The organism is Brevundimonas sp. P7753, from assembly GCF_013386595.1.
In the GTDB taxonomy this organism is placed as follows: Bacteria; Pseudomonadota; Alphaproteobacteria; order Caulobacterales; family Caulobacteraceae; genus Brevundimonas; species Brevundimonas bullata.
The window spans coordinates 1-54,581 of record NZ_JACARP010000005.1; the positions used below are offsets into that span (position 1 = coordinate 1).

46 protein-coding genes, 1 tRNA gene and 1 pseudogene are annotated in these 54,581 nt (G+C 67.4%); 12 read left to right on the top strand and 36 right to left on the bottom strand.

The features are described 5' to 3' along the window. From HX774_RS19680 to HX774_RS01130, 3 genes are all read right to left on the bottom strand, one after another. Positions 1-268, bottom strand: a 268-nt coding sequence (locus tag HX774_RS19680) for a hypothetical protein (protein ID WP_218650200.1), incomplete at its 3' end; no start/stop codon positions are given. A 293-nt stretch (positions 269-561) separates the two neighbouring features. Beyond that, positions 562-957 carry a hypothetical protein gene (locus tag HX774_RS01125; RefSeq protein ID WP_178823504.1) on the bottom strand — a complete coding sequence of 132 codons (396 nt, stop codon included), beginning with the start codon at positions 955-957 and terminating at the stop codon, positions 562-564. A gap of 18 nt (positions 958-975) precedes the next feature. After that, positions 976-1,785, bottom strand: coding sequence for an RNA methyltransferase (locus HX774_RS01130; protein WP_178823506.1), 810 nt, complete (start codon positions 1,783-1,785; stop codon positions 976-978). A 110-nt stretch (positions 1,786-1,895) separates the two neighbouring features. Here HX774_RS01130 and HX774_RS01135 point away from each other — a divergent pair. Continuing rightward, positions 1,896-1,970: transfer RNA gene (locus HX774_RS01135), tRNA-Asn, on the top strand. Positions 1,971-2,371: 401 nt separating this feature from the next. Here HX774_RS01135 and HX774_RS01140 read toward each other — a convergent pair. The 14 genes from HX774_RS01140 to HX774_RS01205 all read right to left on the bottom strand — a co-directional run bounded on the left by HX774_RS01140 (position 2,372) and on the right by HX774_RS01205 (position 14,442). Continuing rightward, positions 2,372-3,556 carry a winged helix-turn-helix domain-containing protein gene (locus HX774_RS01140; RefSeq protein ID WP_178823508.1) on the bottom strand — a complete coding sequence of 395 codons (1,185 nt, stop codon included), beginning with the start codon at positions 3,554-3,556 and terminating at the stop codon, positions 2,372-2,374. A 290-nt stretch (positions 3,557-3,846) separates the two neighbouring features. Then, on the bottom strand, positions 3,847-4,500 hold the full coding sequence (locus tag HX774_RS01145) for a hemolysin III family protein (protein ID WP_114816569.1): 654 nt from the start codon (positions 4,498-4,500) through the stop codon (positions 3,847-3,849). A 143-nt stretch (positions 4,501-4,643) separates the two neighbouring features. After that, positions 4,644-5,072 carry an AlpA family phage regulatory protein gene (locus HX774_RS01150; protein ID WP_114816570.1) on the bottom strand — a complete coding sequence of 143 codons (429 nt, stop codon included), beginning with the start codon at positions 5,070-5,072 and terminating at the stop codon, positions 4,644-4,646. Then, positions 5,069-5,350, bottom strand: coding sequence for a hypothetical protein (locus tag HX774_RS01155; protein WP_114816571.1), 282 nt, complete (start codon positions 5,348-5,350; stop codon positions 5,069-5,071). The genes HX774_RS01150 and HX774_RS01155 overlap by 4 nt, the downstream gene beginning before the upstream one ends. Further along, positions 5,347-5,946 carry a lytic transglycosylase domain-containing protein gene (locus HX774_RS01160; RefSeq protein ID WP_178823510.1) on the bottom strand — a complete coding sequence of 200 codons (600 nt, stop codon included), beginning with the start codon at positions 5,944-5,946 and terminating at the stop codon, positions 5,347-5,349. The genes HX774_RS01155 and HX774_RS01160 overlap by 4 nt, the downstream gene beginning before the upstream one ends. Further along, the gene (locus HX774_RS01165; RefSeq protein WP_178823512.1) at positions 5,940-6,446 is read right to left on the bottom strand and encodes a S26 family signal peptidase; all 507 of its coding nucleotides are present in this window, start codon (positions 6,444-6,446) and stop codon (positions 5,940-5,942) included. Before HX774_RS01165 ends, HX774_RS01160 begins: the two co-directional genes overlap by 7 nt. Continuing rightward, positions 6,443-7,588 carry a TrbI/VirB10 family protein gene (locus tag HX774_RS01170; protein WP_178823514.1) on the bottom strand — a complete coding sequence of 382 codons (1,146 nt, stop codon included), beginning with the start codon at positions 7,586-7,588 and terminating at the stop codon, positions 6,443-6,445. The genes HX774_RS01165 and HX774_RS01170 overlap by 4 nt, the downstream gene beginning before the upstream one ends. Beyond that, positions 7,585-8,574 carry a P-type conjugative transfer protein TrbG gene (gene trbG / locus HX774_RS01175; protein ID WP_178823516.1) on the bottom strand — a complete coding sequence of 330 codons (990 nt, stop codon included), beginning with the start codon at positions 8,572-8,574 and terminating at the stop codon, positions 7,585-7,587. The genes HX774_RS01170 and trbG overlap by 4 nt, the downstream gene beginning before the upstream one ends. After that, positions 8,553-9,236 carry a conjugal transfer protein TrbF gene (gene trbF / locus HX774_RS01180; protein ID WP_114816576.1) on the bottom strand — a complete coding sequence of 228 codons (684 nt, stop codon included), beginning with the start codon at positions 9,234-9,236 and terminating at the stop codon, positions 8,553-8,555. Before trbF ends, trbG begins: the two co-directional genes overlap by 22 nt. A 4-nt stretch (positions 9,237-9,240) precedes the next feature. Continuing rightward, positions 9,241-10,713: a P-type conjugative transfer protein TrbL gene (gene trbL, locus HX774_RS01185; RefSeq protein ID WP_178823518.1), complete on the bottom strand. Its 1,473-nt coding sequence runs from the start codon at positions 10,711-10,713 to the stop codon at positions 9,241-9,243. A gap of 11 nt (positions 10,714-10,724) precedes the next feature. Beyond that, complete coding sequence (locus tag HX774_RS01190; RefSeq protein WP_178823520.1) at positions 10,725-11,462, bottom strand: conjugal transfer protein TrbJ; 738 nt, start codon at positions 11,460-11,462, stop codon at positions 10,725-10,727. Further along, positions 11,413-13,836, bottom strand: a complete 2,424-nt coding sequence (gene trbE / locus HX774_RS01195) for a conjugal transfer protein TrbE (protein ID WP_178823522.1) — start codon at positions 13,834-13,836, stop codon at positions 11,413-11,415. The genes HX774_RS01190 and trbE overlap by 50 nt, the downstream gene beginning before the upstream one ends. A gap of 7 nt (positions 13,837-13,843) precedes the next feature. Next, positions 13,844-14,122: a VirB3 family type IV secretion system protein gene (locus tag HX774_RS01200; protein WP_178823524.1), complete on the bottom strand. Its 279-nt coding sequence runs from the start codon at positions 14,120-14,122 to the stop codon at positions 13,844-13,846. Continuing rightward, complete coding sequence (locus HX774_RS01205) at positions 14,122-14,442, bottom strand: TrbC/VirB2 family protein (RefSeq protein WP_178823526.1); 321 nt, start codon at positions 14,440-14,442, stop codon at positions 14,122-14,124. Before HX774_RS01205 ends, HX774_RS01200 begins: the two co-directional genes overlap by 1 nt. 382 nt (positions 14,443-14,824) lie before the next feature. On the opposite strand from HX774_RS01205, the gene HX774_RS01210 reads away from it, so the two are divergent. Both HX774_RS01210 and HX774_RS01215 read left to right on the top strand, forming a co-directional pair. Next, positions 14,825-15,508, top strand: a complete 684-nt coding sequence (locus tag HX774_RS01210) for a pentapeptide repeat-containing protein (protein WP_178823528.1) — start codon at positions 14,825-14,827, stop codon at positions 15,506-15,508. A gap of 77 nt (positions 15,509-15,585) precedes the next feature. Then, positions 15,586-15,807: a hypothetical protein gene (locus HX774_RS01215; RefSeq protein WP_178823530.1), complete on the top strand. Its 222-nt coding sequence runs from the start codon at positions 15,586-15,588 to the stop codon at positions 15,805-15,807. 40 nt (positions 15,808-15,847) lie between these two features. Here HX774_RS01215 and HX774_RS01220 read toward each other — a convergent pair whose 3' ends face one another. The 4 genes from HX774_RS01220 to HX774_RS01235 are packed head-to-tail and all read right to left on the bottom strand — an operon-like array spanning position 15,848 to position 23,193. After that, on the bottom strand, positions 15,848-16,816 hold the full coding sequence (locus tag HX774_RS01220; RefSeq protein WP_255499843.1) for a LysR substrate-binding domain-containing protein: 969 nt from the start codon (positions 16,814-16,816) through the stop codon (positions 15,848-15,850). A 3-nt stretch (positions 16,817-16,819) separates the two neighbouring features. After that, a complete protein-coding gene (locus tag HX774_RS01225) occupies positions 16,820-18,673 on the bottom strand; it encodes a CocE/NonD family hydrolase (RefSeq protein ID WP_178823532.1) in 1,854 nt (617 codons plus the stop codon). Beyond that, on the bottom strand, positions 18,670-20,286 hold the full coding sequence (locus HX774_RS01230) for an AbgT family transporter (protein WP_178823534.1): 1,617 nt from the start codon (positions 20,284-20,286) through the stop codon (positions 18,670-18,672). The genes HX774_RS01225 and HX774_RS01230 overlap by 4 nt, the downstream gene beginning before the upstream one ends. Positions 20,287-20,301: 15 nt before the next feature. Next, positions 20,302-23,193, bottom strand: coding sequence for a TonB-dependent receptor (locus HX774_RS01235; protein WP_178823536.1), 2,892 nt, complete (start codon positions 23,191-23,193; stop codon positions 20,302-20,304). 193 nt (positions 23,194-23,386) lie between these two features. Here HX774_RS01235 and HX774_RS01240 point away from each other — a divergent pair, with 193 nt between their 5' ends. Then, positions 23,387-24,478 carry a CapA family protein gene (locus HX774_RS01240; protein ID WP_178823538.1) on the top strand — a complete coding sequence of 364 codons (1,092 nt, stop codon included), beginning with the start codon at positions 23,387-23,389 and terminating at the stop codon, positions 24,476-24,478. 171 nt (positions 24,479-24,649) lie between these two features. On the opposite strand, the gene trbB is transcribed toward HX774_RS01240, so the two are convergent. The 4 genes from trbB to HX774_RS01260 are packed head-to-tail and all read right to left on the bottom strand — an operon-like array spanning position 24,650 to position 28,543. Next, positions 24,650-25,606 (bottom strand): P-type conjugative transfer ATPase TrbB, encoded by a 957-nt coding sequence (gene trbB / locus HX774_RS01245; protein ID WP_178823540.1) that lies wholly within the window; start codon positions 25,604-25,606, stop codon positions 24,650-24,652. Beyond that, the gene (locus HX774_RS01250) at positions 25,607-26,053 is read right to left on the bottom strand and encodes a hypothetical protein (protein WP_218650201.1); all 447 of its coding nucleotides are present in this window, start codon (positions 26,051-26,053) and stop codon (positions 25,607-25,609) included. After that, positions 26,046-27,920 carry a type IV secretory system conjugative DNA transfer family protein gene (locus tag HX774_RS01255; protein ID WP_370523215.1) on the bottom strand — a complete coding sequence of 625 codons (1,875 nt, stop codon included), beginning with the start codon at positions 27,918-27,920 and terminating at the stop codon, positions 26,046-26,048. Before HX774_RS01255 ends, HX774_RS01250 begins: the two co-directional genes overlap by 8 nt. After that, positions 27,917-28,543, bottom strand: a complete 627-nt coding sequence (locus HX774_RS01260) for a GntR family transcriptional regulator (protein WP_178823542.1) — start codon at positions 28,541-28,543, stop codon at positions 27,917-27,919. Before HX774_RS01260 ends, HX774_RS01255 begins: the two co-directional genes overlap by 4 nt. 201 nt (positions 28,544-28,744) lie before the next feature. On the opposite strand from HX774_RS01260, the gene HX774_RS01265 reads away from it, so the two are divergent. The 3 genes from HX774_RS01265 (at position 28,745) to HX774_RS19900 (ending at position 31,907) form a co-directional block, all read left to right on the top strand. Beyond that, positions 28,745-29,242, top strand: coding sequence for a helix-turn-helix transcriptional regulator (locus HX774_RS01265; protein WP_255499845.1), 498 nt, complete (start codon positions 28,745-28,747; stop codon positions 29,240-29,242). Between the two features lie 278 nt (positions 29,243-29,520). Beyond that, complete coding sequence (locus tag HX774_RS01270) at positions 29,521-30,168, top strand: lasso peptide biosynthesis B2 protein (protein WP_178823546.1); 648 nt, start codon at positions 29,521-29,523, stop codon at positions 30,166-30,168. Next, complete coding sequence (locus tag HX774_RS19900; protein ID WP_370523217.1) at positions 30,168-31,907, top strand: asparagine synthase-related protein; 1,740 nt, start codon at positions 30,168-30,170, stop codon at positions 31,905-31,907. The genes HX774_RS01270 and HX774_RS19900 overlap by 1 nt, the downstream gene beginning before the upstream one ends. Positions 31,908-31,931: 24 nt before the next feature. Here HX774_RS19900 and HX774_RS20310 read toward each other — a convergent pair. From HX774_RS20310 to HX774_RS01295, 5 genes and pseudogenes are all read right to left on the bottom strand, one after another. Further along, positions 31,932-34,346: pseudogene (locus tag HX774_RS20310) on the bottom strand (prolyl oligopeptidase family serine peptidase); the annotation flags it as partial. Positions 34,347-34,352: 6 nt separating this feature from the next. Beyond that, entirely contained in the window at positions 34,353-37,271 is a 2,919-nt protein-coding gene (locus tag HX774_RS01280; protein ID WP_178823550.1) for a TonB-dependent receptor, read from the bottom strand. Between the two features lie 79 nt (positions 37,272-37,350). Then, a complete protein-coding gene (locus HX774_RS01285) occupies positions 37,351-38,292 on the bottom strand; it encodes a FecR domain-containing protein (protein WP_255499846.1) in 942 nt (313 codons plus the stop codon). Positions 38,293-38,327: 35 nt separating this feature from the next. Then, on the bottom strand, positions 38,328-38,822 hold the full coding sequence (locus HX774_RS01290) for a sigma-70 family RNA polymerase sigma factor (protein ID WP_178823554.1): 495 nt from the start codon (positions 38,820-38,822) through the stop codon (positions 38,328-38,330). Between the two features lie 495 nt (positions 38,823-39,317). Continuing rightward, positions 39,318-39,503: a hypothetical protein gene (locus HX774_RS01295; RefSeq protein ID WP_162790580.1), complete on the bottom strand. Its 186-nt coding sequence runs from the start codon at positions 39,501-39,503 to the stop codon at positions 39,318-39,320. Positions 39,504-39,973: 470 nt separating this feature from the next. On the opposite strand from HX774_RS01295, the gene HX774_RS01300 reads away from it, so the two are divergent. After that, entirely contained in the window at positions 39,974-40,525 is a 552-nt protein-coding gene (locus HX774_RS01300; RefSeq protein WP_178823556.1) for a hypothetical protein, read from the top strand. A 99-nt stretch (positions 40,526-40,624) separates the two neighbouring features. Here HX774_RS01300 and HX774_RS01305 read toward each other — a convergent pair whose 3' ends face one another. Beyond that, entirely contained in the window at positions 40,625-41,575 is a 951-nt protein-coding gene (locus tag HX774_RS01305) for a nucleotidyltransferase and HEPN domain-containing protein (RefSeq protein WP_178823558.1), read from the bottom strand. A 278-nt stretch (positions 41,576-41,853) separates the two neighbouring features. Continuing rightward, a complete protein-coding gene (locus HX774_RS01310; RefSeq protein ID WP_178823559.1) occupies positions 41,854-42,435 on the bottom strand; it encodes an SOS response-associated peptidase family protein in 582 nt (193 codons plus the stop codon). 115 nt (positions 42,436-42,550) lie between these two features. On the opposite strand from HX774_RS01310, the gene HX774_RS01315 reads away from it, so the two are divergent. Further along, a complete protein-coding gene (locus HX774_RS01315; RefSeq protein WP_178823561.1) occupies positions 42,551-42,862 on the top strand; it encodes an energy transducer TonB in 312 nt (103 codons plus the stop codon). A 343-nt stretch (positions 42,863-43,205) separates the two neighbouring features. Here HX774_RS01315 and HX774_RS01320 read toward each other — a convergent pair whose 3' ends face one another. Continuing rightward, positions 43,206-43,478, bottom strand: coding sequence for a hypothetical protein (locus HX774_RS01320; protein ID WP_146763787.1), 273 nt, complete (start codon positions 43,476-43,478; stop codon positions 43,206-43,208). Positions 43,479-43,543: 65 nt separating this feature from the next. Then, positions 43,544-46,105: a DNA ligase D gene (ligD, locus tag HX774_RS01325; protein WP_178823563.1), complete on the bottom strand. Its 2,562-nt coding sequence runs from the start codon at positions 46,103-46,105 to the stop codon at positions 43,544-43,546. A 415-nt stretch (positions 46,106-46,520) separates the two neighbouring features. On the opposite strand from ligD, the gene HX774_RS01330 reads away from it, so the two are divergent. Genes HX774_RS01330 through HX774_RS01340 form a run of 3 tightly spaced genes read left to right on the top strand, consistent with a single transcriptional unit; the run spans position 46,521 to position 49,758 of the window. Next, positions 46,521-48,485, top strand: coding sequence for a TonB-dependent siderophore receptor (locus HX774_RS01330; protein ID WP_255499853.1), 1,965 nt, complete (start codon positions 46,521-46,523; stop codon positions 48,483-48,485). After that, the gene (locus HX774_RS01335) at positions 48,395-49,579 is read left to right on the top strand and encodes a PepSY domain-containing protein (RefSeq protein WP_178823567.1); all 1,185 of its coding nucleotides are present in this window, start codon (positions 48,395-48,397) and stop codon (positions 49,577-49,579) included. The genes HX774_RS01330 and HX774_RS01335 overlap by 91 nt, the downstream gene beginning before the upstream one ends. Continuing rightward, on the top strand, positions 49,576-49,758 hold the full coding sequence (locus tag HX774_RS01340) for a hypothetical protein (RefSeq protein ID WP_112999832.1): 183 nt from the start codon (positions 49,576-49,578) through the stop codon (positions 49,756-49,758). Before HX774_RS01335 ends, HX774_RS01340 begins: the two co-directional genes overlap by 4 nt. 258 nt (positions 49,759-50,016) lie before the next feature. Here HX774_RS01340 and HX774_RS01345 read toward each other — a convergent pair whose 3' ends face one another. After that, entirely contained in the window at positions 50,017-52,452 is a 2,436-nt protein-coding gene (locus tag HX774_RS01345) for a membrane-bound PQQ-dependent dehydrogenase, glucose/quinate/shikimate family (RefSeq protein WP_370523225.1), read from the bottom strand. A 358-nt stretch (positions 52,453-52,810) separates the two neighbouring features. After that, positions 52,811-54,106, bottom strand: coding sequence for a hypothetical protein (locus tag HX774_RS01350; RefSeq protein ID WP_218650202.1), 1,296 nt, complete (start codon positions 54,104-54,106; stop codon positions 52,811-52,813). Positions 54,107-54,581: the final 475 nt, after the last annotated feature.

Below are 54,581 nucleotides of genomic sequence, written 5' to 3' on the forward strand. Positions count from 1 at the left end.
GCCCCGCATATGGCTGCTCTACGCCGTCCTCGCCGCCTTCCTGATCTTCGGCGGATACTGCGCTCACAGGGGCGCTGAGGGCATTCGCGACCGTCAGGCCGCCGACCAAGCCAAGGTCGAGGCGAAGGCCTCCAGCGCGCGGGAAACGGCCGCCACGACCCGCGCAACCGACACCACCATCATCAACGCCCGCGAGAAGGAACTCTCCGATGCGGTCTCTTCGCTTCCTGATGCTGCCCCTACGCATGCACACTTTTCTGAGGATCATCGACGCTCGTACCATTTATATCGACGTGCCCGATCACGATCCGGCACAGCCGTTTCTTGGATGGGACCACTATTGTCGCCTCGCCTGCGTCGACCAGGGCTTGCTCACAGAGCAAGAGGCGAAGACAGCTCATTTCCACTCGGCCGCGAGACCACCAAAACCCAAGGCTGTCTGGCGCAGCTAAGGAACCGTAGCCGCACCCCGCCGTTCCTTAATCGCAGTGCCGGCTGCTTGAGCGGTGGCCCGGCAATAAGCGCCGCTCTTCGTGGACCCCTTCACCTGCCCCCGGCCTCTCAGGCGGGGGCTTCTTTCTTAGGGGCAACCCACTTCCCCATCTCCATTCGCCAGCCTAGCGCCTTCAGCTCGTCACGGCGTCGATCGTTGAAAGTCCACCACTCCTCGTCGCGGTCGCTGAGCGTCTCCAGCTTCCGCCAATAGACCCGCGAATAATCGGCGAAGGTCACAAGCCCAGGGCAGCCGGGGAAGCGGCAAGGCGGCTTCTTGTTGATCAGGACATAGTCACCGCCCTTCGCCTCAATGATCCTCTTCAGGTCGACGTCGCCGTGGTGGCCAGGCGACACCTCGCAGGACCATCGGATCTTCGCGCTGTTCTCGAACAGGCGACCTACCGTCTCCCAGCCGCCCTTCGGGGCGGCTTTCTTGTTTCTGGCGTGCCGTTTCCGCTGCAACCGCCCTCGATCCCCGACTTAGCGACCGCCCGCCGTCGTCAGATGATGCAAGGCCACCGCGCTGGTCGTTGCGACATTCAGGGAATCAAATCCTCCCGACATACGGATCGCCACCGGCCGACAACGCGCAATGACCTCGGACGACAGGCCCGGCCCTTCCGATCCCAGCAGAATCGCCGTGCGCGGCGCGGGCTTCAGCTCGGACAGGGTATCGGTCGCCGACGGCGTCAGCGCCAGGACCTCGAATCCGCGCGCCTCCAGCGCATCGACCATCGCCGTCGCCGTCACGCCCTCAACAAAGGGCGTTCTCAGCGCCGCGCCGACCGAGACCCGGATCGCCTTGCGATAGAAGGGATCGCAGCAGGTCTCATCCAGCAGCAGCCCCGCCGCCCCGAACGCCGCCGCATTGCGGAACAGGCCGCCCATGTTGTCGTGATTACCGATGCCGCAGGTCCCGACCACCACGGCCCGCTCCGGCAGCCCGTCCAGGAACGCCCCGAGCGCGAGCGGGTCCGGCTTGCGGCCCAAAGCCAGAATCCCCCGGTGCAGGTGAAAGCCCGCGATCCCGTCCAGCACGTCCTGCGGCGCCGTATGGACCGGCACATGGTGCGGCAAACGCTCCAGCACATCGCGCAGCGCCTCCAGCCGCTTCTCCGCGATCAGCACCGCCACCGGGGCGCAGCGCGAAGCCGGCGAAGCCAGCACCCGCAGCACCACCTCCCCTTCCGCCACGAACAGGCCCTGACGCCCCGTCAGGTCGCGCTCCTTCACGTCGCGAAAGGCGGAAATACGGGGGTCGGCAGGATCGGAAACAGGGATCAAATTCATGCGGAGCCTTCTAGCGCACCCTGCCAGAAAGATTTCGGCGTTTTCTGCACTTTATCCGTTGCATGAATCAAAAAGGCGTTGCTATACAGCGGCCTCCCCCGAGGGGATGTTCCGCGGTAGCTCAGTGGTAGAGCAGCCGACTGTTAATCGGCTGGTCGTAGGTTCGAATCCTACCCGCGGAGCCACTCGGGGGCATTAAGCCCATGAAATTATTGCGCTTAATATTTGCCCCTGGTGGCTTCCCATCCAGCTTCCCATCCACCGACCACGCGATACGATTTTTCGCGTCTTCGTTCTGCATGGCTTTGCACCCCTTTTCAGCGATAGAGCTCAGCGGGCGACCTAGCGCCTGAACAAGCCCTCCAGCGAGGGCCGTCCATGGTGCCCAGGCAAGGCTCCTGCGGGTGATTCCAGCGGCTCGAACCGGGTGGGTTACCGAAGCAGTCGGCGTCGCCCGACATCGACATTTCAAACACGGAATCGATTAGTCGCAGCTGCGGTCGCGACGCCGATATCCATCCACACCTTTCGATCCTCCAGGCGCGTGAACAGAGCAGTTGGCGACGTGCTGACGGCGGCGGTCGGCTCAGCGTTCCGCCACATCCCCTGAGCCCGGATCGGACACGACGCCCTCCTCCAGCCCCAGCCAGTCCGCCATGCGGCCCAGCTCCGCCTCGAGGGCGTCCCGCGTATCGGGAGGCGCGTTCTCCTCCAGATGGACGGACCGGACCATCAAACGCCCGCGCTGGCGGTCTGCCTTAAGGTCCACGCGGGCGACGAGCCCTTCGTCCAGAAGAAAGGGCAGCACGTAATAGCCGTGCAGCCGTTTCTCCGCCGGCACGTAGATTTCGATCCGATACCGGAAACCGAACAGGCGCTCAGCGCGGTCCCGATGCCAGATCAGCGGATCGAAGGGAGCAAGAAGCGCTGAGGCCTCAATCTTGCGCGGCATACGTGCATCGCGATGAACCCAGGCGCGACGGCAACCCGGCGTCGAAACTGGAATCAGAACCCCTTCCTCGGCCAGCTCCATAGTCGCCCGCCGCGCCGCCTCCAGAGGCTGACGGAAATAGTCGCGCAGCTCGGCTTCGGTCGCGACGCCGTGCGCCCGCGCCGCCCGTTCGATCAAGCCGCGATGCGCCTCGGCGTCCGTAGGCGTCGATGCCGCCAGGACCGCCTCCGGCAGGACGCGTTCCACCAGGTCGTAAACGCGCTCGAAACTCCCTCGTCGCTCGGCGGTCGTGATGTGACCGGCCCAGAACAGCCACTCCAGCGTCCGTTTCGTATCGCTCCATTCCCACCAGCCGGGTCGCCCCTTGTGGGTTTCGAAATCCGAGGCCGCCATGGGGCCGTCGCTCTGGATGCGTTCCAGAAGCGCCATGGCCTCGGGCCGCCGTTCGCCGGCGTAGAGCTTCATCTGCCCCCAGCCGGTCTCGCCGCGGTCGGCCTGGGCCATGCGCCACCGCAGGAGCGGGTGCAGGTCGAACGGGATCAGGGACGCCTCATGCGCCCAGTATTCGAACAGTCGGCGCTGGCCAGGCGGCCCCCACGCAAGCCGGTCCAGGTCGGCGCGCTCATAGCCGCCCAGCCTCGAGAAGGCCGGCAGGTAGTGCGCGCGAGACAGCACGTTGACGCTGTCGATCTGATGCAGGTGCAGATGATCGATTGTGCGCCTGAGATGAAGAGACGATGGAGCCTCGGGCCGGCGGCCGCCGAATCCCTGGGCGGCCAGCGCCATCCGGCGCGCCTGCGGCAAGCTGATCGTCTCCATGCCCGCCTTCACCCAGCACATGTCCCTATCGAATAATGACCCGTGCCGCAAAGCAGGCAATGGCGAACAGCGCCAGAATCACCATGAAGCCGTGCGTCTCCCAGATGGTCCAGGGGAGAAGGTCGGAGAGGACTTCGTCGTCGGCCTCTGGATCACCGCCTACTCCCGCTGAGCCGCCCCTGCGTCTCGTGCCAATAGTCTCGCCCTTCTGGTCGAACTCTGACTTCACGTCACGGCTGATCGACCCGCCCAAGCGCAAGGGCCGACGAACGGCCTGGCCATAGACCCTGTCAGGACGACGCCAGCACCACGCCGACCAGAACCGCCGCCCAATGCACGCTGGCGGCCGCCACCACATGGCCATGCCAGACGGCCCGGAACCACCTGAGCTTCTTGCGGACGTAAAAGACCGCTCCGGACATGTAGAGGGCCCCGCCGACGGCCAGAAGCAGAAGGGCGATCCAGGAGCCGTGAGCGATCATCGGCTTGAAGGCGATCACGACCAACCAACTCAAGGCAATGTACAGGACGATCCAGAACCGGCGGCCGACGCCCGGCAGGAACAGCTTTCCCACGGCCCCGAGGATCGCAAGGCTCCACACCGCAGCCGTCATGCCCCACGCCCAGGCGCCGGTGAGATTGTGGGTGGTGAACGGCGTGTAAGAGCCGGCGATCATCAGGAAGATGCCCGCGTGATCGAGACGACGCAGAAGCGGGCGCCACCGGGGCGCTGCGAAATTATAGGCGGTTGAGAAGCCCAGCATCGCCAGCATGCCGACCGCATAGACGCAGACGGCCAGGACTAGCCCGAGGCTTCCCTTGGCCACAGACAGTCCCAGGAGGACGCCGCCGCCGAACAGGGCGAAGGCCAGACCGACGATATGCACCACCAAGTCCGCGCACCTGGCGCGCGACGTCGGATAGTGCCTCGGCGGAAGAGTCATCTGGGTCACGGCGTTCAGCCTATCATAAAATCCCACACGAGGGCGCTGGCGGCGTCCCGCCTGCCTACACGTCCAGCTCGAGAATCCGGACATGCTGCTGTCCGCAATGCATGTCGCAAAGTACCGGATGGAAGCGCGAGTGGCTAGAAACCGAAATCGATCTGATCGGCCGAAACATGTCGTTTACGGGGCCGGGGCCGACGCTCGCTCATGGCGGCGGACGACGGCGGAACCTCCTGAGATTGTCTCGACACTTCGGATAGGGGCCGATCAATTCCAGGACGGGCGGAGCGGGCGCTCTCGATCAACTTGGGCGCGCGCGGCGCCGTGAGGGACATCGGCCGCCTCGACTTTCGGGATTTGCGCGTCTCCTTCCAGGCCGTCAGTTCGCTCTCCCACCACCCGACCCGGTTCACCGATATCCGCACCGGTTCCGGGAAGTCGCCCAGCCGCTGAAGCCGCCAGGCCGTGGAGCGGCTCAGGCCCGTGACGTCCCGGACCTTGTTCCACGTCAGCAGCCGGTCCTCCGGTCCGCCGCTCTCCACCGGTTCCCGATCCTGCTCCCAAGTCACCGGCGTCGTCCTCTTGCGGCAGACGGCGCGCCTGTCCGGATGTCGGAAATCTGCGACCGGGCCCAGTCGCGCAGCAGGCCCCGCGGATAGTGAGGTTTGGACCGGACATGTCGGCAAGGCGGGCCGTCGTTGCCGGTGGACCACAGCCGCGCCAGGGTCGCCGGCTTCATCCGGATGCCGAACAGGCCGATGAAGGCTGAAGCCTCCGCTCGCGTCAGCAGGTCCTCGTCCCCATCCGTCGAAGGCGCTTCCCCTTCAATATCGCGATCCGGGATCATCGCCCCGTCTCCCTGGAGGCGCATTGGCGCGAACTGGTCAGTTGCCGCCCCGCGCTGAGAGCGAGGTAGCAGTCCACGACCGTGGCCACATAGGCGCGGGTCTCGGCGATATCGGGCACGCGCCCCAGACGGGCGACACGGCCGGGGCCTGCGTTATAGGCTGCCAGCGCCAGGCGAAGGTCCCCGAACCTGAGGATCTGCCGCGCCAGGTAATCGGCGCCGCCCATAAGGTTTTCAATGGGATCAAAGCGATCCTTGACGCCCAACTCGAGGGCCGTAGCCGGCATGAGCTGGGTCAGACCGCCGGCCCCGGCCGGAGATCGGGCGTCCGGACGATAGGCGCTCTCGGTCAGGACCAGGGCATGCAGCAGCTTAGGGTCCAGGCCATGGCCGGCCGCCGCTGCGGCCACAGCCTCGCCGAACGGCTGGCTCAGCGGCCCCAGGCGCGGTTCATCTCCGCCGTCCGACACGCCCTCCTCTACAGCAGCCGCTCGCCCGAACAGATCGCCTCCGGCGCGCGACCAGTCGACCGTCTGGGCCGAGCTCACGCCCGGCCACGCCGCCAGAAGCGCCGCCGTCAAAAACAGTCTCACCATGTCAGAACCTCCCGATAGACTCCCCTCGCCTCGTCCCTGAGGACAGGGCCGAAATAGCGGCTGTCGAAGCTCCCCGGCGTGTCGCCGAGCAGGAAGAGCTCGTCGTCCGCGAGGAGGCGGCACTGGTTCCAGGTCGGGAGGGCGACCCCCTCGCCGTCCCTTGCGACCCTCAAGACCCGCCGCCCGGGCGTGCGGACGACGCGGCTGTCAGCACAGACCCTGTCGCCGCCGACGGCCGCGACGCGCTTGACCAGAAGGACCTCGGACGGCATGCCCAGTCGCGCGAGATAGCGTCGAACCCGTTCGGGCTGGGCGATCGCCACGATCGACCCGCGTCCGACATCCCCCCTCGAGCGGAGATAGAGGCCGCGCGGAAGGCTTGGGCTCTCATTGACCAGGGCCAGGGTCGGCCTGTCGGCTGCGACCAAGGCCCCCGCAGCCAGACCGATCCCTGCTGCAGTCAGGCTCCAGCGCCGCCAAAGGGTCCGGTGCGGGGTCATGGCTGATAGGGCTCCAGCACCAGGTCGCGCGTGATCATTACCTGCACCGGGGCGCCCGACCGCAGCCGGATCGAGGGGCGCACCTCGAGTTCGCGATCCACCAGACGACCGCCCACCTGAGCGCCCTCTATGGCGGCGGCGTCGCCGGCGTCCCCGCGCCAGCCGCCCGAACCCCGGTCGCCGCCGTCCCGGGCCATCTGCCCGAGCGTCGTGATGGCTCCGGCGAAAAGCGTCCCGACCAGAAGGGGAAACAGCCGGCGATCCACCTGACCGCGCACGCCCACGGCCCCTTGCGCGTCCACGCCGGGCTCTCCGTCCAGCATCAGGCTCTTGCCGTTGGGCAGGATCAACCGATCCCAGACCAGGAAAGCCCGCCGGTCGCCATAGGCGCTCTCCCCCTCATGGCGGCCGATCAGCCGCGTGCCCTGGGGGATGAGGAGGTGCCGTCCGCTCACCGTGTCGAAGACGTTCTGGGTGGTCATGGCCACCACGGGCCCCGCACGCGCCGTGTCCACGCCGGTCAGCAGGGCCGCCGGCACGACTGCGCCCGCCTTGAGTTCGAAGGGCGACAGGGGCGCAGCCAGGACATTGGGGTTGTAGGCCGAACCACGGCTTCCGTTCGCCAGACCGCCCCGGTCTCCCCCGGATTCCGGCCGTTCCAGCGCCCCCTCGACCGACGTCCGCCCGCCGACACTCCCTTCAAAGAAGAGGCCAGAGCGCGCCGCTTGCGCCGCACCGTTGTCGGGCGTCCTCGGCGTCGAGGCCGAACGATAGGCCGGCTGAGGGTAGGAAGCCGCAGACGGCGCCGGGCCCTTAACCTCAGCGCCGACCGCCGCAGCGCCGCGCGGCGGCGGCAAGCGATCATAGCTGGCCGGCTGGCGCGTGACGGCCTCGGCCGGCCGCACCACCCCGGCGGCAGCGTCCGGTCGATCCTCCCCGGCGCGTGCCTGGGCGTTGGCCCGCAACTCCGGCTGAACCACGAAGGCCCATGCGAGCGATCCCGCCACCAGGACCCCGCCGCCCAGAACCATGACATGGACGACCGACTTGCGCAGTCGGACGACCGGCGGCCGCAGCGCGCGCAGAGACAGGTGGACCGGTTCCTTGGGAAGCGGCGAACCGGGACCTTGAGGCGCCGTCATAGCCCGGCTCCCAGACGACGGATCCGCACCACCTGCGGACGACGATCCCCCAGGCGCAGTTCGGCCCGATCGAACAGGCGATCGACCACGAAGAGCCCGCCTTGCTGGCGGTAGTTGACCATCTGGGCCTCGCCGTCCGGCGCGACCACGAAGAGGACCGGCGCCTCGTCGACCTGCAGGTCTGTGGAGAAGGCGATGAAGGTGCGCCGGCCATCGTTGAAGACAGAGGTCGGCGTCCAGCGCGCCCGCCGCCCCAAGGGCTCGATGCGGTAGCGTGCGTCGAGCGGCCCCTGAGGCGTCGCGACCGGATCAACCCGGGCCGGCGTCTCAGGCTCCGCCACCTTTCCGGCCTGTCCCGCGTCATCCCAGGCCACGGCGGCGTTGAAGGCGTCAGCCGCCCCGCTCTTGAGGTCCAGCAGATAGACCCGTCGATCCGTGGTCAGGACGAGATTGGTCTCCAGCCCCCGCTCCAGCGGCTTCAGCAGGACATGGGTCCGGCGCGCCGCTCCCGTGCCCGACGCCACCTCGCCGATCTGCCAGCGCACCGTGTCCCCGGCGGCTTTGGAGACGAGGGTCTCGCCCTCCCCCAGCGTCAGGGTGGTGACCCGCAAAGGTGCGGTCCAGATTTCGAACACCCGCCCCGGAGACCAGGCGAAGACCTGGACCCCGCCGACAAAGCCGTCCGCCCGCGACGGCGCCCGCGCCGCCTGGTTGGCCCGGGCGATGGCCGCACGACCCGTCGGTCCGGTCGTCGCCTCGACCTCGACCGTCGGCCTGCCGCTCACGACGGCCAGATACGGAACGGCCGTCTCGCTCTCCGCCGGCAGGGCCAGGACTTCAACGGCAGGGCTGTCCTCCGCCTCCGTCTCAGCCGCAGGCGCGATCGCCAGAACCTCGTCGCTGGCCTGCAGGGCGGCGCAGCCGGACAGGAGCAGGCCCGCCCCGGCCAGGGGCAGCGTCGATCTCAGGAAGCGTCGGGGGTCCATGATACGTCCTCGATCTTCAATCCCAGGGGGTTCTTCATCAGCTCGGCCTCGGTGCGAGGCGGCTGCAGGCCGGTCGTGATCAGGGCCCGCCAGCGTTCGCTCCCGGCCTGCTGGCCGTTGACGTAGCGGGTTTCACGCCATTGCAGGTCGTAGGTTCGCTCGGTGCGGCGCACGACGTTGAGCACCTCGACATTGACCGCCTCGCGCCCGGCGTCGGCGAAGGGGTCGTGGGTCTGGGCCCAAGCGTTGAGGAAGGCGGCGGCGCGCGGCGTCATCAGGTCGTAGGCCCGCAGCCAGTTCTGACGGATGACGATGGGATCGATGCTCTTGGAGCGAACGTCGCGAATCCAGCCGCCCAGCGCATGGCCGACCTGGGCCTCGCTGGGCTCATAACGGCCGCCGATGGCGGTGATCTTTTGGGTCTCGCCCCAGTCCGACACCTCCACCACGAAGGGCATGACCACGGCCCGCTCAGCCTGGGCCCACCAGCCCGCGCCGAGGAATGCGGCCAAGACCAGGTTGGCCAGGGCCATGCGGCGCCAGTTGCGGGCATGGGCCAGGGACAGGCCCATGCGGTCGTCCCAGACCTGGCCGGCCCTCTGATAGGGGGTTGAGTCCGGGGCGGCGCTCAGCGCCCGCCGGGGGCGGAAGAAGGGATGCATGATTTCAGGGCTCCTCGGTCTTGAGGGAGGGCGACAGGACGCCGCTGGTCTCGCCGGACGGCATCAGGCCGCGGCCGGCGTTGGCGACGAAGAAGGCCTGCAGCGCCGCGGATCGGCCCGTAGCCCTGCCCCGCGCCGGGACGTCGCCGCCCGCCGCCGCGCGGTGGAAATCCCTGCGCGCCGCCTCAGCCTCCCGGGCGATGGTTTCGGGCTTGCGGCCAGGGCCTGGCCCGTCCGTAGTGCCTGGAATGCCGCCGGCCATGTCCTTCCCGGACTTAGACCCCGGTCCCGGCTCCGCCGCCGACGAAGGTTCCCCTTGTGGGCCGGCGTCCGGAGACCAGGCCCGCTGGGCCTCGCTAACGCCGGCGCCTCCAGGCGAGGATCTCGGACCCGACGGCGACGGGTTGTCATTTGAGGCGCGCGCTAGCCCCCCGGGCCTGGGCGAGGCCGACAAAGACGGGGGCGGTGAAGGCGACGGCGACGGCGAAGACGGGGACGAAGGCGAGCCCGAACCCGACGGCGGCGTCGACCGCCCGCCCCCCGCGCCTGAGGCCGCTCTCGCCGGCCCAGCCAGGCGCGCGGCGGCGCCGCCTGCCCCGACCAGACCGGCGCCGACCAGGAGCCCTGCGCCGCCGACCGCCAGCCCGCCTGTCACGAGCGCGCCTGCGCCTAGGGCCGGCCCCCCGGTGACCAGGGCCGATGCCAGATTGGGAATGAAGACGGCCAGCATGGCCAGGAGGATGGCGGCGACCAGAATGGTCAGGGCTTCATAGATGTCGGGATTGGCCGAAGGCTGGAGCTGGTCGAAGACGCTCCTCGCCCCCGAGACGACAATGGCCAGGGCCAGGACCTTGAGGCCGGCCGCGACGACATAACCCAGAGGTCGTTCAGCCAGGAAGGCGGACTTGCTCCATATGCCGAAGGGCAGAAGGATGAAGCCGCCCAGGGTCACGATCTTGAACTCGACCAGGGAGACGATGATCTGCAGGGCCAGGACGGCGAAGGCCAGCATGATCCCGATCATGGCTAGGCCGAGGATCAGGGCGTCGGTCAGGTTGCCGGCGACATCCAGCGGGTTCTCGACCGGGGCCGGGGTGTCCCCCAGAGCCTTCACGATCCGCCAACCTTCGGCGAGGATGGCGCCAGGATTGAGGAAGTCGGCACGGCTGAGACCACCGCCGCCTGCCGTCAGGCCCAACTCCAGAAAGCCGGCGTAGATCGTCTCGGACAGGGCCTGCCAGTCATTGATCAGCCAGGCGAAGGCGCCGATCAGCACGACCTTGCCGAAGCCGGACGCCAGAACCTCGCGGTTGGACGACAGGGCCCACTGGATTCCGGTCAGGGCGACGACCAGGACGATCATCAGCCCGAAGATCCCATTGACCGGTCCCTGCAGGGCGGAAAAGCCCGCCGAGATGGTGTTGGAAAAGACCGCCATCAGCTCGTTGGGAGTCTCCACGCCTACTGCGATCGCCATCGTCCTTCTCCTTAGTTCCGCGCGTTCGACAGCGGGTCGAAGGCGGGCGGGTTGGGGTCCGCGACAGGCCGCGCCCAGGCCCGGCGACGCGCCTCGGCCCCCGCCGTCCGTTCCGCCGCGTCGCGCGCCGCCCCTTCGGACATCAGCCTGGCCTGGGCGAGCATCAGCACCCTCAAGGCGGCCAGGTCCTCGGCCAGGACCGCCAGCATCTGGTTGGAAGACTGGACCGCCGCCGTCTGGCCCGAGGCCGACTGGCTGGCGTTCAGGGCGCCGGCAAGCCTCTGTCCCCGCCCCTGCCCCAGCCGCTCCAGTTCGGCGGCGGTGCGGGCCAGGTCCCCGGCCGTGCGCCGGGCATTGGCGACGCGTCCGCGTCCCTGTTCCAGCATGTCCAGGGCGTCCGCGCCCGACAGGTCGTCGGGATAAAGATCCGCGAACTGTCGCTCCAGCCCGTCGACCGAGGCCGCCAGCCCGCGCGCCGACCGGGCCAGTTCGGCCATGTCCTGCAGGGCCTGGCTGTTCTGGGCCAGATGGCTGTAGGGCGAGGCCGCCAGGCTACGGGCCTCATTGGCCAGGCTTTCGAGCTGACGCGCCGCCTGGAGCGCGTTCTCCATGTGATTGCGCGGGTCGAACACGACCTGTTGGGCCTGTACGCCGTCAGCGGCCATAAGGGCCGTGACGGCGACGATGACCGCAGCCGACCTATTCGGCCGCCAGCGGCGGGGCGAAGGTGTCGAAAACGGAATCCACATCTCGCACTCCCTTGGCTTTGAGGAATTCACGAGCGAAGCCGGCCTCGCCGGATCGCGAAAGCACGGCGTCGATGAGGGCTTGGTCCTCGGGTGATCCTGCCCCGCAAAGGGCCAGGGCCACGCCCGACAGCCGCAGGTCGAACAGCCGTCGTCCCTGGGGCTGACGCCAGTAGTAGGCGCGCTTGGGCGCGGCGAAGGCGATCAGCTCCAACTGCCGCCGGTTCAGGCCGAAGCCGCGGTAGAGCTCCGCCGACAACGGCTCGAGCGCCCGGGGATTGGGCAGGAAGACCTGGGTCGGGCAGGATTCGATCAGGGTGGCCGCAATCGGCGAGGCCGCCACATCGTCCAGACTCTGCGTGGCGAAGACCACGGCGACCCGCTTCTTGCGCAGGGTCTTCAGCCATTCCCGGATCTTGGCCGCGAACGCCGTCTCGCCGAGAAACAACCAGGCCTCGTCCAGCACCAGCAGGGTCGGTCGGCCGTCGAAACTCTGTTCAAGATGATGGAACAGAGCCGAGAGCACAGGCGCGACCGCCGATGGCGTCGCCATCAGGCTCTCGAGCTCGAAGGTGTCGAAACGGCTCGTAGCCACCGCCTCGCCGGCCCCATCCAGCAGCGGCCCGTGCGGCCCCTTCAGGGTCAGGGCCTCCAGGCCCGCCGCCACGGCCTTGTCCTGGACCAGGGCGCAGAAGACGGTCAGCGTCCTCTGCTCAAGCGGCGCCTCGCCGAGCGCCGCCAGCGCCGCCCAGATCTCCTCGCGGACCGCCGGCGTCGGCTCGAGCCCGGCCTGACGCACGGTCTCGGCGATCCATTCGGCGGCCCAGGCCCGTTCGTCGTCCAGGTCGATCCCGGCCAGGGGCTGGAGCGAGAAGGCCGCGCCCCGCTCCAGGGCCCGCCAGCAGCCGCCGGCCGCAAGCGTCGCCGCCCGCGCCGACCGACCCTTGTCGAAGAAGACCACCCGCGCCCCTGGATAGCGGAACCACTGCAGGGCCAGGAAGGACAGCAGCGCGCTCTTGCCCGACCCGGTCGGCCCCACGACCATGGCGTGGCCGACGTCGCCGACATGGAGCACCAGACGAAAGGGCGTGGAGCCCGTGGTCCGAGCGACCGCAAGAGGCGGCCCGTCCAGGCAGGCGTCGCCAGACGGTCCGGCCCAGACCGCCGAAACCGGCAGGAGGTCGGCCAGGTTGAGCGTCGAGACCAGAGGCCTGCGCACATCGGCGTAGGGTTCGCCCGGCAGGGAGCCGAGCCAGGCTTCCACGGCGTTCAGGTCCTCGATCCTCGCCGTCAGTCCCTGGGCGTTGAGCGCCGCCTCGACAGCGCGCGCCTTGGCAGAGGCCCCTTCCTCGCTCTCATCCAGCACGGTAACCGTCAGGGTCAGATAGCCGAAGGAACAGGTCTCGGCCCCGAGCATCTCCAGGGCCCCGTCGCATTCCTCCGTCTTGGAGGCGGCGTCGGTGTCGATCAGGGGCTGTTCCTCCTTGGTGATCGCCTCCCTGAGCAGGGCGCCGACCCCCTTGCGCTTGGCGAACCAGCGTTTGCGCAGCTTGATGATCTCCCGCTCAGCCTCCGCCTTGTCGAGACCGATCCAGCGGGCGGTCCAGCGATAGGCGAAAGGCAGGGCGCCCAGCCCGTCCAGCAGGCCGGGCCGGGTCGCCGAGGGCAGGCCGCGCACCGACACCGTCCGAAGCCATTGATCGCCTAACCGGGGCGCCGTCCCGCCCGTCAGGCCGGCGTCCGCCAGCGAGACGTCGAGAAAGACGGGCGTCTCCGGCGGCCGCACCGGATGGGGTCGGGGCGAGACGCAGGCGTGCAGCCAGGTCAGCAGGGCCGCGTCCTCCAGAGGCGCGATCTCCGGCAAGGCGTCGGCCAGGAGGTCGAAGGTCGCAGTCGCCTCGCGGCGGAAGGTCGCCAGGGTCTGACGCCAGTCCTGTCCGGCCCTAGCCAAGCCGTCAAACAGCCAGAGCTCCAGCCGACGCGTCTCGTCGGCGGGCGGCAGCCAGGTCAGGGCCAGCCGGTAGTCCGTTTCGAAGGCCGGGTCGGCGTGTTCAAAATGATCGCGCCGTTCCGCGTCGACCAGCCAGGCGGCTTCCACGTCGAAGCCGCTCTCGGGATAGGGCGTCGCCGCACGCCGACGCGCCTCCACATGCAGGCACCAGCCGGTCCCGAGGCGTTTCAGGGCGTTGTTCAACCGGGCCCGGACCGCCATCAACTCCTCTTCGGTCGAGGATTCGAGGTCCGGGCCCCGGAAAGAGAAGGCCGTGGTGAAGGAGCCGTCCTTGTTCAGAACCACGCCCGGCGAGACCAGGGCCGCCCAGGGCAGATGATCCGCCAGACTGGCGGGACGACGGCGGTGTTCGTCGAGGAAGCGCATGGCGGCCTCAAGCGTCCAGGTGCCCGGGCAGGGCCAAATGCCGCCGCAGGACGTCGAAGAAGCGCCGGTCCGCCCGCGCCGCCCACAGGCCCACGGCATGGGCGACGGCCCACCACAGCAGGCCCAGCCACCAGATGCGCAGCGCCAGTCCCAGCACCATGGCGGTCGTCCCCATGAGGACGGCGTAGTCGCGCGGCATGCCGACCATCAGCACGGGTTCGAACAGGGCCTGGGCGACCGGCAGGTCCCAGCCTTCGGGATGGAGGGTGTCGAGGGCGCGGGCCATCAGGCGATCTCCACCCCGCCGGCGAAGCCGAAGAAGTCGAGGAAGAAGGTCGATGCGGCGAAGGCGATGGTCAGGCCGAACAGGATGCCCAAGGCCCTTCTCATGGAGGAACCGCTCTCGCTCATGGCCACCCCGGCCCCGAAAAGGACCACGGCGATCACGGCGGCGGCCTGAACGACCGGCCCCGTGATCGACTGCACCACCTGCTGGATCGGCCCTTCCCAGGGCATGCCCGACCCACCCGCTACGGCCGTACCCGCCGCCAGAAGTCCGCTTGCCAATGCCGCGCCGAACAGGCGTCGTCCTACGCTCCGCTTCATGATCGCCTCCCAGAGTTCAGCGCGTTTCAGCGCCTTGCGACTCATTGCAAGCAAAACAATCCACAGACTGTCAAGAATAATAATCAATAATTTCCGTAAGTTAAAATGACTTTCGGAACAAGTCTCTCACGAGTTTCAGCCGCATCGGCGCGCGCCTTCGCCGGACTACCCGGTCCAAATCGTCGACCGACCCGGAGCCTCCACCGGAAAGCCGCCTGCTGTCAGGCCTCCGGCTGAAAAGCCCTCCCGACCGACGTGCCTGTCTCACCCCTGCCGCCGACCTCCCGGCCAAGCCTGCTTGCAGACGGCTTCTCATCTCGCCAGAGTTTCGCCGCAATCTATGTGGTAGCCGCGAGGCTCCACAGACTCCTGCAGGCGCCCCATGGACCACAAAATTGACGGCCAGACGCTTTCGCGATCCGACCTCGTCGCCCTGCTCAAGTCGGCCGCCGGCGCCGATCTCGTGCTGGAGACCTGCGCCCTCGACGAGGCCGACCTGTCCAATCTCGACCTGAACGGCCTTCGGTTCGAGCGCTGCAGCTTCAAGGGGACGGACTTCACCGGGGCCCAGTTGGAGCAAGCCCGCTTCTCCGGCTGTCGCGGCGCCATGGCCAACTTCACCGCAACCCGGCTGGACGCCTCGACCTGGCGTTCCAGCGATCTCAACAACGCCCGCTTCACCGGCGCGAGCCTCTCGGAGGCGGTCTTCACAGGCTGCAAGCTGACCGGCGCCGACTTCTCCCGGTCGCGACACGTCGGCGCCCGCTTCGTCGAAACCACTCTGACCTCCGCCCGCCTGCCCAGCTTCTCCTTCAGGAAACAGACGCTGGAGACGCTGGACTTCAGCCATGCCGACCTGGCCGGAAGCGATTTCCGCGACGCCGTCCTGGACAACTGCAGTCTGCGCGAGAGCCACCTGGTCGATGCCCGGTTCGACAACGCCGACCTAAGGGGCGCGGACCTCGGCGGCCTGCGCCTGAACGACGCCCGGCTCTTCAAGGGCGCGACCATCTCTCGCGCCCAGGCCGGCGCCCTGCTGGCCGAACTGGGCCTCAAGGTCATCTAGTCCCCAGGCCGGACGCAGCTGTTGAGAACCGGACGCCACACATCGACACAGCCAGCGAACCGCCTTCTACCCGCCCCATGAAACGACTGACGCCGATCGAACACGCCAGGGCCAAGGGCAAGACCGTCACCATGAGCATGCCGGATCGCGGGCCGGAGGTACGCGCCCGGATCATCGCTTGGCTGGAGAAGCGCCCCGGCGATAGATGGTTCTATGTCCAGGGTGACAACTACGCTTTCGAGACCGCCGCTGACGCCGCAGCGTTCAAGCAGTGGCTGATGGACGCCCTAGCGGCCTGAAAAGATCCGCCCGCCCTCGCAAGCGCCGGTGGCGGCGTCCTCAGGTTGCGGGATTAAAGCCGCCCGTCGATTTCGTCTCGATAACGCTAGTCGACAGCCCGTTCTGAGCGGCTGCCAGCAAGCCGAGAAACGCCTCTGCCAGACGTGAGGGTTTGACGCTGTTGGAAACCACGAAGGCGTATTCGTGAAGGATGGGCGGGCTGAAGCGCCGCAGCACCGTCTGGCCGCGCACATAGGCCTGGGCCAGACGTTCGTTGACGATGGCCACGCCGACGCCGCGAGCGGCCAAGGCGCAGGACGAGGCCACTGTATGGGTTTCCACCCGAACGCGGGGGACGACGCCCGCCTCAGCAAAGGCGGCCTCGACCTGGGAGCGGAAGCGCCGCCCCTGCCCCAGCAGGACCAGAGGCGTGTTCTTCAGATCCAGCGCCGAGATTTCCGGCAGAGCCGCCAGCGGATGATCGCAAGGCAAGACGCAAGCCGTTTCGCTGACCAAAACCGTGCGAGCATCGAGATCGTCGCGATTCAACGGCAGCTTGACGAACCCGGCATCGACGGCGCGCGAAGCGATCATGTTCTTTGCGGCCTCGATGCCGTGAGAATCGATCGACAGGTGAACGCGCGGGTACTCATCCAGGAAGGCCGTAATGACGTCGGGCAGGACCGCCTCGAGGAAGCTGGGCGGCGCCACCAGACGCAGATGGCCGACACGAAAGTCGGAAATGTCGCGGGCCATGTCCTGAACCCGGTCGACATTGTCCAGCGCCCGTTCGACCTCTTCGTAGAGCATCACCCCGTCGGCGGTCGGGACTAGACGGCCTCGGTCACGATGAAACAGCTCGAACCCCAGGTCCTGCTCCAGTTGAGCCAGCAGGCGGCTGGCGGCCGGCTGGGTCAGGCCCAGGGTCCGGGCGGCCGCCGTGACCGATCCCTGTTGCAAGATGGCCCGGAAGGCCCGCATGGCGCGCAGCCGGATAGGACGCCGGGCGCCGGCCGAGACCAGCGCCATCAGTTACGTCCTCCGCGCCGGAACGATGGGCAGGACCAGGCGCGACCGATCGGGCCCCGTGTGGATGCGGTTGATCGCGACCACAGCCCCCGTGACCTCGCCCGCTGGGGCGCCCGTGCCGGGATTGACGTCGAAATGCGGGAAGTTGCTGCTCGCCACGTCCAGGCGGATGCGATGCCCGGCCGCAAACAGGTTGCTGGTGGGGAAGGCCTGGATCTCGACGTCATACACTTCACCCGGAGCCAACGGGCGCGGCGCCGCGAAGGAGTCACGGAACCGTAGGCGCAGCACGCCGTGGGTCAAGTTCAAGGCGTAGCCCTCGGGATAGTCATCGCCAGGCGGATAGACATCGATCAGCTTGATCATCAGGTCCGTGTCCAGAGCCGAAGACGACACCGCCAATCGCGCCGTGATCGGCCCCGTCACCTCGACCGCCTGTTCCAGCGGCTCGGTCTGGAACACCAGAACGTCGTCGCGGTCAGCGAAGGCGCGGCCGATGACCGTCGCGCCGAACAGGCCCGGCGCCTCGCGCTGGTCAAAGCCTCCGGCCTCCATGACCGGCGCGCCCGAGGCGATGGCCCCGCCCGCAGTCGGCACGGGACAGACGGGATCGTGACGCCAGACGCGCGCGCCCGGTTTGGCCGGGTTGGGCGAAAGACCGCCGTCGGCGTGCAGGTGGAAGTCGGCGAAGACCGTGCCCGGCAGGGGCCAGTCGGCCTCGGCCCGCCAGCAGCCGCCGTGATCCAGCCGCCCCTCGGCCGTGCGTCGTCCGCTGCCGCCGCCCATGACGAACAGACTGACTGGCGACGCCAGATAGTCGGGCGCTTCCTGCCCCCTGAGACAGCGGTCGAACCAGGCGCGGCGCAGGGCCAGATAGTCGGGCGCCAGAAAGCCGTCCAGGGTCGCGGAGGCGCCGAAGTCCACGTCTCCGGCATAGGCGACCGAGCGCTGACCATGCGTCCACGGCCCCATGACCAGCTTGACCGGCCCGGCCTTGCCGCGACTGAAGCGGGCGTAGTTGTCCGTCGCCGACAGGGCGTAGGGATCATACCAGCTGCTCATGAAGACCATGGGCGCGTCAGTGAACGCATCCTCATGACAGGCGGCGCAAAAGTCGGGCGCGCGCCAGAAGTCGTCAAAGGTCTCGCGCCGCCACATGTCCTGGATGAAGGCGTCGTACTCCGGCGCCGCAGCCAGCGGCGACCGGCCCGGTCGCCACGGATTGACCGCCATCCAGTCGCGCACGTCCTCGGCGTCGAGGGCGGCCAGACGCGCCGGGTCCTCCTGGCTGAGCGGCGACAGGCGGGCGTGCTTCATCGCCCAGGTCAGCTGCTTCAGCTCGAAGGCCCCGCCCTGCCGCACCCCGCTGTGGAAGGCGCTTGAGAAACCGCCAGAGTCCATGAACATGGCCTTCAGACCCGGCGGGTTCAGACAGGCGGCGGCGGCCTGAACGTGGGCGCCGTAGGACAGGCCGAGCGTCCCGACCCGGCCGTCGCACCAGTCCTGCTGCACCAGCCAGGCCATGGCGTCGAAGCCGTCCTCGGCCTCGTTGGCGTATTTGGTGAAGACGCCCTCGGAGCCGTAGCGCCCCCGGCAATCGACCAGGACATAGGCGTAGCCGCCCCGCGCGAACTCGGCGGCGATCTCGGGCTTGGAGCGCGGCGTCGGATCGGCGGCGGAGCGGTCGGCGTGATTCGTCCCTCGCCGGTCATAGGGGGTGCGTTCCAACAGGGCCGGCAGACGCCCCTCCGCGCCCTCCGGCAGATAGACATCGGCGGCCAGACAGACGCCGTCACGCATCGGGATCATGACGTCGCGCATGACGCGGACGCCGGACAGAGGCGGCAGATCGATCATCGGACGGCAGGCTCGGTTAGAAAGGGCGCGCTGGCGGCCGCAGGCGGCGACGGCAGGTGATAGGCGGCGGGCGCGCCCGGTCCGACCGGTAGCTGGAAGCCGACCCAGGCCAGGATCAGCATCATCCCCGCAGCGCCGAAGGCCGCGCTGTAGGGCAGCATGAGGGCGATCATCGACCCGACGCCGAACCTGGGCTTCCATTGCTGGCACATGATCAGCACCAGCGGGAAGTTGCTGGCCAACGGCGTGACGATATTGAACATGGAATCGCCCATCCGGTAGGAGGCCGTGGTCATCTCTGGCGAGACGCCCAGCAGCATCAGCATGGGCACCACGACCGGCGCCATGGCGCTCCATTTGGCCGAGGCAGACCCGATGACTAGGTCCAGCACCGACGACATCATCAGCAGGCCGACCAGCAGCAAGGGCAAAGGCAGGGTCAGCTCCTTCAGCCCCTCGGCGCCCTTGACCGCCAGCACCGGACCGAGGTTGGACCAGCTGAACATGGCCACGAAGTGGGCGGCGAAGAAGGCCAGAACGATGTAGGGGGCCATCCCCTTCAGCCCTTCCGCCATCATCTTCACCAGGTCGTGGTGCGAACGGATCGTCCCGGCCGCCGCCCCATAGGCCCAGCCGGTCGAGACGAACAGCAGCATGAAGGCGGCGATCAGGGCGCCGTAGAAGGGCGCCAGCCGACGCGGCCCCACGGCGTCATGATCGACCAGAGGACTGAACCCTGGCCAGAGGGTCAGGGCGGCGAACAGACCGACGACCAGGAAGGCGGCGACGCCGGCGCGACGCAGTCCCCGCTTCTGATCCGGACCCAACACGCCGAGCCCTGCGGCCTCGGCTTCGCCCGCCGTATTGTCGCCGGCCCACGGCCCCAGACGCGGCTCGACCACGCGGTCGGTCAGGAACCAGGCGATGGGGGTGAAGACCACGCCGATGGCCAGGGTGAACCACCAGTTGCCCAGAGGATTGACGGTGAAGCTCGGGTCCAGAAGCTGCGCCGCCGGGGCGGTGATGCCCAGCATCAGCAGGTCAAACTGACCCGGCAGGATATTGCCTGCAAAGGCGCCCGATATGCCCGCATAGGCGATGGCCACGCCCGCCAGCGGATGTCGCCCGGCCTTGGCGTAAACCAGGGCCGCCAGCGGGATCAGCACGACATAGGCCGCATCCGAGGCATGGTGCGAGAACAGGCCGATGACGAAGATGGCGGGCGAGAGGAAGCGGGTGTGAAGCCGCCTCACCCCGCCGCCCAGCAGGGCCGCGAACAGGCCCGACCGTTCCGCCACCGCCGCGCCCAACATGACCACCAGCACCAGCCCCAGCGGCGGGAAGCTGGTCAGGGTCTTGGGCATGTCGACCAGAAGCCGGGCGACGTTGGCCTCGGACAACAGACTCTGGGCCTGAAGCCGCTCGCCCGTCACCGGATTTATCGCGCTCCACTGGGTCCAGTCGGCGACCACCGAGGCGGCGACCAGCACGCCAATACAGAACAGCAGGATGAAGACCGGATCCGGCAGGGCGTTGCCCATCGCCTCGATGCGGTCGAGCCAGCCCCGTTTCCGCCAGCCCGTGTCGGCCGGCGGGGCCTCGGTGTCCGTCATGAGAAACGCCTGATCCTAGAACTGGAAGCCCAGGCGAACGTAGGCGCTGCGGCCCCGCACGTCATAGGTGTACATGTCGAAGTTGATCGGGGCGTTGGCGTAGGAGGCTGGCGGCATCACGTCGAAGACGTTGTTGATCCCGACCGTCAGGGTCGTGTCATAACGATCGAAACGATAGCCGGCCTCGAGGTCCTGATAGAAGACGGCGTCGGTTTTGGCGTCCTTGACCGTGTTCACGACGTCGGTGCTTTCGCCGATATAGCGGCCGCGCCACATGGCGTTCATCGGACCGTCGCTCCAGCGCAGCGAGGTCTGGCCCTTCCAGTGCGGATAGGTCGAACGCGAACGGTCCCCCTTGCCGGCACGGTCGTCAACGATGGCCGGGCCGCCCGCCGGATCGGGGCTAACGGTCGAGAACTCGCTGAGGTAGGAGACGTCGATCATGGCCGCGAAACGGCCGATCGAGGTATTGAACTCATAGCGCGCCGTGGCGTCGACGCCCGAGGTGCGGATCTCGTTCAGGTTTTGCGCGCCCTGCACCAGGTTCAGCACCGCGCCGGTCGAGGCGTCGCGCGTGATCAGGTCGCAATAGACCCCGCCGCGCACGGCGCACAGGCTCATGATCTGGGCCGGCGACTGGGAGGCGATCGCGTCCTTGATCTTGATGTCGTACCAGTCGACCGTCAGGCTCAGGCCTGGAACCCAGTGCGGCTTGACCGCGACTCCGAAGCTCAGGGTGTCGGCCGTTTCAGGCTGCAGGTCCACATTGCCCGAGGTCGTGCCGGGGATCAGGCCGTTCAGGTTGTAGTTGGCCTGGTTGTAGCCGGTCGGCACGCCGACGCAGCCCGGCAGACTGGGGTTGGCCGAAGCGCCCCCGTTGCAGGGGTCGATGACTTGCAAGGAGACCTCGCGGCCGCCCTGGAACAGCTCCAGGATCGACGGGGCGCGGAAGCCTTGCGACCAGGTGCCGCGCACCAGAACGTCCTGAACCGGACGCCAGCCCACGCCGACCTTCATCGTCGTGGCGTCGCCGACCGTGTCGTAGTTCGAGTAGCGGGCCGCCAGGCTCAGATCCAGGCTCTGGGCCATCGGCAGATCGCGCAGCAGGGGCGCGGCGACTTCCAGATAGGCTTCGTGCAGGCTGTACTGGCCCGTGGTCGGCACGCGCGTCTGCGAGGTGGTGGTGGTGTAGGCGCTCGACAGATATTTGGGCGTGGCGTTGACATAGGGGTCCGGCGCGTCGGTCGCCTTGTTCTGGCGATACTCATAGCCCGCCGCCACGGCCAGCGGCCCCGCCGGCAGCTCATAGACGTCGCCGGTGATGTTGAACGCCAGATCATAGATCTCGGTGCTGTTCGTCTCGCGCGTCGTGTAGCGGATGAAGTCCGCCGCCTCGGCCGTCATCGGCGCGAACAGGTTGACCGGGACGCAGCCCGCGGTCGCGGCGCAGGTCGCCGGATTGCCCAGACCCAGGAACAGGTTCTCGTAGTTGACGCCGTTCAGCGCCGAGGACTTCATCTCGTTGCGGGCGTAGCTGCCGTAGGCGTCCCAGCTGAAGTCGCGTCCGAACAGGTTCAGTTCGCCGTCGAAGCCCGCGCCGAAGCGATAGGTTTTCACGTCCTGAACGTTGTCGCGGTTGCCCACATCCGTCATCACCTTGCGCACCCGCCAGGCCTGGTTGGCGCCGAAGGCCAGGGCGTTGGCGGTGGGCACGCCGTTGGCGGTGCCGAACGGGTTGAAGGCGTGGTTCGACGGCAAGCTGAAGCCGCGGATGGTCCCGGACGTACCGCCAATGTCCAGCAGGACCGGTGAGAACATCTGGTCCGAGACGCGGCGGTTGAACAGGGCTTCGGCGTGGAAGGACAGCTTGTCCGACAGGTCGCCGCGATAGCGACCATAGAAGCCGTAGCGCTCGCTGGGGCCGGTCGTATAGATGCCCTGAGCCTGGGTGTTGTAGTAGTCGCCCGGCAGGCTGGCGACGTGGAAGCTGTTGTCCGCCGCGGCGCCCGCGCCATAGTTCCCCAGGCCGTTGGCGACGATGGGCGCAGCCGAGGAGCCGAAGCCCGCACCCGTGCCGAAGAAGGCGTTGTTGGACAGGCCCGGCAAAATGAACAGGCCATAGGGGCTGGTGCCCGGCGTCGTCACCGGCACCAGGCTGGTGCGGGTCAGGTCGCGATCCTCGGTCAGGATCGGGCTGTCCTTCACATAGCTGGCCGAGAAGACCAGAGCGCCGTTATCGAAGCGCTTGCCGAAGTTGGCGATGGTCTGGAACTGCTCGCCGTCGCCGCGATCGGTTGAGCCGTAACGCGTGCTCAGGCGCACGCCGTCGAAATCGCGGATTGTCTGGATGTTGACCACCCCGGCGATGGCGTCTGCGCCATAGATGGCCGATGCGCCGTCCTTCAGCACCTCAATGCCTTCGATCATGCCCAGCGGCATGGTGTTCAGATCGACGAAGTCGCGGAAGCCGCGCTGGCCTACCCCGTCCACCCAGCGGTGGCCGTCGACCAGCACCAGGACGCGGTTGCCGCTGCCCTCGGCCCCGCCGAGGTAGCGCAGGTTGATCGAGGAGGCGCCGTAAGACGTCCCCTGGGTGCCGTTGCTGTTCAGGCTGACGCCCGCCGACGGCAGCTTCTGCAACAGGTCGCCGATCGAGGTGGCGCCCGAATTCTTGATGTCCTCGGCGGTCAAGGTCAGGACGGGGCCGACCGAGTCGGCGTCCTTGCGCTGAATCCGTGAGCCGGTGACGACGATCTCATCGACCGAGGTCGCGGCCTCAGGCTGCGAACCCGGTGCGGGCGTCGCCTGCTCCTGCGCCCAGGCCGCGCCTGCCCCGACCCATGCCAGCACCGCCAGCGCCGCGCCATTCCTCAGGCGTCGCGCCTGTCCGTTAACCGATCCCGTCATGGTCACTCCCCGAATCTTCCAATGCCCTGAGCCGTCCCTGTTTTTGGTCGAGACGTGCGATTGAGCCGGAAGGAGCCGGGTCGCGAGACCGAATGCAACATTATTGCAGTTTCGTATCCGTCCATGCGTTCACGGCATGATCTACCGGAAATCCGAACCGCGATCTTATGGTCGTCGATCAGGGGAGGACGGCATGGATCGACGAGGGTTTCTGGCGGCAGGCGCGGCGGCGCTGGCCCCGGCCGCATGGGCCAAGCCTCCATCCCTGCGGCTCAGCCTGCTGGGTCAGGCCCTGATCGAGCACGCCCCCGCTGCCCACGAATGGCCGGGCCGCACGGGCGTCGTCGCCCATCTGGCGCGCAGCCATGTGGTCTTCACTAATCTGGAGACGGTGATCCAGGGGCCCAACGCCGGGGCGCCGACGCGCGACCTGCTGACCCTGCACGCCGCGGGTCCGCAGATGCTGGAGGCGCTGAAGACCGCCCGCGTCAACCTGGTCGCCACCGCCAACAACCACGCCTTCGACCTGGGCGCCGGCGGCATCCTCGACACTGTCAGCGCCTTGCGCGCGGCGGGCCTGCCCTCGACCGGCAGCGGCGAGACCCTGGCTCACGCCGCCGCCCCCGCCTACGCCGGCTCCAGCGCCGGAACCGTCGGCCTGGTCGCCTTCGCCACCGGCAAGGTGCGGCCGGGCGGAGCCGCCACGCCCGAGCGCCCCGGCGTCAACGAACTGCGCCGCGACGCCTCCGGCCAGCCTGTCGCCGAGGACGTCGAGCGCATCCTGAACGCCATCCAGTCGGCGCGCCGTCAGGCCCAGGTCGTCATCGCCTATCAGCACAACCACGACTGGGAGCCGGACATGGCCAATGTTCCCCAATGGCAGCGCGCCCTGGCCCGCCGCTGCATCGACGCCGGCGCCGCCGTCTTCGCCGGCCATGGCGCACCCTTGGTGCAGGGGATCGAAATCTATCAGGGCGCGCCCCTGCTCTATGGCCTGGGAAACTTCTTCTTCCAGACCGAAAAGCCCGTCGGCGCCTATCCGCTCGAGTCCTGGCAAGGCGTCATCGCCGACTGCACCTTCGACGGCCGCCGCTGTCGCACAGTTCGCCTGGTTCCTATCACCCTCAACGAAGTCGGCCTGAACGGCCCCGACGACATGGCCACGCGCGGCCTGCCCGCCCTGGCCTCTCCCATTGACGCGGCCTCCATCCTGGACCGCGTGGCCAGGCGCAGCCAAGGCTTCGGCGTCCAGCTGGACAATAGGACCGGAGTAATTCGTTTCTGAAATCACAAGGAAGACGCCCGACGACCCAGACGCCGCGGTCGCGGTCGGGGCTGGACAGGCCTTAGGCTAACCAGTCCCCGCACAGCGCAAAGTGCGGCGATGGGCATAGGCCTGGTCCTTGGGCTTGAACGACACCGGCCACCATCGCCGCTCAGAAAAGCTATTGGATGATCAGGCCAGCGGCTGGATCCGATATCCGCCGTCGGCAAACCCATTCACGGCGATCACGGCTTCGACCTGACGTCCTGACGGCGTCCGACGAATGTGGATGACGCAATCCACGGCGTCTCCGATCATCCGATAGGGAACCTGGCTCGCAACCTCGCCGATCAGGTCCTCAATGCGTCGCAGCGCCTCGGGCGCCGAGTTGGCGTGGACGGTGGACAGACCGCCGGGATGCCCGGTGTTCCAACTCTTCAGGGTCTCAAGCGCGGCTGCGCCGTCGCGCATCTCGCCGATGACGATCCGATCCGGCCGCATGCGCAGGGCGTCGCGAACGAGGTCCGCCACGCCGATGGCCAAGGGCTGGCGGCGGGTCACGACCGACACGACGTCCCAGGCCGAACACTGCAGCTCAGGCGTATCCTCGATGAGGAAGACCCGGTCCTCGACGAAGGCCGGATCCGCCAGAATCGCATTCGCCAGGGTGGTTTTTCCTGAACCTGTACCGCCTGAAATCAGTATATTGTGGCGTTCTGATGCAGCAATACGCAAGGCGTTGGCCTGCCCCTCGCTCATCACGCCGTCGCGCACATAATCCTCCAATCCCCAGATCACTGCGGGACGCTTGCGGATGGAAAAGGCAGGGCCGACGGAGACCGGCGGCAACACCCCCTGGAACCGCTCGCCCGTCTCAGGCAGGACACCGGACAGCCGCGGGTTCTCCCGCGTCACCGTCTCGCCGACATAGTCCGCGATCAGCCGAATGGTCCGCTCCCGCGCCTCAATCGACAGAACGCACCCGGTATCGCAACGCCCCTCACCGACCCGATCCAGGATCAGTCGTCCGTCCGGATTGGCGAGGATCTCGACCACAGTCGGCTCCTCGAGCGCGGCGAGCACCGTCGCCCCCAGTGCGTGACGCAGCGCCTCAAGCTTTCGCTCGGCGATGATCGGATGGGGCGCCACCTATCTGGCGGCCGCGAAGGACCGAGGCTCTGCTGAAACCACAGCCCGCTCTCCGTCACGACGACCCGAGACGATCCGGGCGGCGGTCTCATCCAGCAGACGTTCGATGCGCCGCTCGACGGCGGCCTGCACCGTCGGATCCTCGTCCGCGACCGCGTCAGGCAGGCGCAGGAAGAAGGCCCTGGCCAGTTCGATGAGGAGTTCCTGGACGATCTGCATGTCCCGGCCGGTCGAACGCATGTGGTCGCGCAATGATCGCTCCAGGTTCAACAGCCTGTCCTCGGGGTCTACCTTCGGGTTCCGGGCCAGGCCCCGCATGATGGCCTGACCCGCCGCCTGGCTCAGGGCGATGCGCCCGACCCTGGCTTCCCGGTTGAGGCTCGACACCACCTTGGGGTCGTTGAGATAGACCTGCACACGCGTCGCCAGCTTTTCACCTCTAGCCATCGCTCCCTCCTTGCAACTGATCCAACACCGCCTGCTGCGCCGCCATTTCCTGGGACACCCGGCCATAGATGTCGGCGGCGCGCGCGGCGGCTCTCCGGTCGTCCATGGCGCCCGCGACCTCCTTGAACAGGGGCAGGCTGGCCCCATCGTCCCGGCCGAGACTGCGCCGCCCCAGCCAGGGATGAGGCGAAGCCCCCGGCGCGTCCACGCCCAGCGCCTGGTCCGGAAGCCGTCCATGGGCGCGGCTGCGAAACGGCTCGCGCCGGTCGTAGAGCAGCTTCTCGGAGCGGAGCGGACGCTGGCCGGCGACGAAGACCAATTGCAGATGATCCGGCAGGGCGCGGATCTCGCCAGGCTCCAGCAGGGGCCGCTCGACCTCGGACCGCGACACCGTGCTTCGCCCCGCGCCGAACCCTGAGGGCGAACTGCGGCTGGTCCGGGTCTCCGTGACCGAGCCGGTCAGCTTCGACACCTTGTCCTGGGTCAGCGGGTCCAGGGCCGAAAAGGCGGTGTAGACATGACAGTTGTCGAGGATGGTGTTGTGGGGGCCGTAGGTCTCGACGATGTCGTTCAGGGACTGTGCGACGAACATGGCCTTGATCCCGTAGCCGCTCATCAGGCGCAGCGACTTCTCGAAGAAGGCGAGCCGTCCCAGCAGCGGGAACTCGTCCATGATCATCAGCAACTGGCGCCGCTTGTCTCGTCCGGCGGCGTCACGCTTTTCCTCAGCGGTCAGGGCCTGAGCCGCCGCATAGAAGAGCAGCCGCACCAGGGGCCGAAGCGCCGCCGCATCCGCCGGCGCCACCTGGACATAAAGCGATAGGGGCGCGTCGGCGCACATCAGATCGCCCATAGCGAAGTCCGAGGCGGACAAAACCCTTTCCACGTCCTCGCCCGCCAGCCACTTCAGATAGGACCGCGCCGTCCCCTGGACCGAGGTGCGGAACCGGTCATGCATGGCCGCATAGCCCTTCACTGCGGTCTGGATGAAAGGATGGGCCTGCGGCTCGCCGTCCGGTCCAAGGCGATGCAGGGTCTTGAGCATGACGTCCGCCGCCTCGTCGAGGTCGGCCAGCAGTTCCTTGACCTTCAGCAGGGTCTTGTCCTGATCCTCGGCGGTATAGAGGACATGCAGGATCACCGCCTCGAGGATCTCCGAGGCCGCCTTGTCCCAGATAGCCTCCTCGTCGCGCGTCCCGCCGGGATCGGACAGAATGGCGACCAGCCTCTGCACCTGGGCCAGTTCGCCCGCTCCGGGCCGGATCTCCGCCAGGGGATTCCACCGCGCCGAAGCGGGATGCCGGGGCGCCAGATAGAGGGCGTGGGAAAACCGCGACCGCCAGCCGGCCGTCACAGCCCAGAGCTCGCCCTTGGGATCATGGACCAGGACGCTGCCGCCCCACGACAGCAGGGTGGGAACCACATGCCCCCTGCCCTTGCCGCTGCGCGTCCCGCCCGTCACCAGGGTCGGCCGCAGGTCCGTCGTCGCCAGCAGCCGCCCGCGAAACACCCCCAGGACGGCGCCCGACCTCGCGAGCAACCCCGCGCGCCGCGCCTCCGCCAGACCGCCCCAGCCGCGTCGCCGAACTGTCCGGCCCTGGCTATCCGCCACGACACCCAGGCTCAATCCGCCCAGCGCACCCGCCAGGATGGCGACGCCGCTGCGGTTCAGGGCATCGCGGGCTTCCGCCCCGTAGGTCTTGCGCCAGACCAGGATCGACCAGGGCGGATAGACGACGAGCGTCGGCCCGGACCGCCAAGCCGGCCCCAACACCGAGGACCATCCGTAGGTCCAGGCGAACATCTGTGTTCCCGCGCTCAGGCCGACAAGGGTTCCCGCCGCCAGGCCTATGAGCCGCCCCTTCACGGCGTATCATCCCCAGCGTCCGACGGTGTCCCCGTTATCGCTTCGAGCACCAGCAGCGCCGCCGCCTCCATGCGGCGATGGTGGTAGCGGCTCAGAGCAATCTCGAGCGCCTGGATATCCGCCTGGGCCAGAAGGGTGGAGATGCCGGCCGCCTCATCGTCGAGGTCCGCGAAAACCTGTTCTTCCGCCCCTCTGATCTGCGCCAGTCGCGACGACACGCGCCGAAATGCGTCGAGAAGGGCGTCGCTGCCGCTGCTCTGGACCAGACGGTCGAGGTCGCGATGGAGCATGGCCCGGACGCCCTCCTCATCCGGCGCCGACGCCGCCGGCAGACCCGCCGTGCCGTCCAGGCTCAAGCGGAGGCAATGAAGGCGAAAGGCCAGACGATCCCGGACCGTCGCGGGATCCAGCTGAAGCGTGACGTAGCCGCCAAGAGGAGCGCGTTCGACCAGCCCCGCGCCCGCAAGCCAGGCCAGGGCCTCCCGCACCGGCGTGGTCGACAAGCGCAGGCGCCGCGCCTCCTCGACGATGACGACCGGCTGGCCCGCGCCATAGAACCCCTGCTCCACGCGCAACCTCAGGCTGCCGAGCGCCTGATGGAACGGATCGCGGTTTCGGGTCAAAGCATCCTCTCCCCTCGCATGAGAAAACTATTGAACAGCGACGCCGGCTTCTCCAATGAGTTGAGAACACCAGCGTTCTCTCGCGCCGAAGAACGTCGCCAGCCCCGCCGAAAACCGACGGCGGGAGCGCCGGAAAGCGGCGCGGTCTTCGTCGCCATGCGTCGTTCCGGCCCTGCGGGGCCGCAATCTCGGGGTGCGAAAATGGATGCGGAAACGAAAGGCGTTCCGCCGGCTTCCAATCATGACGGGGCGCTTCTCTCGGCGGCGCTCCGGGCGGTGAGGCGTCTGCGCGGCATGAGTTCGCGCGACACGGCGGACGCCATGCACATGCCGCTGCGCACCTACCAGCGCTTCGAATCCGGCGAGACCCGCCCCAACCTCGACCACATCCATCGCTTCGCCCGGGCGACGCGGAGCGATCCCCACGCCCTGGTGATGGCGGTGGCCATCGGCGCGCCGGAACTAGCGGTTCACACTGCCGACAATCACCTCGTCACCATCCTCACGGTCGGCCTTCAGACCTATAACCGGACGCAGGGCGACAAGATCGCCGATCTCGACGTGCGCGCCATCGTCAGCGCCGTAACGGCGATGTTCGATCAATTGGCCGATGCCACAGCAGCCCAGAACGAAGCCCGCGCCTGGATCCGAACGGGTCAGGACGCCCTCGCCAAGGCGCGGCCCAAGCCCGGGCGCTGAGCATCCGCCGCGTGCAGATATACTCCAGATATAGCTTCACCGACCGTCGCTACGGGCGCTCACTGGGTCCGCCACGATAGGTGGCGAACTGAAGCAGGAGACTGACATGCAGACCCAAATCCTGAAGCTGGTGCGCGTCGGCAGCGCGCATGATCTCACCCGCCTGGAGATCGAGGGCAAGTACGTCGAGGCCGCAGGCCTCCGCACGGACTTCCCCATGTAGGACGGACCGGGCGGCCGCTTCCGCGACCGCCCGTTTGCCCTTGTCGAGATCTCTCATGACAGCCCTAGCTGAAGCGGATCTGGTCGCGGGCGTTCATTTCGCCTGGGTGGACGAGGACATCGTCGTCCTCGACCTTCGGTCCGACGCCTATATTCTGATCACCGGCGCCTCAGCCTTGTTGCAGCCCGTCCGCAACGGCGGCGGCGTCTGCGGCGCGGCGGCCGTTGTCGATGATCTCGTGACGGCAGGGCTGGCCGCCCGTACCAATAGGCTTTGGCGGACACCACTGCCGCGAGCCGTCAGCGACATCCGCCTGCCCGGCGACGCCCCTCCCCTGGCCGCCCTTTCGGCCCTGGCTCACGCCCTGGCCGCCACGGCCGCCTTCAAGCGTCAAAACCTGGCGGCGCTCGTCGAGATCGCGCGTCGGCGCCGAAGCCTCGCGCGCCCCCACGATCTGGCTGAAGCCGTGCGCCAGGCCGGCGCCTTCGAGGCCGTTCGTCCCTGGGTCCCTTTCGAAGGCGATTGCCTCCAGCGGTCCTGGATGCTCCATGACCGCCTTTGCAACCGCGGCGTCGACGCCGCCTGGGTTTTCGGCGTGCGCACCTGGCCCTTCTTCGCCCACTGCTGGGTCCAGGTCAGAGATGTCGTCGTCGGCGACACCCTCAACAGGGTCGGCGGCTTCACGCCGATCATGGCCGTGTAGTGGGCGACTTCCTCCTGTGGAGCCGACGCGCTGAGGACCTCTCTGGCGAGCGCCTGGCCCGCGCGGTGTGTGACGTGGCCGAGCGCCAGGGCTTCATAGCCCGCCGCCTGTCCCCTCTGGTTGGGATGATCACCTGGGGCCCACGCCCGCCGAAAGTCTCCAGGATCGGGCCCTGGACCCTGTTCGGCGACGTCTTTGATCGCCGGCGTCCGGTCTTCCCGTCCATCGATGACCGGGATCCTCGCGCCTACGACGCCAAGATGATGGCCCGCATCTGGGGACGCTATGTCGGCGTTCTGCTCGATCCGTCAGGCGCAGCGACGGCTGTCCTGCGCGACCCGTCGGGCGCGCGCGAGGCCGTCTACTGGACAGCCCACGGCCTGACCTTCGTGGCATCCGATGTTCCGGACGGACTCGTGACATCCGTCGCGCCTGATTGGAGGATTTCGAACGAGCGGCTGTCCGCAGCCATCCGGAACCCTCTCGCCCTGAGCGCCTGCCTTCTTCTCGACGGCCCGGTCGCCCTTCTTCCGGGCGAGATGCGCGATCTCGTCGCCGAGGAGACGATCCCGCTCTGGTCGCCGGCGGACCATGTCCATCGGCGCGATCTGACGTCCCTGTCCACGCCTGACGCCGCGGACCATCTCCGCGCCGCCGTCGCGGAAGCGGTGGATGGACTGGCCTCGGCGGCGGAGGGTGTCGGCGCCGAGATATCCGGGGGTCTCGACTCCAGCATCGTGGCCGCTGCTCTTCATCCCCGCCATAAGGTCCGCCTTTGGCTCAACGCGTCTGGTCCGGGCCCCGCCGCGGACGAAAGCGCCTTCGTCGCAGCCCTCGAAAAGCAACTCGACATAGACGTGACCCGGTTCAACCGTCGCGCGGCGGCCCTGGACCGCGACGCGCTCGAGGCGGCGCCGCAGCGCTTGCGCCCCTCCCTCGCGGCCCTGGACGGGGACTTCGACCAGGAATGGGCGATTCGCTGTTCCAGCGCCGGGGTCGACGCCCTCTTCACGGGAAAGGGCGGCGACGGCATGCTGATCCAGCCTGCGGCGGCGAGGGTCTTCACCGACCTCTGGCGGCTCAAGGGGTGGCGCGCCTTGTGCTCACGGGATCTCGTCCGTCTGGCGCGCCTCAACGAACGTTCGGTCTGGACGCTGGTGTCGGAGGCCATACGCTGGAAGCAGCCGCTCTACCCGGCGTCCGGCGATCTGAATCTCTTCACGCCGTCCGTTTCGCCATCACCGCATCATCCCTGGCTCGACGACGCGGCCGCCTGGGGACCGGCCAAGGCCGTCCAGGTCATGAGTCTGCTCCAGGGACACGGCCTCCACGGCCCCAGCCGGCTGACCGCCGCCGTCGATGTCTTCCATCCCCTGCTTTCACAGCCCGTGATCGAAGCCTGCCTCGGCCTGACCACGCCCCAACTCACCCTCGGCCGGCGAGATCGCGCTCTCGCCCGCCTCGCCTTCCGGGACAGACTGCCGCCCGAGGTTCTCCAACGGCGCTCGAAGGGCGAACTGACCGCCTACTTCGGGCGCATGATCGCCGATGGCCTCCCCGATCTAAGACCCTGGCTTCTCGACGGGCGGCTCGCCGCCCTGGGCGTCATTGATCGCCGGTCGGCCGAGGCCGCCCTGACAAGAGACGCCCTGATCCGCTGCGGCGACTATCCCGACATCCTCCTGGCCGCCATGTTCGAAGGCTGGGTGCGGGCCTGGGACAACCGCCTCCAGGTCTGAGGATGGAAACCGTCCCAGGGTCTCATCCAGCCAACGGAAGATCTGTCCGTGCAGATCGCGCAGGTTGGCAGGGCTCGTCATCCCGTGGCCTTCGCCCCAGTAGGTGATCAGTCTGGCCGGCTTTCCCAGTCGGTGGAGCGCGGCGAACATGGCTTCCGACTGGGTGGCCGGCACATAGTCCCGATCCGCCGTAACCAGCATGACCGGCGCCCTGATGCAGGGAGCGGCCAGCATCGGACTGGCCTGGGCATAGGCTTCGGGGATAGCCCAAGGCGGAGCCCCCATGGCTGCCTGTCCCTGTTCTGTTGACCCTGCGCCCTGGTTCCAGGCCGGGCCGGCGTTGGGCCACAACCGGCTGGCCGGCATGGGCTCGCCCCACTTGCTGAACAGGAGGGTCGGCGCCGAGGAGACGACATAGGCCTTGAAGCGATCCGTTCGAGCCGCCACGCCCAGAGCGCTGTACCCCCCGAAGCTGTGACCAAAGAGCCCCAGACGCGACCATGGCAGGTCCGGAGCGGCGGCCGCACCGGCGTCGATCGCCAGGTTCAGTCCGATCACAAGGTCGTCCAGCATTTCGGCGCGGCGGCTCTCGCCTTCCGGCGTCGTGCTCGTCGAAAAGACCGCATACTCGCCCATGGCCAGAACCCTGGCCTGCATGCCCGACCTCAGGCTCAGGGCGTCCGTCCATCGACCGGCGTCCGCCCTGCCCGGATAGAAGTCGACGATCACGCCGCGGATGTCGGCCGCCTCCACGCCAGGCGGGCGATAGAGGTAGCTCGTCACGGGACGGCCCAGGCGATCGAGATGGGGAACAGGGATCGGCCTGGCGAGCTGAAGATTCTCAAAGTCGCCGTTCAGCACCTCCAGAACACGGTCGCCGGCGCGATCCGCCGCCGTCAAGGTGGACACGCCCTCGACGTCGCATGTCATGAGCGCCCGCTCGCCCGCCGCAGCCCGCACTCTGGCTTCGCCGACGCAGTCGCGACGCGCCCGCCAGATCGTGCTCCCGTCATTCCTGACCGCCGTGAGACGGTCGTCCTGGAACAGGGGCGACCATGCCCGTCGCGCCGCGCTGTTCGACCGGCTGCGCACCGTGTCCAGCAGGTTGACGGGCTCGGCGGACCGCAGCCCGCTTTCCGTTTCGCCGACGGGCTCGATCGCTCCGCTCGCGGACAGGTCCCACAGCCGGCCGTCGGCGACCAGCCTGGCCGAAACCTCGCCCACGCTGGTCAGCCGGTCGGGTACGGACGCCAGACGCTGCGTCACCGCGACAGGGCCGCGCGGGTCCAGCCGCCACCAATCGAATCGGTCGCCGTCGGGCCGCCGGGCGTAGATCAGCAGATGCTCTCCCACCCAGTCGGCCCGCGCCGCCCGCAGTTCATCGATGGTTCTGCCCTTCTCCCTGGGCTCCAGCCCGCCGGTATCGACCGGGCGGATCGCCCCCTCCGTCGAGATCCTGACCAGGCCGCCCTCGCCCCAGGTCTGACCGTCGCGACGCGCCCAGACGACGACCTCGCGGGAACCGGCCGACCAGCGCAGCAGGTTAGGCGCGACATCGAGGTCATCCTCGAGCGCGACCGTCTTTCCCGTGGCGGTCTCGACCAGAAGCAGACGCCCCCTTCGCAGCACGGCGCTCTGAACGGTTCTTTCCTCGGGCCGCAGCGGCGTCGCCTCCGCCTGGGTGAGGACTGCGGTCCAGCCGCCGTCCGGAGAAATCTGAAAATCCCGGATCGACGCCGTCAGCCCCGGTGTACCGACGCCGTCGTCAGCCCTGACCGTCATCAGGGTCTGAACCTCATAGGCTTCGTCCGCTGATACAGCGGCGTCGTGCGTGTCCAGGATCTGCCGCGACGGCGCCTGTCCTTGGCGGCTTTTTCGCCAGCGCTCGGCCATGACCTCCGCCCCGGGGGTCTGGAACCGAAGCTGCCAGGGCGTCCGTCCGTCGGTCCTCACGCTCAGGACGAACCGCTCGGCGTTGATCCAGCCCGATCCCGCGCCGTTCAACGGCAGGTCCGGCGCGAGCCCGGTCCATTGCACCTGACGGGTTCGCACATCGGCGATCCCGGCTTCGGCGATCTCGCCCACGAGCCGATAGACGATCAGTCGTCGCCCGTCCGGGGACCAGGGACCGAGCAGCAGCCCGGTCGCCCCGCCGTCGATCGGCGCGGGCGCCTTCCCCGCGTCCAGGTCGGCGACGAACAGGACCCCGGAGCTCCAGGCGGAGCGCCAGTCGCGGTCAAAGCGCGGCCCCTGATCAAAGGGGCCTTGCCGCTCCCAGGCCGCATAGCGACCGTCCGGCGACAGGGAGACAGCCCCGAAGCTCGACATGGACAGGACGTCGTCGATGACGACGGGTCGCTTCTCCGCCCTGGCCTCGCCTGTCCAAAGCAGGCATGCGAGGGCGATCCCCGCCAGGGCGGGGCTGTTGCGCTTCTCCATGGCGACCTACCAGCGCTTGATCAGCTGAAGGGAGACCATGCGCCCTAGCGCATTCGCGCCGCCTGGATCGAAACCCACGCCGGAAGGCGCGTCGTAGAAGGGCGGATCAGCGTCCAACAGGTTTTGAACGTTGAAGAGCACCCGCAGGCCTCGCCCCGGGTCCCAACCCAACTGAAAGTCCGCCGTGTTCCAGGCGTCGATCCGGGTTCCCGCCCGATCCTCATAGGCGGCGACATGGCTCCAGTTCAGACCGGCCGAAAGCTCGCCCCGCCTCCATGTCGCGCCCGCCCTCGACCGCAGTTCGGAGGGATAGCCGATCAGTCCGCGCACCGAGAGCGAGGGCGCCGCCGGGGTGGTCTGCTGGTCATAGGCGAGCAGCCAGGATCCGGAGAGGTCGAAAGCCACCTCCTGCTCGCCGAAGCGCACCGGATAGACGGCGGCGAAGTCGAGCCCGCTGACATCGACGGACGCCGCATTGACCCAGCGCCCGTCGAGGATGGCCCCATAGGCATCCGGCGGATAGAGACCCGCCGCCGGGAAGCCGGGCGCCTCGATGAAGGACCGAACCAGGGCGAGGTCGGCGGCGCTCGCCGCCGGATCGACCAGGCGCACGAAGGGGGCCAGCGACGGATCCGTCAAAACCGCCTGAAGGTTCTCGTTGACCGGCTGGTTGATGCGGTCCGAGAAGCGCGTGTCGAAATAGCCGAGGCTGAACCGCGCGCCGCCCTCCTCCGCATAGTCAAAGCCCGCCGTCCAGGTCGTCGCCGTCTCCGGCTTGAGGTCGGGGTTGCCGCCGTAGAGATAGACGCTGAGAATCCGCAGGCCGTCGCTGCGCGGCACGGTCGTCATCGTCGCCGCCGAGGCGTCGAACATCTGGGTCAGGGCCGGCGCCCGGAAAGACGTCCCATAGGAGGCCCGCAGGTTCCAGCCGCGCGCCGGGGACCAGACCGCACCGATCTTGGGATTGGTGGTGGAGCCGAAGTCGTCATAGTCCTCGAACCGCGCGGCCGCCGTCAGTTCGAGACGTTCCAGGCCCGGCCGGGCGTTGTCCGCTCCGACGATCGGAAGGCGGACCTCGGCGAAGGCCGCCAGAACGGCCCGTTCGTAGTCGGGTTGAAGAACGTCCCGCGGCGTCGTCGTCGATGTCAGGTTGCGCGCGCGGCTGGACAGGCTCTCCCGGCGGGCCTGGAGGCCCACCGCCAGATCAAGATCGCCGCCCGGCAGCCTCGCGACCGGCCCGCTCGCCAGCAGGTTCGCCGAGCCCGAGCGGCTGCGCTCCAGCTTGTACGAATAGCCCTGGCTGATGAAGTCGAGCACCGCCCGGTCATTGGCCGCGCCGGCCCCGAACGGGTTGAAATAGCCGTCGCGAAGGCGATCGTAGGACGTTGCCGGATTGTCGGCGCCATTACCGAGCGCCTCGGCCAGGTAGGCGCTGCTGACGACCTTGAAGACCAGGCTTTCGCCCCTTTCCTCGGCCAGGCCGAGATAGCCGTCCAGAGACCAGCCCGCCCCCAGGTCATAGGCGCCGCCCGCGGTGAGGCCCAGGCTTCGAGACGTCCCCTTCTTCCGCGTCGGGCCGAGATCGCCATAGAAGGAATAGGCGATCAGATGCTGGGTTGAGCCGTTGGGCGTCACGAAGTGGGGATTGGCGGCGGTGACGGTGAGGACGGTGCTCGTGGGCGCGTTCTGCAGGCCATAGGCGCGGTGACTGAACCGCACGTCGGCGCTGGTCTCGAACCGGTCGCCTAACGATTGGCGCACCCGCCCATAGAGGCTGTCGCGTCGAACGTCCGGCATGAGATCCGCCCCCGACAGCAGGGCCGTCCCGTTGGCCTGGCCGGCCGCGAAATCCCCGGGAGCCTGCGCGGTTCCGGAAGCGCCAGGCCGGATGGCCCATTGCGACGCGAAAGCCCCGCCCGCCACGGCCACGATATTGCCCGGCGAGGAGAAGAGCCCCCGCCGGTCTGTCCCCCCGAACGGGCGCAGGTCGCCGTCGGCCGTATAGGGCCGGTCGAGCATGTTCAGCCCCTTGGCCGTCTGGTGCTCATAGGCCAGATAGGCCCCGCCGCTGTCCCACGACCGACCCGCCATATGGGATACGACGACCTCTTCGCTCCCGCCCTGCCCGGCGCCCAGCCTCAACCGGCTCTCCTGGCCGTCGAACTCACGCCGCATCACGATGTTGACCACGCCTGCCACGGCGTCGGAGCCGTAGAGGGCCGAGGCGCCGTCCAGCAGGACGTCCACCCTCTCCACGGCGGCGGACGGTATGGCCGAGGCGTCGGCGAAGGCCCCGCGCGAACCCGTCCCCGCCAGACGCCGGCCGTTGACCAGGGTCAGGGTCGAACCGACGCCCAAGCCTCGCAGATTGATCCCCGTGGCCAGGGCGCTGTTGCCGCCGGCGGGATCCGCGAAACCCAGGACCGCTCCCGGCGTCCCCGAGCCGGCGTAGTTCTGCGGCAGGTCGGCCAGCACCTCCGCTACGGACCCCCGACCTCGCCGGTCCAGGGCGTCGCGGTCCAGAACCACGACCGGCGACGACAGCGGTCCGGTTCCCCGCAACAGGCTGCCGGTGACGATCACCTCCTCAAGCCGGGTGACCTCGTCGGCCGCGTCGTCGGCCGCGCCAAGAAAGATCACCCCCGGTCGGGTCTCCCGCCAGACCAGACCCGTGCCGACCAGGAGTCGATCAATCGCGGCCGAGGGCGCATAGGCGCCGTTCAGCCCTGCGGTTCGCCGTCCCGCCACGAGATCGCTGGAAAACAGGATCTGCTGGTCGGACTGGGTCGCGAACAGGTTGAGGGCGTCGCGAAGCGAGCTGGCGGGAATATTGAAGACGCGCGCCTCCTCGGCGCAGGCGGGCGGGCTGGCGGCGAACAGGCAGGCCGCAAGCGCACTGGCGGACACGAAACTCAAACGATTCATCTCAGGACTCCCCACAACGCCCCATGGCGTCTGAGAAGAGATGGCTGAGCGCCCGAAAGACCCTGGCGCTCGCCTCAGTTCATTCGCTTCGTCCCGTCAGGACGATGGTTCCGCCCGGCCCGGCCGAGGCCTTGAGGTCGAACACCTCCGTCGCCGTCGAGACGAAGGCGTCGCGATCCCCGGTCCTGAACACCCCGTTCACCGATGCCCGGCCGGTCACCGTCTCATCCAGAACGATCTTCTCGGGCAGGTAGCGGTTCACCTCGGCCACCGCCGCCCGCAGCGGGGCGTCGCGGAAGACGATGCGGCCGTCGATCCATCCCGTCTCAGCGTCCACGTCCGCCGCCCGGGTCGCCACCCCGGCCTTGGTCACCCTGGCCTGTTGGCCGGCGGTCATACGTTTCGCCGCTCCCGCCTTGTCAGCCACCTCTACGGCGCCGGAGACCAGGACCACCTTCACGCCCGCCGCTTCACGTCGCACGTCGAAGACCGTGCCCAGCGCCGTCACCCTGGCGTCGCCGGCCGCCACCACGAAGGGACGGCTCGCATCATGGGCCACCGTGAACAAGGCCTGTCCCTCCTGGAGCTCGATGAACCGGCGATCGCCGTCGAACCGGACCCTCACCCGCGACGCGGTGTCGAGCCGTACAGAAGAACCGTCAGCCAGTTGGACAAGCCGCTCCTCCCCCACCCCTGTCGAGAAAACGGTGCGGGATTGCAGCCAGAAACTGAAGCCCCCCGCGAGCGCAGCCGCGGCGCCGACCGCGGCCAGGCCCAGCAGAAGCCGGGGCGGCCGACGCCGCTGCGTCCGTCGCGAGAAGGCGGCCTCAAGCGCCTCGTTCACCTGGGGATCTGCCGCCAGGTTGCCGGTTCCGGACCAGACGGTTTCCACGCGCCGATAGGCCTCGGCGTTCGCAGGCGACTGGCGCCAGGTGAAGAAGTCCTCGATCATGCGGGCGTCGACGTTCCGGCCGCCCAGGCGTCCGTGCCATTCAGCCGCTTCAATATCGGCGGCGCTCATACGGGCCTTTGGGCCAGCCATGCGATGCCCCATCCCTAGCGTCGAACCTGGGCGGCGCAGCGCGCCAAAGCCCGCGTCATACGCCATTCGACCGTTTTTGGACTGATACCAAGCTGGTCGGCGATCTGGCTGTTCGTCAGTCCGCCCACACGGGACAGAAGAAAGACATCTCGGAGAGGTTGTGGCAAGTCGAGGACCATCTGCCGGAAGAAGACCGTCTCTAGTTGGTCGGCGTCTTCATGCGACACGGTCGGCGTCACAGCCGCGAAACGCTCCGCGACCGCACTGCGTCTCAGCTGCCCCAGCGCCAGGTTGCTCGCCACGCGCAGCAGGAAGGCCTTCGGATGACGGATGCCCGCCAGGCCCGGATAGGACGCCAGCCGCAACCAGGCCTCCTGCAGGATGTCCTCGGCGTCAGCCGCTCCATAGCGGCGAACCAGCCGCGCCCGAAACCACGCCGCATAACGTCCATGCAGGCCGTCCAGCGTCATCGGCGCATCCGGCTGCAGTTTTTCCAATCCATCCGACACGGGCTCGCCTCCGGTTCAGAGGCGAGCCCGGCCGAAGCACCGGGTGTTGAGAACATGCTCAAACACATGCGCCGACGTCTTTAGCCCCCGAGGGAGCCTGGACATGCACGCGGGCCACCCGCCGCCACGGAGCGCGAATGGGATTTTCAGGATCTGCTCAAGCGAGGTTCTCACGCCCCGGCGTCAATCAGACGCGTCCCAAGTCTGAATCACGCGGATTCAGTTGGCAAGCCGCATAATGCCGGTTTGTGGCGATCACCTCGCCAAAGCGAACAACGGCCCGGCGCGCCGTAAAGGGGGGCTGTTGCGCTGCCGGGCCGTTCCCCGGTTCTCCTCCCCAGGAGAACACGAACAGCACAACCCCAAAGCGTCGCCGTGGTTCCCGTCAAAGCAGTATCGAAACGCCGCGCGCGAACACGACCACGCCCACTATGAAGACAACCCCCGCGGCGGCCACGAAGACCACGAACACGCCTCGCTGGAGGGCGGCGGACCTCATCCGCGCAACAGGGCTTCGAAATCGGCCAAGGTCTTGGAGCTGACGCCGCAGGCTCGGGCCGCTGCGATCGCCGCCGTCATTTCGATCCGCCAGGCGTCGTCCTGCAGCAGACCGGGCGTGGCCCGCGCACGCCGCCGCAGCGTCTCCAAAGGCTCCACAAACTCAGTCTGGCAGTCATCCACGGTATCCTCCCTCAAGGCCGACCGTCACCTTGGCCCACCACCCTGCTCAGGTCCACGGGGCATAGGCGGCCAAAGCCGCCCCTGCCCCGCCAAGCCTCAGCGCTTCATCGCCCTCTCGTGGACCCAGCCCTCGTTCATCAGGACCACGGCGACCTTGCCTTCCAGGGTCTCAGCGTTGTCGCGCGCCAGCTGCGCGAGTTGCCCTTGGCGCTGAACGCCTTCTCGCCTTCCGGCGTCGGCGTATAACCGCCCCTTGTCCGCATTGCACGAAGGAAAATTGGTACAGCCTTGACGAGGTCGCGACGCACGTTCGTTGCATGCGATGCCGGCAAGATTTCACGTATCCCCAGTCCGCCCCCTCCCGTGAACGCTTCAAATATCGGGTCGTCGGTCCCTTTGCGACACCGCACTACGCTCAAGGAGGCTACTGCGTCGCCTTGACCTTGGCGTTGCTCAACGACTTTAGAGGCATGGACCCCTTCACCTACACAACCAGTCTTAACTTGAAAGGGAATGACGGGAAGCAGCTTGAGACCGACTTCTTCGCCTGGAAGGGTTCAAATAGCTGGAGTCGCAATGGCAAGGATCCACAAGCGATCGTCGGAGAGTGCAAGAGTCTCGGGGCTGACGGATTCAAGAAGGGCGACATCGACCGACTTAAGGCCTTGGCCGAAGCCCTTCCGGGAGCCTTCATTGTATGCGCGACGCTGAAATCGGCATTCTCCGTAGAGGAAACCGCGCGGCTCCAGGCTCTTGTTCGATGGGGCTGGAGGCGGCGATCACCTAACCGATCACCCACCCGCGTGATCCTTCTAACCGGCGTTGATCTACTGGCAGATGAACCGCCAATCTACTGTTGGAAGGCGGCGGGCGGACATCTCGCGGAAATTGCCGCGAACACACAACACATCATGAGCTTGGCGGATCTCGCTGCAGTCACCCAGCAAGGTCATCTCCGCTTTTCAGACGATGAGATGTCGCGAATGAAATGGCCTCAAAGAGGGCGCAACGACAACGTTTAGCTATTCTAAACGAATACGCCGCAGACAAAGACGAAGCCTGTCGGATGCGCGCGCCTACTTCCGGCGCGCAATGCCGATTGGCCCCAACAACTCAACGCCTTACCTATCTGCCCGGCCCTCGCGCGTCGCTTCGGCGTGGGAAAGGTCTGCGATGCGCTCTTCGCTCGCGGTTGAAACTAAGTCACGAAGGGAGACTACAGCTTCAAGCTGAAACGTCAGATCGTCGGGATCGAGGTCATATTGATCGGAATAGCGCGCCTCGACATAGGCGCGCTTCAGAAGCTCGAAGCGGCGGCGGTCGGCGCGCTGCTCGCGGGGCCAAGCGGCAGTCAGGCGTTTGTCGGTATCCTCCGCTAAGGATCGGAGAAACTTGATGTTATGGGAGCGTGGAAAATAGAAGGTGCTGACGAGCAGGAAGCAAATGTACGCTGACTCTGTCGCCTGATGTAGGCGAAACGCGGCATGCTTTCGAGCGCGTCGGCTTTCAGTTGCGTCGGCCAAATGCTGCCGCGCCTCCTTAATCCACACGTCGATGTCGCCTAGCTTTTCGTCATAATATCGCCGGGCTGCATCTCGTGCCTCAGCTGCCGTCATCGGCTGTGGCTGAGCGAACGGATGGCCCGGCAACTCATAGAGCGTCACCCCGTCGCGCAGGATGTCGGTCCAGAAATACTCGCCCCGGGTCAGGGCCTGGTTCACCTCGGCCATGGTGTGGACGATGATGTTGACCGTCCGCCCCACGGCGGGATCGCGCAGGATCTTGTCCTCGGCGACGTACCAGTAGTCGGCGATGTCGGTCAGCTTCTCATGGCTGACGATCACCAGCAGATCGAAATCGGACAGATAGCCGTTGTCGGGCTCATCGACCCAGTCGTTGCGGGCGTATGATCCGAACAGGATGATCTTCAGCACCCGGCCGTCGCGTCGCCAGGGCTGGGTGCCCCCGCCCCCGCTTTTGATCGCGGCCTCGAACTCGGTCAGCAGGGTCGTGCGGACGCGTTCCAGCTCGCGCTGCTGCTTGGCCGGCAGATGGTCGAGATCAGCGCGCATGGCGGCGCCCGCCCTGCGTCCGCAGCGTCGTCGGGTCGATCATCATGCCTGTCGCCTGCGTTCGCATCCGCGCCCCAAATCACTTCCGCACAAGCCTACCTCCCCTGCCCGCCAAGCGCCACAATGAGGGAGGGTGTCCGCCGGACAGTTGAGAACACGAGAGCTCGTGCGCCGACGCCTTTAGCTTGCGCCTGTACATAGCGGCGGCCAGCCGGGGACGCGGGACTGTCGCCGGTCCGGCGGCGCGAGGCAAGCGGCGGGTCCTCCCGAGCGGTGCGTTATGAATGCGAGGGCGGCCAGACGCGATCCACGGACAGCGCCCCGGCGGGCAAGGCCTTCAGCATTTCGCCCTCTGGCCGGGACAGGTCCAGCCAGGCCATCCCCTCCTCCGACGCCAGCACCACGACCTGTCGGTCATGGTAGGGCGCGACATCCGGGCCGGGCTCCGTCGTCAGCATGGCGAAGGCGCCGTCGCGAACGACGCCCGCGATCCAGAACCAGGACGCTCCGCTCATGGTGAACAGCCATTTGGTCTTTCGCTTCTCGCCGGGCTGAGCCTCGGTGAACTCATAGAAACCGTCGGCCGGGATCAAACAGCGTGTCGATCCATCGAACCGTCGTCCGTCCGATCTGAAGTTGAACACGGGGCGACCACCCGGCCCCTTCCACGCCCACGGCGTCATCGTCAGTTGAGGGGTCTCGCCTTCGAGTGTGATGACCGCGGCCCGATCACCAATACGGATGTCGTCCGTCGCCGGGAGGTTGGGCTGGCCATCGGGAAAATGCAGCGGCCTGTCCGCCTGGCGGAAGGCATCCCCGATCACGTTCACCGGGACGTGGAGGCGATAGTTGTTGCACATGGCGTCAGCTTCTCATGGCGCCGGGGCCTTGTGGAGTCGCAGGCGCCGTCGCCGAACGTTCGAACCTGAACAGGAGGAACCGAGCATCGTCGCAGAAGTTAACGGCTCGGAGGGTATGACCATGATCATCATCGCCTTGGCCGCCGCACTGATGCTGGACGCCTCGCCGAAACTGGAAACGGTGGCGAAGCTGACCGCGCGCGAAGCCCCGGCTCAGGAAAACTACGCTGCGCCGATCCTCGCCGTCGCCGTCACGCTTGAATGTACCGCGCGCGCGACCGGCCAGGTCGAGAACTGCCGCGTGCTGGGAGAGACCCATCCAGGCCTCGGATTTGGCGCCGCTGCGGTCGCCTTGATGCGAGACGCGACCGTTGAGCCTGGCGACGAGGACTTCCAGTTCGCCCGAACGATCCAGTTCACCCCCTAAAGGTCTGATCCGTCGCCAGGACGGCGTTCGCAACACCGCAGCCTTCAGCCGTTGAACGGCTTTGAAAGGGAAACCGTACATGCCCAGGTCCGTAATCCTGACGGTGGGAACCGTCGCCTTGCTCACCCTTGGCGCCTGCGGCAGCCGGGACGCCGAGCGTTCCGCGCCTGAAGCCGCATCCCTTGAGGATGACGCCACATCGGAGCTCACCACTGGCGCGGCCGCCTCCAATCCGGCGGCGACCCAACAAGCAGGTGTCGCCCAGACACCTACGCAACAGGTCGATCAGGGCGGGCAAGAGGGATCGAGCGCGCCGCCGCCCCAGTGACGCTCGCCCGAACGCTCAGCTACGAGGCGCCAGATCGCGATAGGGCTCCCCGCGTTCGCCCGCATCCGCCCGCGTCAGGACTTGGGTTTCCAGCGTGGAGGAGATCGCAACCTTGATGTTCCGATGTCGAACGCCGTCGTCCAGGGTTCGACACTCTTCCTTCAGGACATAAAAGGTCGGGACCCACTCGACGTCCTTCACGGTGATCAGGCCCGGCATCAGGTCCGGGTTTGGGCCTGCCGCCGCCGCCATGGCGTCTAACGCTTCCGCGAGTTGGTCTGGGGTCATGGTAGCGCTTTAGCCGAGTCGGTCAGGCTCAAGAACCAGGTTGCAGCAAGGAAGAAGGTCGCCGCCTAGACCCCCATCGCTTTCAGCGCCGACTTCAGGCTAACCGCCGAGGCGCGGAAGTTCGCCCATGGATCGGGCTTCTTCAGCAAAGCCCCATAAGTCCAAAGGTTGAATGCAGCCGGATCCAACCCGACCTTGACCTGCGCCCATGAGAGGGGGAACGCGATCCCCGCCCCCGGTCGAGCGCGCGGCGACCAGGGGGCGACCGCCGTCGCCATCCGTCCGTTCCTCAGATAATCGATAAAGATCTTTCCGCCCCGCGCCTTCTTGGCCAGGGTGGTCGTGAACCGATCGGGCGCCTCAGCGCGGATCTGTTCGGCTACAGCCCTGGCGAACGCCTTGTTCTGATCCCAGGTGACACGCGAGCGGGCGTCCGTTTTGATCGGTACGACAACGTGCAACCCCTTGCCCCCGGTCGTCTTGACGAAGGCCGCCAGGCCCAAAGCCTCGACCTTCGCCTTCACCACCTTGGAGGCAGCGATTACATCGGCGAAGTTCAGCCCTTCGTCTGGGTCCAGGTCGAAAGTGATCTGGTCCGGGATTTCCGGCTCGCCAGGGGCGCAGCCCCATGGATGCAGCTCGAGCCCGCCCGACTGGGCGATCGCGACCAGACCGCCCACATCGGCCGCGGCGACATAGGGCGTGCGCGCCTCGACATCGATCAACTTCAGGCGCGGGTTCGACCCCGGCATGGCGTGACGCTGGAAGAAGGTCTCGCCGGCGATGCCCTCAGGCGCGCGAATGATCGAGGTCGGCCGGTCCGCCACATGGGCCAGAATCCGCTCGGCCGCCGCTTCATAGTAGCGCGCCAGATCGGCCTTGGTGATCGCCGGCCGGTCATCCACGGCGGGCCACAGCACCTTGTCGGGACTTGAGATCGTCACCCCGGCGACCATCACCTTGCCCGGCTTTCCAGCCGACCGCGTCGTCATCATCGGGTTCTTCGCATCGCCCATCTGCGTCGGGGTCTGCGGCGCCTGCGTCACCTCGGCAGCCGTCTTGTCTTCGCGCAAGCCTTTGAACGCCGCCTGTCTTAGGGAGCCCGCCTCGGTGTATCCCCCATGCTCGACTTCGACGACCAAAACCGGTTTGACCCAGTGGATGTCTCTGGCCGCCTTCGGCGCGCGTGGACCAAAAAAAGGCGATCTGTCTGTCGCCACGCCCTGAAGCGCCGGCACCAGCATCTTCGTCACCGCTTCGCCATAGCCGGTCCCAACGCGTCCCAGATAGCGCAGGCCGTTCTCTTCCTTCACGCCGACCAGTAGCGAGCGAAACCGCGTCCCCCCTTCCGACGACCACCCGCCGATCACCACCTCGTCGCGCCCTCGGCATTTGGACTTCAGCCAGGTCGTGGACCGCCCCGCGTGATACGGGGCTTCCAGCTTCTTGGAGATCACACCTTCTAGGTCCATCCTGCACGCGCTCTCGAGCACGGCCTGCCCTGATGAGGCGAAGTGCTCGACGTAACGCACCCGACCCGCCGCTCGTTTGGCGATCCGGTCAATATAGGCCTGTAGCCGCGCCTTGCGATGCGAGAGCGGCAACTTGCGCAGATCCTCCGCCCCCTCGAACAACAGGTCGAAAGCGAAGTAGACAAGGCTGCCGGTCTTCTCGTTCGAGATTGCGGCCTGAAGCGCCCCGAAATCAGGCATGTGATCGTCGTCCAGCGCGCACAACTCACCGTCGATCACAGCGTCCGGCCAAGTTGCGGCATCCGCCGCCAGCTCAGGGAACCGGTCACTCCAGTCCAGACCCTTGCGTGTCCGCAGCACCGCCCGGCCGCCACCGACCCCGATCTGAATGCGATAGCCGTCAAACTTGATCTCATGCGACCAGCCCACTCCGCCCGGCGGATAGTCCGTCACCTTGCACAGTTGGATCGGCGCAAATGGTGGCGGCTTTGGCGCCTTCAGCGCCGCTTTCGACGACCTGGGTTTGGCCGGCCCCTTTCGCGGTGTCGGCTTGGACGACGTCCATTCCTTGGCGCCCTCTGCGATCTCGGCCAGCGAGCGCCCCGTGGTTACGGAGGCATCGATCTCGGCCAAAGCATCCCCCTCGCCTGCCACCGCGAAGTCGTCCTTCTCCTTCAACAGCAGCCAATTGTTCCGCTTGGACGGCTTGCCGCGATCGTTCTTCAACCGGATCAGCGCCCACTTGCCCTTCAGCCGCTCGCCGTGAAGGACCATTTTGATTTGCCCCTTGGCCCAGGCCGCCTCCAGGTCCGGCTCCTGTGGTTCCCACGTGCCGACGTCCCACATCTGCACCGTGCCGGCGCCATAGTTGCCCTCGGGTATCGTGCCCTCGAACGAGCCGTAGTCCAGCGGGTGATCCTCGACCTCCACTGCAAGTCGCTTGACCGCCGTGTCGCGCGACGGCGCCTTGGTCACGGCCCAGGACTTCAGCACCCCGTCCGCCTCAATGCGGAAATCATAATGTAGCCGCGTCGCCGCATGACGCTGGATCAGATAGCGAAAGGCGCCCGTGGATCGCCCGCCCTTGGCGCCCTTGGGCTCGGGGGTCTCGCCGAACCGGCGCTTGGTTTGGTAGGTCTTCAGTTCGCCACGCATCCCGCCATAATCCCTGCTGGAGCAAACCGTTGCGGCTCATGTCGTCAGGATCAGGGACACGGTGACTTGGGCAATGCGCCAGCAGCGGTCATTGAATGATCGCCGATAGCAGACCTTCTAGCGCGCCCTCCTACATATCCGCTCCCGCAGGTTGCCACAGGGCGCCGCAAGTCGTACTGCGACGCATTCTTATCATGAGTGCGAGGCGACGATGCGCCCTTCCCTGTTCGGCCTCCTGGCATCCGTCTCCTGTATGGCCTTGACCAACGCCTCGCCGACCTGGGCGCAGCAAGAGGAACCGACAACTCTTTCCGACATCGTCGTAACAGGATCGCAGGTTTCCCTGCCCCCCGCCTATGCTGGGGGTCAGGTGGCTACAGGGGGGCGGGTCGGCTTATTCGGGTCGCTGGACACTATGGACACGCCCTTCTCCTCGACCAGCTTCACCGAAGACTTGGTCCGCAACCAGCAGGCCCGCAGCGTCGCCGACGTGCTGCAGAACGATCCGGCGGTCCGCGTCTCCAAGGGCTTTGGCAACTTCCAGGAGCTCTACATCATCCGCGGCTTCCCGGTCTTCTCGGACGACATGACCTATAACGGCCTCTACGGCGTGCTGCCGCGCCAGTACGTGGCGGCGGAGCTGCTGGAGCGAGTCGAGGTCTTTCGGGGGGCGACCGCCTTCCTGAACGGCGCTGCGCCCGGCGGCAGCGGCGTGGGCGGCGCGGTCAACCTTGTGCCCAAGCGCGCGCGCAATGCGCCCCTGACTCGTCTGACCGCCGGGTGGGAAGGCGGCGACGAGATCTACGCCGCCGCGGATGTTTCGCGCCGCTTTGGGGAGGGCGACGCCTGGGGCCTGCGTCTGAATCTGGCCAGCCGCGCGGGCGAAGGCTCGGTCGAGGGCGAAGGTCGCGCCATGACGGTTCTGGGCCTCGGCCTGGATCGCCGCGGCGATCGCGCCCGCTTCTCCGCCGACTTGGGATGGCAGGACAACCGCATCGACGCGCCGCGTCCGCAGGTCACGCCCGCCGGCGCCATTCCAAAGCCGCCGTCCGCCGACAAGAATTTCGCCCAGCCCTGGACCTATACCAACGAAACCCAGCTGTTCGGCGCCCTGCGCGGCGAGTTCGACGTGACCGACGCCATCACGATCTGGGCGGCCGTGGGCGGACGCGAAGGCAAGGAGCGTAACAGCCTGGCCAACCCGACAGCGCAAGCCGACGGAAGCCTGAGCAGCAACCGTTTCGACAACGGACGGCGCGATCAGGTCTTTTCAGCCGACGTCGGCGTTCGCGCTGATTTTGACACCGGACCGGTCGGACATCGTCTGGTCGCCTCCGCCGCCCAGGTCCAGACGCGGGAGAGCAACTCCTACGCCTTCTCCGATTTCGGCGGCTTCGTCGGCAACATATATGATCCGGTCTTCGTCCCTGCGCCGCCCGCCGACGCCCTGATCGCCGGTTCGTTGACCGATCCCACCGTCGTCGGGCGGGTCAAGACGACCAGCTTCGCCGTGGCCGACATGATCTCATTCCTGGACGGCCGCGTCCTGGCCACGGTCGGCGCCCGCTATCAGGAAATCGACACCCGCTCCTACGACTACAACACCACGGCTCGCACCGGCGGGTACGCCAGCGATGCGGTCACGCCGGTCTTCGCCCTTGTCTACAAGCCAAGCGACAGGGTCTCGCTGTACGCCAACTATTCCGAGGCCCTGCTGCCCGGGAAAATCGCGCCGGGCGTGATCAACAACCTGCCGGTCGCAAACGCGGGCGAGGTGCTGGAGCCCTTCCGCGCCCAACAGGCCGAGGTCGGCGTCAAATACGACGGCGGCGCCTTCGGCGGCACGCTCAGCGCCTTCACCACCACCTTGCCGAGCGAGCTTTTCGACCCTGCCGACCGCCTCTATTCCGCCGGCGGTGAGCAGAAGAACCGGGGCGTCGAGCTGACGGTCTTCGGCGAGCCCGTCATGGGCCTACGGCTGCTCGGCGGCGCGACCTGGCTGGACGCCGAGATCAAGCGCGCGCTGGATGCGTCGCTGGACGGCAAGTCGCCCATCGGCGTGCCAGAATTCCAGGCCAACCTGAACGTCGAGTGGGATGTCCCCGCCCTCGCCGGCCTGACGCTGGAAGGCCGCGCCGTCCACACCGGCGCCCAGCCCGCCAGCGCCGACAATGCGATCGAGCTGGACTCCTGGACGCGGTTCGACGCCGGGGTGCGCTATGCCTTCGAAGCGGGCGGGCAGCCGCTGACGCTGCGGGCCCGGGTCGAGAACCTGGCCGATGAGGATCAATGGGTTGCGGTCGGCGGCTATCCGGGCTCGAACTATCTGACGCTCGGCGCGCCCCGCACCCTGCGACTGTCGATCTCCACGGAGTTTTGAACCGCATGCGGACGCGGACCATCCGCGCCTGGTCCTGGGTGCACAAGTGGTCGAGCCTGATCTCGACCGTCTTCCTGCTGATGCTCTGCATCACAGGCCTGCCGCTGGTGTTCACGCACGAGATCGAGGAGGTCCTGTTGCATCAGCAGTGGGAACCAGCACGCTCAGACGGTTCGAAACTGAACCTGGATCAGGTGCTCGAGGTCGCCCTGTCGCGCCATCCCGGCGACGTCGCGGCCTTCATGAGCTTTGATGAGGAGCGCCCGGTCGTGAACGTGACGAGCGTCGATCCGAAGGGACCGGCCGGCGTCTACAACTTCCAGCCCATAGACCAGACCAGCGGCGAGGCCGCCCCGCCAGTCGCCGGCCACCCGGTAATGGAGTTCCTGCTCCAATTGCACACCGACATGTTTCTCGGCCTGCCCGGCATGCTGTTCCTAGGCGCCATGGGTCTGTTCCTCATTGCGGCCCTAGTGTCAGGCGTCGTGCTCTACGCCCCCTTCATGCGTCGCCTGCCCTTCGGCACGGTTCGGGCGTCCAAGGCGGCGCGTACACGCTGGCTGGATTATCACAACCTTCTAGGCGCGGTGACGCTAGCCTGGGTTCTCGTCGTTGGCGTGACGGGCGTGGTCAACACTCTGGCGACGCCCATCATCGCTTTCTGGAAGGACACGGCGCTGAAGGAACTGACCGCCGCCTACGACGCCCCTGTCGCGGCAGGTGAACGCGCCTCGCTCGATGCAGCAGTGCAGCGCGCCCAGGCCGCTCTGCCCGGCATGAGGTTGCAGTTCGTGGCTTTCCCCGGTTCTGACTATTCGACGGACCAGCACTATGCCGTCTTCTTCCACGGCGACACGCCGCTGACGATGCATATGACCACCCCCGCCCTGATCCACGCACGAACAGGGGAGCTCGCGGCGGTGGCGCCCATGCCCTGGTACGTGAAGACCCTGTCCCTGTCCCAACCGCTGCATTTCGGCGATTACGGCGGGCTGAGTCTGAAGATCCTATGGGCGCTGCTGGACATCGCCACCATCGTCATCCTGTTCTCCGGCCTCTACCTCTGGCTCGCCAAGCGGAAGAAGACGTCATGAGCCGCAAGGACCTGGGTTTCCGGGCCATATTCGGCGTGCCGATCATCCTCTTCGCACTCAGCCTGATCGGGCTGATCGGCGCTCTGTTGGAGGATGGTCTGTGGGACTGGCTCGGCGCCGCCCTCCTGGGAACGCCCCTCCTTGTCCTGGCGTGGGCTTTGATCCGTCGAAGACGGTAGAAGCCTGTCCGGTCTGCGCGGCCCGATACCAACTAAACCGTTGTCACCGTTGCCGAACGGTCTCCTATTCGTCCAGTCTGCGCCCCGGTCATCTGGGCAAGGCCGAAAACACGACATTCCGGATCACACACATAGCTCAAACCCGCCGGCGGTCGTCCTCAGTCGGCGGACGCCATGAGCGGATCTTCGACCTCTGGCGTCACGATATCTTCAGCTTCCCCTAGACAGGTTCGTCCAGACCCTCGGCTGAACTGACAACTACCGCTGCGGCAGGGCCCAGGCGATCACATGATCTCCCGCCGGGGTCTCCATGAAATGATGCCCGCCCGCCATTAGCACCAGGTACTGCCGCCCGTCCTGCTCATAGACCATGGGTCCGGCCTGACCGCCGGCCGGCAAGACGTCGGACCAGACCGTCTCGCCGGTCTCGATGTCGATGGCCCGGATCAGGTCGTCGGTCGTAGCGGCGATGAAGATCAGCCCGCCGGCGGTGACAACCGACCCGCCGTTGTTGGGGGTGCCGATGTCGAGCGGCAACATCGACGGGATGCCGAACGGGCCGTTCTTGCGCGCCGTGCCTAGGGGCCGATCCCAGACAGTCTGGCCGGTACGAATGTCGATGGCCCGGATGCCACCGTAGGGGGGCTGTTTACACAGCATGCCGGTCGAGCCCATGCGCCAGCCGGCGTTGACGTCGATGGCGTAGGGCACCCCCATCTGGGGATCGCCCGCGCCCTCGGCGCCTTCCGGGACGCCGCCGCGGGACTCCGGCGTCTGTTCCTCCAGCCGTGGGTCGCCATGCGGGAACCAGCCCTTTTCATTGGCTTCTGCGCGCGGGACCAGGCGATTGAAGTTAGGCATGTCGTTGTAGTTGGCGATGATCCAGCCCCGCTTCGGATCGACCGCAATCCCGCCCCAGTCGGACCCGCCATTGTAGCCGGGATACTGGATCCAGCGCCGGTCGCTGGTCGGCGGCGTATAGATGCCGTCATAGGCGGCCTGGCGAAATCCGATGCGGCAGATCATCTGGTCGATCGGCGACATCCCCCACATGTCGCGCTCGGTGAGGTCGCGCTTCGCCAGGGTATGGAAGCGCGAGAACGGCTGGGTCGGGGCGCGCTCTCGCGGCTCCACCCCGCCCACGGGCGCGGGACGATCCTCGACAGCCGTCAGGGGCCGACCGGTGCGACGATCCAGAATATAGAGGTCGCCCTGTTTGCTGGGCAGGACCAGGGCCGGCACGACACCGGCAGGGGTCGGATAGTCGATCAGAGTCGCCTGGGACCCGAGATCGTAGTCCCAGACGTCCTTGCGCACCGTCTGGAACGACCAGGCCGGGCGGCCGGTGTTGACGTCCAGCGCCACCAGGGAGGTCGAATAGCGGTTCTCGGCTTCCGACCGGTCGCCGCTGTAATAGTCGGCGGCTGAGTTGCCCATGGGCAGATAGACCAGCCCGAGCTGTTCGTCGCCCGAGGCGGTGGTCCACATATTGGGGGTGCCGCGCGTGTACTGGTCGCCCGCGTCCGGCCGACCGGTCAGGTCGGGCCGGGTCATGTCCCAGGCCCAGCGCAGCTCGCCCGTGATCGCATCGAAGCCTTGGATCACGCCCGACGGCGCCGCCCGGTACTGGCCGTCCAGCACCTGGTGGCCGGTGACGATTACGCCCTGGACGATGGTGGGCGCCGAGGTGATCGAGACCATGCCGGGGATCACGTCGCCCATGCCGATCTTGATGTCGACTGCGCCATTGGTCCCGAACCCGGCGCAGGGGCGGCCGGTCCGGGCGTCTACGGCGATCAGCCGGCCGTCCAGCGTGCCTTCGATGATGCGGGTGGCGCAGGGGCCGGCGGCGGCGGGAGCTGCCGGCGTGCTCGGCGCCGGAGCGCCGGGCGCACCCGCCGCCGGGGCGGACGCCCCTGCGTCGTGATAGGCCACGCCGCGACAGGCGGCGGTGTAGGGAATCCAGTCGTCCGAAACCTCGGGATCATAGCGCCAGCGCTGGCGGCCGGTGCGGGCGTCCAGGGCGATCAGAATGTTCCGCGCGGTGCACAGATAAACCGTGTCGCCGATTTTCAGGGGCGTGGTCTCCGCGCCCCATTTTTCTTCCGGGGTATCGCCAGTGCGGAAGGTCCAGGCTCGCTCTAGCTGGCCGACGTTGTCAGGGGTGATCTGGGTCAGCGGCGAATAGCGCCGCGACGCCTCGGTTCCGCCATAGGTCGGCCAGTCCGCGCCGGCGGCGCGCAGCGAGGGATCGGCCATGGCGGCGAGCGCGGCGGCCGCAACGTCGGCTGGCGACACGGGCCGGTTGGCCTGAGCGATGACCACGCCGGAAATCAGGGCCCCGACGACAAACACCGCCGCTCCCGTCAAGGCCAGCCGTCCGCCTCGGCGGGTGTCCAGCACCGGCAGTGCGGCGATCACCAGCACCAGCAGAACGGCCGGGGCGACCACCCGGGGCACCAGGGCCCAGCCGTTCAGCCCGACCTCCCACACGGCCCAGAGCACGGTCAGAACGAACACGCCGGCGTAGATCAAGGCCCCGGCCAGACGGAGCCGCCACAGCATCACGCCCGAGGCGATCAGCCCCAGACCGGCGAGCAGGTAATAGGCAGACCCGCCCAATGACAGCAGCCATGCGCCGCCAACCACCAGCACCAGACCGATGATTACAAGCACAGCGGCCAAGGCACGCACCGCGATGCCGCTGAGGCCCGCTCGCCTGTCTGTTCGCGCCATGTGCATACCCCGAGGCTGAATATCCGCACTTTGTGAACCGCGACTGCGCGGAGTGGTTCCCCTCGGGCGGTATGCGCGGCTTACATGTAGCTGAGCGCAGACGCGCTCGACGCCGCAGGCATCGAAGTGCCCGGGCGAGGGGTCAGGTGGAGAACTGCCAGGTCCTGGGTGAGACCCATCCGGGTCTGGGGTTCGGCGAAGCAGCGATCGCACTGATGAGGGACGCGACGGTCGAGCCCAGCCCCCAGGACTTCCAGTTCGCCCGAACGATCCAGTTCGTGCCCAAGATTCTTCCCCTAGATTCTTCTCAGCCGCATCAAGGATACACGCCGACCGCAGGAAGACCCTCGCCGTCGCCGTCCTCGGTCAGGACCGCCAAGGCCTTGCCATCCGTGATCGTCAACGTCAGGCGATGCGTCCACATGGGAAGGACGACGCGTCCGTCTTTAATCGGTCGGACGATCATCAACATCAGGGCGTCCTCATCATCACGACGCGCGAACACGCGGATGGTGATCTGTTCACGGGTGATGCGCTGAACCTCGAGCCGCACGTCCATCGGGCCGATCAAGTCAGTCTCGGATACTTCGATCGGCAGTTCACTCGCGCGGCGAAGGACCGGCGTCGTCGAAGAATTGGTCGTGACCAGCCAACTGCGCCCCTGGTCGGGCCAGAGCCCTTCAAAACCGTCCCGCGACGGTCGGAAACAGGTCGTCTGGTCGTTCTGACGTCCAAACACAGTCAAGGCCGAGACCGGAGCGCACCAGAAGCGGCTCGTGCGGTCACCAAGGGCCAAGGGTCGGAAGATCTCGACCTCATGCGCCGGAGTACCCTCCGGGATACGCGCGTTCAGGGCTGTCCCCATCTCGATGTCGCGCGTCACCCGTGCGGTCCGGGCATGCTGCATCATCCCCCGAGCCAGGACCCCGCGAGGCCCCTGGGCCTGCCCATCGACCGTCAAGGCCGTCGGATCAAAGCGCACGCCCCCGACTACGAAAGGCGTGGGCTGGATTTCATCAGGATGGTCAACGGCTGCCTCCAACGCACGAGTGAAACCGCCCGCCTCCTCGAAGGCAGCATCCAGCGAAGGCGCCACGCGTTCGGAAGCAACCGCGACCGCCTGGGCTCCGGTGTCGGCCGTCAGGGTCAGCGCCAGGCCGTCATAGACATAGCTGGCGACATCCCCCGGACGGAGGGGAAGGGGCAGATCGCCTGCGCGCGGCATGACCTGCCCCTTGCCGGAAACGTCCGGCCCTACCAGGCGACGGCGTAGCTTCACCTGCCCACGCTGAACCCTGTCGAGCACCAGTTCCAGGTCAATCCGGGTCGGGTCCCCCACCGGCAGAACCTCGACCCGATCAATGCGCTCGGTCGCTGCGCCAGGGGTGATGGAAGCGATCGACCACCAGGACCCGTACTCGATCGAAGGCGTGGCCAGATTGGCGCGGCCGTCCGGCGTCAAGATCATGCAGACGACAATCGGACGCCACCCCCACTGGTTGATTTCTCCAGACCCGCACCAGGCTTCAATGTCCTGTGTCGCCAGAGCAGTGCGCCCCGTGAAGCGGCGGAATGCGACCCGGGTGCCCGCCTTCATTCGAACCTGACCCATAGCCAGATCCCCCGCGAGAGCGCCCTCACGGACAAGTCGCATCGGAGCCCGCAAGACGACCCCGTTGCGCGCTGCAGAAGGTAGGATCTCAGGATCGCCGGCAGGCTCCAGCCCGTACATCGAGGCGATGAACCGATCCGCCACGCCCATGGCCGACCTAGGCGACTCAACATTCTCTTCGGCAGCGGACGCCGCTTCCGGCGCGGGCGCGACCTCCTGTGACTGAGCCCATACGGTAGTCGGCCCCAACAGGACCCATGCCGCAGCCAACACCCGTCGCATCGTTCCCGCCCCTTCAGCGAATCTCGACCAAACGATAGCGATACCGGATTTCGAATGACACGACGGAGTTCTGTCGCCGGCAGGGGTCAGAAGCCGCGAGCAACGCCAACTACCGAAATCCTGATGCTGACCGCGTCCTGCGCCCTTGGGGCAGCTGTCCGCCATCGTCCGAGATGCGCCATGTGTGGACGGC

Coding starts and splice junctions, on each gene's coding strand:
- HX774_RS01130 (WP_178823506.1), bottom strand. CDS start 1,785: ATGAATTTGATCCCTGTTTCCGATCCTGCCGACCCCCGTATTTCCGCC.
- HX774_RS01140 (WP_178823508.1), bottom strand. CDS start 3,556: ATGGAGACGATCAGCTTGCCGCAGGCGCGCCGGATGGCGCTGGCCGCC.
- HX774_RS01145 (WP_114816569.1), bottom strand. CDS start 4,500: ATGACTCTTCCGCCGAGGCACTATCCGACGTCGCGCGCCAGGTGCGCG.
- HX774_RS01155 (WP_114816571.1), bottom strand. CDS start 5,350: ATGATCCCGGATCGCGATATTGAAGGGGAAGCGCCTTCGACGGATGGG.
- HX774_RS01160 (WP_178823510.1), bottom strand. CDS start 5,946: ATGGTGAGACTGTTTTTGACGGCGGCGCTTCTGGCGGCGTGGCCGGGC.
- HX774_RS01165 (WP_178823512.1), bottom strand. CDS start 6,446: ATGACCCCGCACCGGACCCTTTGGCGGCGCTGGAGCCTGACTGCAGCA.
- HX774_RS01170 (WP_178823514.1), bottom strand. CDS start 7,588: ATGACGGCGCCTCAAGGTCCCGGTTCGCCGCTTCCCAAGGAACCGGTC.
- trbG (WP_178823516.1), bottom strand. CDS start 8,574: ATGGACCCCCGACGCTTCCTGAGATCGACGCTGCCCCTGGCCGGGGCG.
- trbF (WP_114816576.1), bottom strand. CDS start 9,236: ATGCATCCCTTCTTCCGCCCCCGGCGGGCGCTGAGCGCCGCCCCGGAC.
- trbL (WP_178823518.1), bottom strand. CDS start 10,713: ATGGCGATCGCAGTAGGCGTGGAGACTCCCAACGAGCTGATGGCGGTC.
- HX774_RS01190 (WP_178823520.1), bottom strand. CDS start 11,462: ATGTGGATTCCGTTTTCGACACCTTCGCCCCGCCGCTGGCGGCCGAAT.
- trbE (WP_178823522.1), bottom strand. CDS start 13,836: ATGCGCTTCCTCGACGAACACCGCCGTCGTCCCGCCAGTCTGGCGGAT.
- HX774_RS01200 (WP_178823524.1), bottom strand. CDS start 14,122: ATGGCCCGCGCCCTCGACACCCTCCATCCCGAAGGCTGGGACCTGCCG.
- HX774_RS01205 (WP_178823526.1), bottom strand. CDS start 14,442: ATGAAGCGGAGCGTAGGACGACGCCTGTTCGGCGCGGCATTGGCAAGC.
- HX774_RS01210 (WP_178823528.1), top strand. CDS start 14,825: ATGGACCACAAAATTGACGGCCAGACGCTTTCGCGATCCGACCTCGTC.
- HX774_RS01215 (WP_178823530.1), top strand. CDS start 15,586: ATGAAACGACTGACGCCGATCGAACACGCCAGGGCCAAGGGCAAGACC.
- HX774_RS01220 (WP_255499843.1), bottom strand. CDS start 16,816: ATGGCGCTGGTCTCGGCCGGCGCCCGGCGTCCTATCCGGCTGCGCGCC.
- HX774_RS01225 (WP_178823532.1), bottom strand. CDS start 18,673: ATGATCGATCTGCCGCCTCTGTCCGGCGTCCGCGTCATGCGCGACGTC.
- HX774_RS01230 (WP_178823534.1), bottom strand. CDS start 20,286: ATGACGGACACCGAGGCCCCGCCGGCCGACACGGGCTGGCGGAAACGG.
- HX774_RS01235 (WP_178823536.1), bottom strand. CDS start 23,193: ATGACGGGATCGGTTAACGGACAGGCGCGACGCCTGAGGAATGGCGCG.
- HX774_RS01240 (WP_178823538.1), top strand. CDS start 23,387: ATGGATCGACGAGGGTTTCTGGCGGCAGGCGCGGCGGCGCTGGCCCCG.
- HX774_RS01250 (WP_218650201.1), bottom strand. CDS start 26,053: ATGGCTAGAGGTGAAAAGCTGGCGACGCGTGTGCAGGTCTATCTCAAC.
- HX774_RS01265 (WP_255499845.1), top strand. CDS start 28,745: ATGGATGCGGAAACGAAAGGCGTTCCGCCGGCTTCCAATCATGACGGG.
- HX774_RS01270 (WP_178823546.1), top strand. CDS start 29,521: ATGACAGCCCTAGCTGAAGCGGATCTGGTCGCGGGCGTTCATTTCGCC.
- HX774_RS01280 (WP_178823550.1), bottom strand. CDS start 37,271: ATGAATCGTTTGAGTTTCGTGTCCGCCAGTGCGCTTGCGGCCTGCCTG.
- HX774_RS01285 (WP_255499846.1), bottom strand. CDS start 38,292: ATGAGCGCCGCCGATATTGAAGCGGCTGAATGGCACGGACGCCTGGGC.
- HX774_RS01300 (WP_178823556.1), top strand. CDS start 39,974: ATGGACCCCTTCACCTACACAACCAGTCTTAACTTGAAAGGGAATGAC.
- HX774_RS01305 (WP_178823558.1), bottom strand. CDS start 41,575: ATGCGCGCTGATCTCGACCATCTGCCGGCCAAGCAGCAGCGCGAGCTG.
- HX774_RS01310 (WP_178823559.1), bottom strand. CDS start 42,435: ATGTGCAACAACTATCGCCTCCACGTCCCGGTGAACGTGATCGGGGAT.
- HX774_RS01315 (WP_178823561.1), top strand. CDS start 42,551: ATGACCATGATCATCATCGCCTTGGCCGCCGCACTGATGCTGGACGCC.
- HX774_RS01320 (WP_146763787.1), bottom strand. CDS start 43,478: ATGACCCCAGACCAACTCGCGGAAGCGTTAGACGCCATGGCGGCGGCG.
- ligD (WP_178823563.1), bottom strand. CDS start 46,105: ATGCGTGGCGAACTGAAGACCTACCAAACCAAGCGCCGGTTCGGCGAG.
- HX774_RS01330 (WP_255499853.1), top strand. CDS start 46,521: ATGGACACGCCCTTCTCCTCGACCAGCTTCACCGAAGACTTGGTCCGC.
- HX774_RS01335 (WP_178823567.1), top strand. CDS start 48,395: ATGGGTTGCGGTCGGCGGCTATCCGGGCTCGAACTATCTGACGCTCGG.
- HX774_RS01340 (WP_112999832.1), top strand. CDS start 49,576: ATGAGCCGCAAGGACCTGGGTTTCCGGGCCATATTCGGCGTGCCGATC.
- HX774_RS01350 (WP_218650202.1), bottom strand. CDS start 54,106: ATGGGTCAGGTTCGAATGAAGGCGGGCACCCGGGTCGCATTCCGCCGC.